General features: G+C 39.8%; 58 protein-coding genes (2 of these 58 cut by a window edge). 22 read left to right on the top strand and 36 right to left on the bottom strand.

Annotated features, from left to right (window positions below; genetic code table 11):
* The 6 genes from cydB to FTU92_RS03145 all read right to left on the bottom strand — a co-directional run.
* Positions 1–799, bottom strand: partial view of a cytochrome d ubiquinol oxidase subunit II gene (gene cydB, locus FTU92_RS03170; protein WP_180095614.1) — the 5' portion only. 347 nt of this gene lie to the left of the window's left edge; 799 of the gene's 1,146 nt are visible here — the first part of the coding sequence; its start codon is at positions 797–799; the stop codon falls past the left edge of the window.
* Positions 800–801: 2 nt separating this feature from the next.
* Entirely contained in the window at positions 802–2,382 is a 1,581-nt protein-coding gene (locus FTU92_RS03165; protein WP_096900849.1) for a cytochrome ubiquinol oxidase subunit I, read from the bottom strand.
* Complete coding sequence (cydP, locus tag FTU92_RS03160) at positions 2,382–2,573, bottom strand: cytochrome oxidase putative small subunit CydP (RefSeq protein ID WP_004973408.1); 192 nt, start codon at positions 2,571–2,573, stop codon at positions 2,382–2,384. Before cydP ends, FTU92_RS03165 begins: the two co-directional genes overlap by 1 nt.
* 553 nt (positions 2,574–3,126) lie before the next feature.
* A complete protein-coding gene (locus FTU92_RS03155; RefSeq protein WP_096900848.1) occupies positions 3,127–3,735 on the bottom strand; it encodes an OB-fold-containig protein in 609 nt (202 codons plus the stop codon).
* A 153-nt stretch (positions 3,736–3,888) separates the two neighbouring features.
* Positions 3,889–4,200: a Rieske 2Fe-2S domain-containing protein gene (locus tag FTU92_RS03150; RefSeq protein WP_179988655.1), complete on the bottom strand. Its 312-nt coding sequence runs from the start codon at positions 4,198–4,200 to the stop codon at positions 3,889–3,891.
* A gap of 14 nt (positions 4,201–4,214) precedes the next feature.
* A complete protein-coding gene (locus FTU92_RS03145; protein WP_004973415.1) occupies positions 4,215–5,219 on the bottom strand; it encodes an adenosine kinase in 1,005 nt (334 codons plus the stop codon).
* Positions 5,220–5,358: 139 nt separating this feature from the next.
* Between FTU92_RS03145 and FTU92_RS03140 the strand changes: the two genes are divergently transcribed.
* The 3 genes from FTU92_RS03140 to FTU92_RS03130 all read left to right on the top strand — a co-directional run bounded on the left by FTU92_RS03140 (position 5,359) and on the right by FTU92_RS03130 (position 10,074).
* The gene (locus FTU92_RS03140) at positions 5,359–5,808 is read left to right on the top strand and encodes a GNAT family N-acetyltransferase (protein ID WP_004973417.1); all 450 of its coding nucleotides are present in this window, start codon (positions 5,359–5,361) and stop codon (positions 5,806–5,808) included.
* 149 nt (positions 5,809–5,957) lie between these two features.
* Positions 5,958–8,897 carry an insulinase family protein gene (locus FTU92_RS03135; RefSeq protein ID WP_180095612.1) on the top strand — a complete coding sequence of 980 codons (2,940 nt, stop codon included), beginning with the start codon at positions 5,958–5,960 and terminating at the stop codon, positions 8,895–8,897.
* 34 nt (positions 8,898–8,931) lie between these two features.
* Entirely contained in the window at positions 8,932–10,074 is a 1,143-nt protein-coding gene (locus FTU92_RS03130; RefSeq protein WP_180095610.1) for a phospholipase A, read from the top strand.
* Between the two features lie 96 nt (positions 10,075–10,170).
* Here the strand turns inward: FTU92_RS03130 and FTU92_RS03125 are convergent, their stop codons facing one another.
* The 3 genes from FTU92_RS03125 to ilvA all read right to left on the bottom strand — a co-directional run bounded on the left by FTU92_RS03125 (position 10,171) and on the right by ilvA (position 13,889).
* On the bottom strand, positions 10,171–11,511 hold the full coding sequence (locus FTU92_RS03125) for a TrkH family potassium uptake protein (RefSeq protein ID WP_004973423.1): 1,341 nt from the start codon (positions 11,509–11,511) through the stop codon (positions 10,171–10,173).
* The gene (locus tag FTU92_RS03120) at positions 11,508–12,164 is read right to left on the bottom strand and encodes a TrkA family potassium uptake protein (protein ID WP_180095608.1); all 657 of its coding nucleotides are present in this window, start codon (positions 12,162–12,164) and stop codon (positions 11,508–11,510) included. Before FTU92_RS03120 ends, FTU92_RS03125 begins: the two co-directional genes overlap by 4 nt.
* A gap of 186 nt (positions 12,165–12,350) precedes the next feature.
* Positions 12,351–13,889 (bottom strand): threonine ammonia-lyase, biosynthetic, encoded by a 1,539-nt coding sequence (gene ilvA, locus FTU92_RS03115; protein ID WP_180095606.1) that lies wholly within the window; start codon positions 13,887–13,889, stop codon positions 12,351–12,353.
* A 106-nt stretch (positions 13,890–13,995) separates the two neighbouring features.
* Between ilvA and rpiA the strand changes: the two genes are divergently transcribed.
* The 7 genes from rpiA to FTU92_RS03080 all read left to right on the top strand — a co-directional run bounded on the left by rpiA (position 13,996) and on the right by FTU92_RS03080 (position 20,726).
* Positions 13,996–14,667 (top strand): ribose-5-phosphate isomerase RpiA, encoded by a 672-nt coding sequence (rpiA, locus tag FTU92_RS03110; protein WP_004973429.1) that lies wholly within the window; start codon positions 13,996–13,998, stop codon positions 14,665–14,667.
* Between the two features lie 91 nt (positions 14,668–14,758).
* Complete coding sequence (locus FTU92_RS03105; RefSeq protein ID WP_180095604.1) at positions 14,759–15,439, top strand: M48 family metallopeptidase; 681 nt, start codon at positions 14,759–14,761, stop codon at positions 15,437–15,439.
* 187 nt (positions 15,440–15,626) lie between these two features.
* Positions 15,627–16,682, top strand: a complete 1,056-nt coding sequence (gene argC, locus FTU92_RS03100; RefSeq protein WP_180095602.1) for an N-acetyl-gamma-glutamyl-phosphate reductase — start codon at positions 15,627–15,629, stop codon at positions 16,680–16,682.
* A gap of 79 nt (positions 16,683–16,761) precedes the next feature.
* Positions 16,762–17,535, top strand: a complete 774-nt coding sequence (locus tag FTU92_RS03095) for a DUF6776 family protein (protein ID WP_096901621.1) — start codon at positions 16,762–16,764, stop codon at positions 17,533–17,535.
* A gap of 19 nt (positions 17,536–17,554) precedes the next feature.
* Positions 17,555–17,971, top strand: a complete 417-nt coding sequence (gene clpS, locus FTU92_RS03090) for an ATP-dependent Clp protease adapter ClpS (protein ID WP_004973438.1) — start codon at positions 17,555–17,557, stop codon at positions 17,969–17,971.
* A 9-nt stretch (positions 17,972–17,980) separates the two neighbouring features.
* Entirely contained in the window at positions 17,981–20,257 is a 2,277-nt protein-coding gene (gene clpA / locus FTU92_RS03085) for an ATP-dependent Clp protease ATP-binding subunit ClpA (protein WP_004973441.1), read from the top strand.
* A 115-nt stretch (positions 20,258–20,372) separates the two neighbouring features.
* Positions 20,373–20,726: a YnfA family protein gene (locus tag FTU92_RS03080; protein ID WP_004973443.1), complete on the top strand. Its 354-nt coding sequence runs from the start codon at positions 20,373–20,375 to the stop codon at positions 20,724–20,726.
* 75 nt (positions 20,727–20,801) lie between these two features.
* Here FTU92_RS03080 and FTU92_RS03075 read toward each other — a convergent pair whose 3' ends face one another.
* The 3 genes from FTU92_RS03075 to FTU92_RS03065 all read right to left on the bottom strand — a co-directional run bounded on the left by FTU92_RS03075 (position 20,802) and on the right by FTU92_RS03065 (position 23,121).
* The gene (locus FTU92_RS03075) at positions 20,802–21,290 is read right to left on the bottom strand and encodes a hypothetical protein (protein WP_180095600.1); all 489 of its coding nucleotides are present in this window, start codon (positions 21,288–21,290) and stop codon (positions 20,802–20,804) included.
* A 148-nt stretch (positions 21,291–21,438) separates the two neighbouring features.
* On the bottom strand, positions 21,439–22,359 hold the full coding sequence (gene argF, locus FTU92_RS03070) for an ornithine carbamoyltransferase (RefSeq protein ID WP_004973455.1): 921 nt from the start codon (positions 22,357–22,359) through the stop codon (positions 21,439–21,441).
* A gap of 111 nt (positions 22,360–22,470) precedes the next feature.
* The gene (locus FTU92_RS03065) at positions 22,471–23,121 is read right to left on the bottom strand and encodes a TetR/AcrR family transcriptional regulator (RefSeq protein WP_096901590.1); all 651 of its coding nucleotides are present in this window, start codon (positions 23,119–23,121) and stop codon (positions 22,471–22,473) included.
* 337 nt (positions 23,122–23,458) lie between these two features.
* Between FTU92_RS03065 and prpB the strand changes: the two genes are divergently transcribed.
* From prpB to FTU92_RS03045, 4 genes are all read left to right on the top strand, one after another.
* On the top strand, positions 23,459–24,343 hold the full coding sequence (gene prpB / locus FTU92_RS03060) for a methylisocitrate lyase (RefSeq protein ID WP_004973459.1): 885 nt from the start codon (positions 23,459–23,461) through the stop codon (positions 24,341–24,343).
* A 4-nt stretch (positions 24,344–24,347) separates the two neighbouring features.
* Complete coding sequence (gene prpC / locus FTU92_RS03055; RefSeq protein ID WP_004973461.1) at positions 24,348–25,484, top strand: 2-methylcitrate synthase; 1,137 nt, start codon at positions 24,348–24,350, stop codon at positions 25,482–25,484.
* A 298-nt stretch (positions 25,485–25,782) separates the two neighbouring features.
* Positions 25,783–26,004 carry a hypothetical protein gene (locus FTU92_RS03050; RefSeq protein WP_004973462.1) on the top strand — a complete coding sequence of 74 codons (222 nt, stop codon included), beginning with the start codon at positions 25,783–25,785 and terminating at the stop codon, positions 26,002–26,004.
* A gap of 5 nt (positions 26,005–26,009) precedes the next feature.
* Positions 26,010–26,285, top strand: coding sequence for a type II toxin-antitoxin system RelE/ParE family toxin (locus FTU92_RS03045; RefSeq protein ID WP_004973465.1), 276 nt, complete (start codon positions 26,010–26,012; stop codon positions 26,283–26,285).
* Between the two features lie 7 nt (positions 26,286–26,292).
* Here the strand turns inward: FTU92_RS03045 and FTU92_RS03040 are convergent, their stop codons facing one another.
* Positions 26,293–26,787, bottom strand: coding sequence for a CinA family protein (locus tag FTU92_RS03040; RefSeq protein WP_096901591.1), 495 nt, complete (start codon positions 26,785–26,787; stop codon positions 26,293–26,295).
* Positions 26,788–26,999: 212 nt separating this feature from the next.
* On the opposite strand from FTU92_RS03040, the gene FTU92_RS03035 reads away from it, so the two are divergent.
* Both FTU92_RS03035 and FTU92_RS03030 read left to right on the top strand, forming a co-directional pair.
* Positions 27,000–27,230, top strand: a complete 231-nt coding sequence (locus tag FTU92_RS03035) for a hypothetical protein (protein WP_026438431.1) — start codon at positions 27,000–27,002, stop codon at positions 27,228–27,230.
* A 529-nt stretch (positions 27,231–27,759) separates the two neighbouring features.
* Positions 27,760–27,921, top strand: a complete 162-nt coding sequence (locus tag FTU92_RS03030) for a hypothetical protein (protein ID WP_004973471.1) — start codon at positions 27,760–27,762, stop codon at positions 27,919–27,921.
* A 489-nt stretch (positions 27,922–28,410) separates the two neighbouring features.
* On the opposite strand, the gene FTU92_RS03025 is transcribed toward FTU92_RS03030, so the two are convergent.
* The 4 genes from FTU92_RS03025 to FTU92_RS03010 are packed head-to-tail and all read right to left on the bottom strand — an operon-like array spanning position 28,411 to position 29,815.
* Positions 28,411–28,548 (bottom strand): hypothetical protein, encoded by a 138-nt coding sequence (locus FTU92_RS03025; protein ID WP_158660382.1) that lies wholly within the window; start codon positions 28,546–28,548, stop codon positions 28,411–28,413.
* 43 nt (positions 28,549–28,591) lie between these two features.
* Positions 28,592–29,041, bottom strand: a complete 450-nt coding sequence (locus tag FTU92_RS03020; protein WP_180095598.1) for a hypothetical protein — start codon at positions 29,039–29,041, stop codon at positions 28,592–28,594.
* Between the two features lie 19 nt (positions 29,042–29,060).
* Complete coding sequence (locus FTU92_RS03015; protein WP_180009214.1) at positions 29,061–29,456, bottom strand: hypothetical protein; 396 nt, start codon at positions 29,454–29,456, stop codon at positions 29,061–29,063.
* A gap of 5 nt (positions 29,457–29,461) precedes the next feature.
* On the bottom strand, positions 29,462–29,815 hold the full coding sequence (locus FTU92_RS03010) for a hypothetical protein (protein WP_180062597.1): 354 nt from the start codon (positions 29,813–29,815) through the stop codon (positions 29,462–29,464).
* Positions 29,816–30,080: 265 nt separating this feature from the next.
* On the opposite strand from FTU92_RS03010, the gene FTU92_RS03005 reads away from it, so the two are divergent.
* From FTU92_RS03005 to FTU92_RS02995, 3 genes are all read left to right on the top strand, one after another.
* Positions 30,081–30,386, top strand: a complete 306-nt coding sequence (locus tag FTU92_RS03005; RefSeq protein ID WP_154320729.1) for a DUF4298 domain-containing protein — start codon at positions 30,081–30,083, stop codon at positions 30,384–30,386.
* Positions 30,387–30,521: 135 nt separating this feature from the next.
* Positions 30,522–30,824: an I78 family peptidase inhibitor gene (locus FTU92_RS03000; RefSeq protein WP_180095596.1), complete on the top strand. Its 303-nt coding sequence runs from the start codon at positions 30,522–30,524 to the stop codon at positions 30,822–30,824.
* A 189-nt stretch (positions 30,825–31,013) separates the two neighbouring features.
* Positions 31,014–32,195: an MFS transporter gene (locus FTU92_RS02995; RefSeq protein ID WP_180005958.1), complete on the top strand. Its 1,182-nt coding sequence runs from the start codon at positions 31,014–31,016 to the stop codon at positions 32,193–32,195.
* A gap of 99 nt (positions 32,196–32,294) precedes the next feature.
* Here FTU92_RS02995 and FTU92_RS02990 read toward each other — a convergent pair whose 3' ends face one another.
* Together FTU92_RS02990 and FTU92_RS02985 are read right to left on the bottom strand one after the other, a co-directional pair.
* On the bottom strand, positions 32,295–33,785 hold the full coding sequence (locus tag FTU92_RS02990) for an amidase (protein WP_180095594.1): 1,491 nt from the start codon (positions 33,783–33,785) through the stop codon (positions 32,295–32,297).
* A 51-nt stretch (positions 33,786–33,836) separates the two neighbouring features.
* Complete coding sequence (locus tag FTU92_RS02985) at positions 33,837–35,270, bottom strand: GGDEF domain-containing protein (RefSeq protein WP_207973578.1); 1,434 nt, start codon at positions 35,268–35,270, stop codon at positions 33,837–33,839.
* Between the two features lie 230 nt (positions 35,271–35,500).
* Between FTU92_RS02985 and FTU92_RS02980 the strand changes: the two genes are divergently transcribed.
* Complete coding sequence (locus FTU92_RS02980) at positions 35,501–35,983, top strand: hypothetical protein (RefSeq protein WP_004973490.1); 483 nt, start codon at positions 35,501–35,503, stop codon at positions 35,981–35,983.
* 487 nt (positions 35,984–36,470) lie between these two features.
* Here FTU92_RS02980 and FTU92_RS02975 read toward each other — a convergent pair whose 3' ends face one another.
* The 7 genes from FTU92_RS02975 to plsB all read right to left on the bottom strand — a co-directional run bounded on the left by FTU92_RS02975 (position 36,471) and on the right by plsB (position 45,551).
* Entirely contained in the window at positions 36,471–37,757 is a 1,287-nt protein-coding gene (locus FTU92_RS02975; RefSeq protein WP_096901601.1) for a mechanosensitive ion channel family protein, read from the bottom strand.
* A gap of 273 nt (positions 37,758–38,030) precedes the next feature.
* Positions 38,031–38,564, bottom strand: coding sequence for a DUF2058 domain-containing protein (locus FTU92_RS02970; RefSeq protein WP_004973493.1), 534 nt, complete (start codon positions 38,562–38,564; stop codon positions 38,031–38,033).
* A 15-nt stretch (positions 38,565–38,579) separates the two neighbouring features.
* A complete protein-coding gene (locus FTU92_RS02965) occupies positions 38,580–39,254 on the bottom strand; it encodes a YoaK family protein (RefSeq protein WP_004973496.1) in 675 nt (224 codons plus the stop codon).
* Positions 39,255–39,291: 37 nt separating this feature from the next.
* The gene (gene sstT / locus FTU92_RS02960; protein WP_179988981.1) at positions 39,292–40,488 is read right to left on the bottom strand and encodes a serine/threonine transporter SstT; all 1,197 of its coding nucleotides are present in this window, start codon (positions 40,486–40,488) and stop codon (positions 39,292–39,294) included.
* Positions 40,489–40,700: 212 nt separating this feature from the next.
* Positions 40,701–42,425, bottom strand: coding sequence for a SulP family inorganic anion transporter (locus FTU92_RS02955; RefSeq protein WP_179995730.1), 1,725 nt, complete (start codon positions 42,423–42,425; stop codon positions 40,701–40,703).
* Positions 42,426–42,543: 118 nt separating this feature from the next.
* Positions 42,544–42,855 carry a metalloregulator ArsR/SmtB family transcription factor gene (locus tag FTU92_RS02950; protein WP_154320733.1) on the bottom strand — a complete coding sequence of 104 codons (312 nt, stop codon included), beginning with the start codon at positions 42,853–42,855 and terminating at the stop codon, positions 42,544–42,546.
* Positions 42,856–43,046: 191 nt separating this feature from the next.
* The gene (gene plsB / locus FTU92_RS02945) at positions 43,047–45,551 is read right to left on the bottom strand and encodes a glycerol-3-phosphate 1-O-acyltransferase PlsB (protein WP_096901604.1); all 2,505 of its coding nucleotides are present in this window, start codon (positions 45,549–45,551) and stop codon (positions 43,047–43,049) included.
* 242 nt (positions 45,552–45,793) lie between these two features.
* On the opposite strand from plsB, the gene cysK reads away from it, so the two are divergent.
* Complete coding sequence (cysK, locus tag FTU92_RS02940) at positions 45,794–46,792, top strand: cysteine synthase A (protein ID WP_179988979.1); 999 nt, start codon at positions 45,794–45,796, stop codon at positions 46,790–46,792.
* A gap of 180 nt (positions 46,793–46,972) precedes the next feature.
* On the opposite strand, the gene FTU92_RS02935 is transcribed toward cysK, so the two are convergent.
* Entirely contained in the window at positions 46,973–47,581 is a 609-nt protein-coding gene (locus FTU92_RS02935) for a TetR/AcrR family transcriptional regulator (protein WP_004973506.1), read from the bottom strand.
* A gap of 438 nt (positions 47,582–48,019) precedes the next feature.
* Here FTU92_RS02935 and FTU92_RS02930 point away from each other — a divergent pair, with 438 nt between their 5' ends.
* Positions 48,020–49,189, top strand: a complete 1,170-nt coding sequence (locus FTU92_RS02930) for a thiolase family protein (protein ID WP_096901606.1) — start codon at positions 48,020–48,022, stop codon at positions 49,187–49,189.
* A gap of 106 nt (positions 49,190–49,295) precedes the next feature.
* Here FTU92_RS02930 and pcaD read toward each other — a convergent pair whose 3' ends face one another.
* The 9 genes from pcaD to benA form a co-directional block, all read right to left on the bottom strand.
* Positions 49,296–50,075, bottom strand: a complete 780-nt coding sequence (pcaD, locus tag FTU92_RS02925; RefSeq protein ID WP_180095592.1) for a 3-oxoadipate enol-lactonase — start codon at positions 50,073–50,075, stop codon at positions 49,296–49,298.
* Positions 50,076–50,146: 71 nt separating this feature from the next.
* The gene (gene pcaF, locus FTU92_RS02920) at positions 50,147–51,352 is read right to left on the bottom strand and encodes a 3-oxoadipyl-CoA thiolase (RefSeq protein WP_070155120.1); all 1,206 of its coding nucleotides are present in this window, start codon (positions 51,350–51,352) and stop codon (positions 50,147–50,149) included.
* A 138-nt stretch (positions 51,353–51,490) separates the two neighbouring features.
* Positions 51,491–52,144 carry a 3-oxoacid CoA-transferase subunit B gene (locus FTU92_RS02915; protein ID WP_104851987.1) on the bottom strand — a complete coding sequence of 218 codons (654 nt, stop codon included), beginning with the start codon at positions 52,142–52,144 and terminating at the stop codon, positions 51,491–51,493.
* 22 nt (positions 52,145–52,166) lie between these two features.
* Positions 52,167–52,853 carry a 3-oxoacid CoA-transferase subunit A gene (locus tag FTU92_RS02910; protein WP_104851986.1) on the bottom strand — a complete coding sequence of 229 codons (687 nt, stop codon included), beginning with the start codon at positions 52,851–52,853 and terminating at the stop codon, positions 52,167–52,169.
* A gap of 27 nt (positions 52,854–52,880) precedes the next feature.
* Positions 52,881–54,101: a benzoate/H(+) symporter BenE gene (gene benE, locus FTU92_RS02905; RefSeq protein WP_004973520.1), complete on the bottom strand. Its 1,221-nt coding sequence runs from the start codon at positions 54,099–54,101 to the stop codon at positions 52,881–52,883.
* Between the two features lie 59 nt (positions 54,102–54,160).
* Positions 54,161–54,946, bottom strand: a complete 786-nt coding sequence (benD, locus tag FTU92_RS02900; RefSeq protein WP_180095590.1) for a benzoate diol dehydrogenase BenD — start codon at positions 54,944–54,946, stop codon at positions 54,161–54,163.
* A gap of 38 nt (positions 54,947–54,984) precedes the next feature.
* Positions 54,985–56,001, bottom strand: coding sequence for a benzoate 1,2-dioxygenase electron transfer component BenC (benC, locus tag FTU92_RS02895; RefSeq protein WP_019837573.1), 1,017 nt, complete (start codon positions 55,999–56,001; stop codon positions 54,985–54,987).
* A gap of 95 nt (positions 56,002–56,096) precedes the next feature.
* A complete protein-coding gene (benB, locus tag FTU92_RS02890; RefSeq protein ID WP_178319048.1) occupies positions 56,097–56,588 on the bottom strand; it encodes a benzoate 1,2-dioxygenase small subunit in 492 nt (163 codons plus the stop codon).
* A protein-coding gene (gene benA, locus FTU92_RS02885) for a benzoate 1,2-dioxygenase large subunit (protein ID WP_180095588.1) crosses the window boundary here: on the bottom strand, positions 56,585–57,671 show its 3' portion. It continues 302 nt past the right edge of the window; 1,087 of the gene's 1,389 nt are visible here — the last part of the coding sequence; its start codon lies beyond the right edge, outside the window; it ends in the stop codon at positions 56,585–56,587. Before benA ends, benB begins: the two co-directional genes overlap by 4 nt.

The following is a 57,671-nucleotide window of genomic DNA, read 5'->3' as shown; positions in this document are numbered from 1 at the left end:
TAATAGGGTACGCTGAGTAGTTATTCATCCAGCCTGGGTTTGCATTGGTTAAAACTTCTTTAGCCAATGGGTTTGCTACGCCATTCGTGTCGTATGGAGTTACTAGGGTATAACCTTCGATACCACCGAAGTATAACCATGCGCCTGCACCTAAGAAACACACAAGGAACACAATACCCATGATTTGCGTTGCTTTTGCAGAGCGTGCACGTAAGTCACCATCGGTACGCAGCATTAACCATGCACCACCATGCGCACAAAGCATAGACAAGCTGACTAAACCACAAACTAAAGCAAATGGGTTTAATAATGCAAAGAAGCTGCCTGTATATGTTGAACGTACAGTTTCGTCTAGGGTAAATGGTACGCCAAGGAACATATTACCAAACGCAACACCGAATACTAATGCAGGAATTGCACCACCTATAGCCAAACCCCAGTCCCAAGATGTACGCCATTTGGTGTTTTCAAGTTTTGAACGGTAGTCAAAACCAACTGGGCGCAGGAATAGGGCAAACAGAACTAAGAGCAGTGCCCAATACATGCCTGAGAATGCTGTTGCATATACCATTGGCCAAGCAGCAAATAACGCACCACCCGCTGTAATGAACCAAACTTGGTTACCATCCCAGTGCGGTGCAATCGTGTTGATCGCAGCACGACGTTCTTCGTCAGTTTTACCTACAAATGGCATGATCGCCATTGAGCCCATGTCGAAGCCATCGGTGAGGGCAAAGCCAATGAGTAATACACCCACCAACACCCACCAAATGATTTTGAGTAATTCATATTCGATCATGCTTAAGCCTCCTCATTGGCTTTTTTCGCAGCTTCAATTTTCTCGAAGTGGTATTTACCAGTATGAAGCGAGCTTGGGCCTAGACGTGAGAATTTGATCATCAAGTACATTTCAATAATCAGCAAAACGGTATAGAACGCTGCCAATGCAATGATTGAGCCCCATACGTCGCCAGTGCTGAGTGAAGATGCAGACAAGTGTGTTGGAAGTACTTCACCAATTGTCCATGGTTGACGACCAACTTCTGCTACATACCAACCTGTTTGCGCTGCAATCCAAGGTAATGGTAATGAGAATAACGCAAATTTTAATAACCAAGGTTTGCTTTCTGCGTTGCGTTTAGCCACTGCAAAAGTTGCAAGTGCGAATAACAACAGCATTAAGAAACCAGAAGCTACCATGGCACGGAATGCCCAGAACAAACTTGGTACGTGTGGAATAGTATCCGCAGCAGCCATTTTAATTTGTTCGTCAGTCGCATCTACTACGTTTGGCGTGTATTTTTTCAACAATAAACCATAACCCAAATCGGTTTGAGTTTGCTCAAATGCAGCTTTAAGTTCAGGAGATTGGTCGCCCGCACGTAATTGCTCAAGTTGTTGATAAGCAACCATACCGTTACGAATACGAACTTCGTGGTTTGCGATCAGGTCTTTAATACCAGTCACTTCTTCGGTGATAGAACGCGTTGCAATAATCCCCATGACATAAGGAATTTTAACTGCGTAATCTGTCGTTTGCGTTTCTTCGTTTGGAATACCAAATAAAGTGAACGCTGCAGGAGCAGGGTGAGTATCCCATTCTGCTTCAATTGCTGCGAGTTTGGTTTTTTGAACATCACCTAATTCATAACCTGATTCATCACCAAGTAGAATTACAGATAAAGTAGAAGCTAAACCGAAAATTGCTGCAATAGCGAATGAACGACGCGCAAATGGCAAGTCTTGCTTTTTCAATAAGTAATAACTTGAAATCGCTAAAACGAAAATAGCACCCGTTACATAACCTGCAGAAACAGTGTGTACGAATTTAACTTGCGCAACAGGGTTAAAAATTAACGCCCCGAAGTCAACCAATTCCATACGCATGGTTTCGTAGTTAAAGGTAGAACCCACTGGGTTCTGCATCCAGCCGTTGGCAACTAAAATCCAGAGAGCGGACATATTAGAACCAAGCGCAACCAGCCACGTTACACATAAGTGCTGCACTTTGGAGAGGCGATCCCATCCAAAGAAGAATAAACCAATGAAGGTCGATTCTAAGAAGAAGGCCATTAAACCTTCAATTGCGAGTGGTGCACCAAAGATATCACCCACGTAGTGTGAGTAATACGCCCAGTTTGTACCAAACTGGAACTCCATGGTTAAACCAGTGGTTACCCCTAAGGCAAAGTTAATACCGAAGAGTTTTCCCCAGAATTTGGTCATGTCTTTATAAATTTCTTTACCAGAAATCACATACGTGGTTTCCATAATGGCAAGAATAAAAGCCAGACCTAAAGTCAGTGGAACAAAAATAAAGTGATACATCGCGGTCATTGCGAATTGGAACCGCGAGAGATCGACCACGCTTTCAGAAATCATCAACGTGTCTCCTTGATTGAGGAAGGACTGCCAGCAATACGCTCAGCAACTTGTGAATCAAAATTTTGAGGAATAGTTGGGGCATCAAACCAAATATTTTTGATGACCATTAACAGCACGACCTTAATTATTAAAATGACCGTGAGTTCACGAACTACTTTTCTATTTAAATCTTTAGGAACTAAGCTCACTTTTATAAGCCTATTTTTTAAACTGTGTTTTATATTATTAAACAAAAACATACAAAAAAAAATAGCTGGCACAGTTAAAATGAAAATATATTGTTAACTTATTATAAATCAATAGTTTGTTTTTGGGTGTTGCAGAGAATAAATGGAGGAAAGTAATATTTTTTAAACTTGACAGAAACACTTGTAATTAATAATTCAAAATCTGACTAAAATACTTATATTTTAAAAAAGCAAATCTGACTAAATTGCTATGAATAAAAATCAATCTAAAAATAGCAATAAATTAGAGATATTATCAGCTAATAATTATTCTCATTCTTTTGTTAAAGTTTAATGACGATTCCGCATATTTTTTTATTTCCCTACAATGTGGTGGTGCTTTGTCTTTGGCTTAGTCTAGGGTAAACAGCATTTTTTCATAATGATTTTGTGTAAATATTGTTCAGATCACATGAAATGTATCGTTTATAAACAAACAGATTGTGTTGAGTTTGAGTGAAAAATTTTAACTTTCTTAGGTCAGCAAGATTGGTTTTAAATCTTAAAAAATAACTTATTGATTGCTAAATAGGTTATTTGATGCCGAAATTTTTTTGGCAAGATAGTGAGATCTTTTTTTGCGCACAATAATAATTTGAGCTTGAAATTCAAGTTCACCAAATTCAGGTTCAACCTGCACATAATGCAGTTGCCCAAACTCATCACGTACACGTGCTTGTGCAGAAAAACCAGGACGGGCATTACCACTGGAAATTGTGGCTAAACGTCCGAGTAAATCGACTTGGCGCACGCTATATTTGGGCTTAATCACTTGGTCTAAACAGTGAATCATGAAGACTGTAAAAAAGATGGCAATAATAAACGCTGGAATAATAATGTAATAAGCAGGAACGAAATGTTGTTGTTGTGAGTAAATCAAAAACTGTAAAAAATATCCTGCAACACTGAAATTCATCAGTAAAAAAACAAAAATCAGTACTTTAGAAAATTTAACATCTAAAAGTGGCGATTCTGTAATTCGTTGTGAAAATGCACGTTTGAGCAACTGACTTGGACGAAAATTAAAGTAATAACCAATCGTTTCGACAGTGCTGAGTAGCAATAAAACAACTAGGCTGAGGTGAAAGGGCATTAAGTTCAAATCAGATAAAAACTCATGCATGCGCTAAACTCACGTGTTGAAATATTTATAGGTGATGCTATTTAGACACAGATCATTGATCTAGCTCTGCTTAGAGAGCATAGATAAATGATCTAGTTTTGTATAGAGCTAAGATTTGGAACTTTTCGCTTCTTTCTGAAAGTTGCAAAAAAGTTAGTCGTTGATCAAGTAAATCCCACCATCTGAATGAACGCTGATCTCGACTTTTTCAAGTGATTGACCTAAACAAGGGCCAGAAATACATTCACCTGTTTCAACCATAAACAATGCACCATGCGTTGAGCATTCGATATATTCTTGGTCGCGGTCTAAGAACTGGTTTTCTAAAAATTCTAATTCCACTTGTAGGTGTGGGCAGACGTTTTGGTAAGCGTAATACATGCCATCACGTTGGGTGATAAAAATTGTGTCACCATTTGGCGTTTCGTAGGCACGTGCTTCACGCTCAGGAATGTCTTCCATCATACAAATTTTATTCATTATGCAGATTCCTTTTGAATGCTATGCAAAAGTTTAGCGTAATCTTCTACCGCAAGACGAGGGCCGAATTGAGAAACCACTTCACTTGAAATCAGAATGGCAAGTTGAGCTGCAGTTTGGAAACCTAAGCCTGCATTGAGTGCATACAGGAATGAACCTGCAAAGGCATCACCCGCACCGTTGGCATCAACAGCAGTGACTTGACGACCTGGTACAGAAAAAGCGTTGTTGCCATCATAAATTAGGGCACCTTGTGCGCTCAATGTAATGACAATGTATTTGCTTTTTTGTTTTAGTTGTTCTAATGCCGCTTCAGCCGTTTCCGTTCCTGTGTACATCATGGCTTCTTGCTGGTTACAGAAGATCAAATCCACACCATCATCTAGTAACTCATCCAAACCTTCACGCGCATATTGCACCATGGCAGGATCAGATAAAGTCAGTGCAATTTTAACCTGATTGGCTTTGGCAATTTCACGCGCTTGTTTTACCGCAGCACGTGCAGTATCACTAGTAGATAAATAACCTTCGATATAAAGCCATTTTGCTGTTTTAAGTGGCTCAAAATCAATTTGTGTAGCAGAAAGTTCTGCGGTAATGCCCAAGTAAGTGTGCATGGTACGTTCAGAGTCATCACTCACAAGTACCATACAAGTCCCTGTAACGCCTTCACTGACCGATTTGGTTGTGGTGTGAATACCTGCTTCATTTAAGCCTTTGAGGTAAATATCACCCAATTCATCGTTACCAACACGGCAGGCATAGAAGGCTTGACCACCTAAAGCACTAAATGCAACGGTGGTATTTGCGGCAGAACCACCCGAAGCTTGGCCTTTATGTCTTTGTGTTTTAATTAAGTTGTTGTATAAATTTGCTTGTGTTTCACCATCGGTTAATTGCATAGTACCTTTTTGCAAGCTATGTTGAATGAGAAAGTCATCCGAGACTTGAAATTCTTGGTCAATTAATGCATTACCAATTGCAAAAAGGTCAACAGTTGCCATGTCTTTAAATCACAGTCAAAATTAAAAACGCTAAGTTTACACCAATGCTCAGGATTGCTGTAGTTTCATGAATAAAATTCAGCTGAATGAATGTTATTGATGAAAAATAGGGGTTTAGCAGAGTTATCAGGAAGGTTAGATGAACATCGAAATTAAAGAAGCACAAGAGTTACCAACGCAAATTCAGACTTTGGCCAAACATGCTGCTCAAGAAGGCTTTGATTTTGTCCATCGTTTAATTGAAGAATGGGAAAGTGGTAAAAACCGCTTTAATCAGCCTGGTGAGTTTTTATTGTTTGTTTACGATGGTGATCAATTGGTTGCATGTGGTGGCTTAAACCAGCAATGGAATGAGCAAGATATTGAAAGTCGTATTGGACGTGTACGTCGTTTTTATGTTTTGCCAAATTATCGTAAACATGGCGTAGGTAAACAGCTCTTGCAACATTTAGAGAAAAAAGCACGTGCTAATTTTTCGGCGTTGTGTTTAAACACTGATACCAAATCGGCAGCGCATTTTTATCAAAAACAGAATTATGTGTATGTCGAAAATCATCCAAACTATAGTTATTTTAAATACCTGATCTAGTTTTGCTCATGCTACAGCCAGTGCAGCGCAGCATTTTGTTGATACTTTGCAAATTTCAATCAATTTAGTCGGGTTTTCAACGTGAATTATCTAAAGAACTAAAGCTATAATGGCTTTAGTTTTTTATTTGCTTATTTTTAGGAGATCACATGACTGTAGATGTCACTGAAACCATTTCCCAGACTGTACATCCTGCGTTTCAGTTGGTACGTCAACACCATGTTGAAGCCTTAGACATTTTAGTGTCTGAATATAAACATAAAGTTACAGGTGCGGTGCATTATCACTTAGCGACAGAACATGATGAAAATGTATTTTTAGTCGCATTTCGCACTCAGCCGATGGACTCCAAAGGTGAGGCACATATTTTAGAACATACTGCGTTGTGTGGTTCTGAAAAATTCCCTGTCCGTGACCCGTTCTTTTTAATGATTCGTCGTTCATTGAATACTTTTATGAACGCATTTACCGCGGCAGATTGGACAGCTTATCCATTTGCAACACAAAACAAAAAAGATTTCCAAAACCTGCTTGCGGTGTATATGGATGCGGCTTTTGCAGCCAATTTAAATCCTCTCGATTTTGCTCAGGAAGGTATTCGTATTGAGCTGGAAAATGGCGAGCCTGTTTATAAAGGCGTGGTATTTAATGAAATGAAAGGTGCGATGAGTTCGCCATCCGATCAGCTTTATCACCAATTGGCTTATCATTTATTCCCTGAAACAACTTACCACTACAATTCAGGTGGCGACCCGAAAGATATTCCAGATTTAACCTATCAAGAATTGGTAGATTTTTATAAGTCACATTATCACCCAAGTAATGCGGTATTTATGACTTTTGGCAATACGCCTGCATACGATTTACAAGAACAGTTTGAACAGTTGGCTTTGGCGAAATTTGAACAGGGCGAAACGTTGTATTCGAAGCCTGAGCGTCGTTTAGCTGCGCCAGTGGCAGTGACTGAAAGTTATGCAGTCGATGCAGAAGAACTGAAAGATAAAACTTATCATGTTTTGGCGTGGTTATTGCCTGAAGCAAGCGATATTAAATTACGCTTAGGTATGCGTTTGGTTGAAGGTGTTTTACTTGAAAATTCTGCATCACCACTGCGTCATTATTTGGAAACTTGGGCGCATGCACAATCTACAGGGCCATTGACGGGCGTGGATGATTCCAACTTTGAAATGACCTTCTTCTGTGGTGTGCAAGGTTCTAACCCTGAACATGCAGCAGAATTTCAGGCGGGCGTTTTAAAAGTTTTACAAGACGTGGCTGCACAGCCTGTGGATACGGCATTGGTCGATGCAATTTTGCATCAAATTGAATTGCATCAGCGTGAAATTAATGGCGATGGTATGCCATACGGGTTGAGCTTGATTTTAAATGGTTTAAGCAGTGCAATTCACCACAATGACCCAATTCAGGTGTGGGATGTAGATACTGCGATTGAGCAAGTCAAAGAAGAACTTAAAGATCCAATGTGGTTATCACGGCTAATTCAGACGCATTTAATTGATAACCCGCACCGTGTTCAAATGACTTTGGTTCCAGATGCAGAAAAATCGGCCAAAGATGCTGCACTTGAAAAAGCACGTCTGGCTGAGATAGGCGCACAACTCACAGATGAGCAAAAAGCAGAAATCGTCGCGCAAACGGAAGCTTTAAAAGTCCGTCAAGATACGCCAGATGATTTGAATTTATTGCCAAAAGTTGGTTTGGAAGATGTGCCTGCAGCTTTGCATATTGTGCAGGGTGAGTTGCGTGAAATTATCAGTAACCGCATTGATTATCCTTTAAATTTATATCATGCAGGAACCAATGGAATTTACTATCAGCAAGTATTGATTCAAATTCCTGATGAAATTGTTCAATCGCCATATTTTAATTTGCTGTCTATTTTGATGGGCGAAGTGGGTGCAGGTGAATACGACTATTTAGAATTACAACAGCTACAAACCGCAGTCAGCGGTGGTTTGGGCATGGGCGCATCTTTACGCTCTAAAGTCGATGACAAAAATCAGATCAGTGCATGGCTCACTTTAACCACTAAGTCTTTGGTGAATAATCTTGAAGCCATCCGCTTGCTGAAACTGGCATTTGAGCAATTACGTTTTGATGAAAAAGACCGTATTATCGAGCTATTACAACAACGTAAAACCCGTTGGCAGTCGCGTTTGTCGGGTTCGGGGCATAGTTATGCCATGCAAATTGCAGGACGTCATCACAGTGCTTTGGCACAGCGCGATTACAACAACACAGGTTTGGGCGCATTAAATTGGTTGGCAGACTTGGTTGCTAAAATTGAAAAAGATGCAGCGGAATACGAGAAATTGATTGCTGAATTGCAATTGATTCACCATAAATTACTGCAAGCACCTAAGCAATTTTTGTTAGTATGTGAAGAACATCAATCCGATCGTTTGGTCGAAGAAGTTCAAGAAGTTTGGGATAAACTTATTGTTGCAGAAAATCCTGCTGCTTTAACTCAAGTTCCTGTAGATCATTCAACGCAAGATCAGGCATGGTTGATTCAAGCCAATGTGCAATTCTGTGCGGCTGCGTATCCTGCGGTGGAAGTGTCGCATCCTGATGCTGCACCTTTGATGGTATTGGCTGCATATTTGCGCAATGGTTTCTTACACAGCGCAATCCGTGAAAAAGGCGGTGCTTACGGTGGCGGTGCAAGCTACGATGGCAATGCATGTTCATTCCGTTTTTACAGTTATCGTGATCCACGCTTGGCAGAAACTTTCGCAGACTTTGAAGCGAGTATTGATTGGTTATTTAATGCAGAGCAATTGCCGCATCAACTAGAAGAAGCGATTTTAGGTTTAATTGCTAGTATGGATAAACCAGGTTCGCCTGCAGGTGAAGCGATTACTGCATGTTATGCATTATTGCACGCGCGTACACCCTCATTCCGCACAGTATTACGTGAGCGTTTATTGGCGGTGACTTTAGACGATTTAAAACGTGTTGCGGAGCAATATTTGCGTCAGCAGCAAGCATCTAAAGCCGTAGTCGCACCTGTGTCAAAACGTGAAGCATTGCTCGAACTTGGTTTTGAAATTAAACAAGTGAACTGATACGTGAAATAACAACGAAAACTTAGGGGGATTTATGAGCGCGTTCAAACTGTTTGAACGCACAGGACTGTCGCTGAGTGTTGCCGCACTCAGCACTGTGTTTGTGGCGAAAACCTATGCACAAGACCCAGCTAGCTTAGTTGCACCTGCAACACCTGAAGCCTGTGTGGCTTTAGAGTCAAATGTTGATCGTTTGGTGTGTTACGATGCTCTGTTTAAAATTCCTGAAGCAGAAAAAACAGCGCTGATTAGCGAACGTCAAGCCGCTCAGGCACTTGCACCTGAAACTGTGAAAGAAAAAATTGCAGTGGGTGTGAGTAATTTATTTTCATTTGATGTACCAAAGCTTGATCCGAATGTATCTTTACTGGATAAGCGCTGGGAGCTTTCACCCGATAGCAAATTAGGCACATGGAATTTACGTGCTTATCAACCTGTGTATTTGATGCCTACTTTTTGGACGTCCAATAAAAATGAACGTCCACAAAGCTTGAATGAGCAAAATACCGTTCCCGTGGGTAAGGAGCAAAACCTGACCTCAATGGAAACCAAATTTCAGCTGTCTTTAAAAACCAAAGCGGTAGAAAATCTGTTGGGTGATAACGGTGATGTGTGGCTAGGTTATACCCAGTCATCACGTTGGCAGGTTTATAATGGTGATGAGTCACGTCCATTTCGTGAAACCAATTATGAGCCTGAAGCCAGTTTGATGTTCCGCACCAACTATACACTTATGGGGCTGCATGGTCGTTTATTGGGTGTGACGTTGAACCATCAATCCAATGGTCGTTCTGATCCATTATCACGCAGTTGGAATCGGGTGATTTTTAATTTAGGTTTTGAAAAAGACAATTTTGCCTTGATGTTACGTCCGTGGTATCGCATTGAAGAAGACCGCAGCGATGACAATAACCCTGAAATTAAAAATTATATCGGGCGTGGCGATATGTTGGCATTTTATCGCTGGAAAGAGCATGACTTTTCTTTGATGCTTCGTCATAGCTTAAAAGGCGGTGATGACGCGCACGGTGCAGCACAGTTTGACTGGGTTTTCCCAATCAGTGGAAAATTACGCGGTCATTTCCAATTGTTTGATGGTTATGGTGAAAGCCTGATTGATTATAACCACCGCGCCACCTATGTTGGTTTGGGTGTGTCTTTAATGAATTGGTTTTAAGTAGATTAAGATTGATTTCTCATTATTGCTCGCTGAATATAAAACGCCAATTTTGAAGATTGGCGTTTGTTTTTGAAGTCGGATCGTATCCAGCTTTTATCCAACTTGAATATCTGCGGTTGGATGTTTAAGTCGGCTTTTTTGTGGTGTGGCGATTAAATAAGCCAAAGTCAGCGGCCCTAAACGACCTGCAAACATCAACAACATTAAAATAATTAAGCTGGCAGGTTGTAATTCACCTGTAACACCACGGGATAAACCCACCGTGCACGCTGCAGATACAGCCTCAAACAACAGGTCTAAAAAATTCAGTTTCGGTTCAAGGGCAAGTAAGCTAAACAAACCGAGGCAAATTAACATACCTGTGATGCTGATCACCGCCAAAGCTTTAAAGGTGGTACGTTCAGGTACAGCATGATTAAACACACGCACCTCATCTGAACGTCTTAAAAAACTGATCACACTTAAAATGACAATAATAAATGTGCCAACTTTAATACCGCCTGCGGTACTGAGCGAACCACCACCAATAAACATCAGAAGCATGGTGAGCAAGGTCGAGCTATTTTGCATACTTGCGACATCTAGACTATTAAAGCCTGATGAGCGAGGAACGGTAGCGTGAAACCATGCATTGAGGGCTTGATCGCCAATACTCATGGCTGCAAGGGTATGTGGATTATTGGCTTCAATCGCCCAAATCAGCAGAAAGGCCACAAAGTTTAAACCAGCAATGGTCGATAAAATCAGCTTGCTATTGGGTGAGAGTTTTTTCCAGCGTTTGGCACGTTTAATATCCATGAGTACCACAAAACCAATACCGCCAATGATATACAGCATACTAATAGTTAAGGTAATCAGGTATTGATCTGCAAAACTCATTAAGCTATTGGGAAATAATGAAAATCCACCATTGTTAAAGGCTGAAACACTATAGAAAGCCGCATAGAAAAATGCATCGCTAAATGGATAATCCTGCATCCATGCCAAGGTTAAAATAACCGTGCCAATCCCTTCAAAAAACAATGAGTAGAGCAACACGCTTTTAATGGTCATCGACACTTTAGACAGGTTGGTTTGCCCAATGGTGTCTTGCGCCATGATTTGTTGTTTTAAACCAATTTTGGATGACAAACTTAAAACCGCTAAAATCGCAAAAGTCATAAAACCTAAGCCACCACATTGTAACAACAACATAATGACCATTTGCCCAAATACGGTATAAGCATCGCCAATATTCACTACAGACAATCCAGTGATCGTCACTGCAGATGTAGCAGTAAATAAGGCATTAATCCAACTCATCTCGCCATGATGGGAAATGGGCAGTTTCAGCAAGATTGTGCCAATGCTAATAAAGCTTAAAAAGCCCAGTGCCAAAAGACTGGGTGGGCTTAAATTGACAGTTTTGATTGGTTGTTTCGCTGTTTTTTTCATTCTGACTTAAATTGTTTAGATAAGCGTTTTAATGGTTCAAGTTGTCCTTCAACCACCAAAATATCATCTGTTTGTAGCATTAAATTGGATTCAAGCGTATAGAAAATCGTTTCGGCACGTTTAAACAGTAAAAGTTTAACTTCGGGTGCATGTGACATCAGACTATGAATGCGCGTGCCATGCAAGTTGTCTTTAATTTTTACTTTTACAATATAGTGGTTGTCGTTTAGGCTCATATAACGACTCACCATCGGATAACTCAGCGATTGCGCGATGCGAACGCCCATATCTTCTTCAGGGTGAATAATTTTACTTACGCCCAAATGGGTCAAAATCATGGTGTGCGCTTTACTTTTGGCTTTCACGTATATTTTAGTGATGCCCATATTCTTTAAATTGAGAACACATAAAATACTGGCTTCAATATCTTCGCCAATTGCGACAACTACAGCATCACAATTTTGAATGTTTAGTTCTTCCAAAACGTGCTCATCGGTAGCATCAGCAATGACGGCATGGGTAATTTGATCGGCAATATTTTCTACAAATTTTTTATTGCTGTCTATGCCAATAACATCGTGGTTTAACTTGACCAGTTGCGTAGCAACCGTTGCACCAAAGCTGCCTAAACCAATGACTGCAAATTGCGCCATAGCATTATCCTGAAAAAGTGTTTTATTGTACGTGAGCTGTGATTTATTTTGCCTGAAGCTGCGTATTTTAAATACGCTCAACAGAGATGAATATTTTAAAATAATTCCTTGTGTTACACTGTAGCATTATGACTAAAAAACCGCCTTAGTCAGCGGTTTTTTAGTATATGAGAACAAATCAGCAGATTATTTTAAGAAGCGTTGATAGCCTAAGTTATTGGTAATCTCTTGGTATGGATAAGTGATATTTTCCAACGTTTCAATTAAACCATCTGGGTTCTGTTTGGCATCCGATGCTTCTAAACCAACCAATACACGACCTTCTGCTGCACCGTGGTTACGATAGTGGAACAAGGTAATGTTGTGTGTTGGGCCTAAGCGCTCCAAGAAAGTCAGTAATGCACCCGGACGCTCTGGAAATTCCACACGGAATAGACGTTCATTTTCAATATCGGCATGACCACCGACCAAATAACGAATGTGTAGTTTTGCTACTTCATCATCCGACAAATCATCAACATCGTACTGGGTTTTGAGTAACTCATAAATGTCGTGGCGTTCTTTTTCACCAGATTTTAAGCTGATGCCGACAAAGACTTGTGCAGCAGTAGCATCGCTGGCGCGGTAGTTAAACTCGGTGATATTACGACCTTGCAGCGCACGGCAGAAGTTAAGGAACGCACCTTTTTCTTCTGGAATGGTCACGGCAAAAATTGCTTCTTTATGTTCACCGAGTTCAGTACGTTCCGCAATGTAGCGCAAGCGGTCAAAGTTCATATTGGCGCCACATACAATGGACACAATATTTTTGTTTTGCAGTTGATGCTGCTCGACGTATTTTTTAATACCTGCCAATGCCATTGCACCTGAAGGTTCAACAATACTGCGGTTTTCATCAAAGGTATCTTTAATTGCGGCACAGATTTCATCGGTATTTACTAAAACTACATCGCGCTCAACAATTGGCCCGGATTGATCTGATTTTTGCAGTTGCAGCACTTCAAACGGTTTTTCACCAATTTGTGCGACGGCAGTACCATCGGCAAATAAACCCACTTGCGGTAAAATCACACGTTCATTGGCTTCAAATGCGGCTTTTAAACAAGCAGATTCATCATATTCTACAGGTATGACTTTGACATGCGGTGCGACATCACCCAAGTAGGCTGCAACACCTGCAATTAAACCACCACCACCAACAGCAACGAAAACATATTCTACATCACGCCATTGACGTAAAATTTCATTGGCAATGGTGCCTTGACCTGCCATGACCAATTCATCGTCATACGGTGGAATAAAAGTCATGCCTTCGTCTTTGGCACGCTGAATTGCATATTTGTTGGCAACATCAAATGAGTCACCATGTAATACCACTTCGCCACCCAAGCGTTTTACCGCTTGTACTTTAATATCTGGCGTGGTTTTAGGCATAACGATAATGGCGCGAATGCCCAGTTTTTGCCCAGACAATGCTACACCTTGCGCATGGTTGCCTGCAGAGGCAGTAATTACACCACGTTCAAGTTGGTCTTTGGGTAATTGGCTAATACGGTTATACGCACCACGCAATTTAAAAGAGAATACAGGTTGTAAGTCTTCACGTTTAAAGCGAATGTTATTGTTCAGTTTTTCACTAATTCGTGGCGCTGCGTCGAGTGGGGTTTCGATTGCAACATCGTAGACCGTTGCTTGTAAAATTTGTCGAACCAAACGAGACAGCATGTTAATCTTCCATCTAACAGTTTAAAATAGGGGGTTATTGTAACAAACCCCTGCACATTTGCGCTGTAAAATCGGCAACAAATGTCAAAAATAGTTGAGTGAAGTCATGAGTCTGTATGCTACCCAAGATGAAAAGAAGCAAGCGGCTGCCAAAGCAGCATTAAAACATTTGCCTAAAGGCGGGATTTTGGGGGTAGGTACAGGCAGTACAGTGAATTTCCTGATTGATTTATTGCCTGAATTACAATTAGAAGCAGCTGTGGCAAGTTCTGAAGCGACTGCGGAGCGCTTAAAGAAACTTGGTATTGAAGTGGTCGATATGAACTCTGTGGGCAGTTTAGATGCTTATGTTGATGGTGCAGATGAAATTGACCGTCACATGCACATGATTAAAGGCGGCGGCGCAGCGTTGACCCGTGAAAAAATTGTGGCTTCTATTGCACGTAAGTTTATCTGTATTGTCGATGATTCAAAATGGGTAGAGCAATTAGGACGTGAGTTTCCATTGCCAATTGAGGTGATTCCAATGGCTCGTTCTGCGGTAGCACGTAAAATTGTGGCTTTAGGTGGCGATCCTGCTTACCGTGAAGGTGTGGTAACTGATAACGGTAACGTGATTTTAGATATTTATAATTTAAATATTTTAAATGCGTTGGAATTAGAAAAAACCTTGAATGATATTCCGGGTGTTGTGACCAATGGTATTTTTGCCATCAATAAAGCAGATATTGCAATTGTAGCGACCAATAACGGCATTGAAGAACGTACTGCGGTTTAATTCGTCTCCCAAGTCCCTTGTTTTTAATGGGGGGCTTTTCTTCCTCCTTTATTAAAGGAGGGGTCGGGGAGGATTTAATAAAAGAACAACAATGACATTATCCGACTTACCTGAAATTCAAATCACACCACATGCAAAAGCAACACGTTTACGTTTGCGTGTCGAGCCGCATCAAATTCGCTTAACTGTACCGAAATATTGTACTCAGCGACAAATTCAGGATTTTTTGCAGCAATCTGAACAGTGGATGATTGAAACTTGGCATAAACAGCAGGCGCAGCAAGGACTTGTTCGGCGTGAATTGCCAAATCAGTTATCACTTTTTAATTTGGCTAAGCCTTTAAATATTCATTATCAAACACAAAAACACAGTTTTATTTTAGATTTAAAACAGCATTGCCTATGGGTTAGTGACCGCCAACCTGCGGCATATTTAAAAGCCTTTGTTATTGCTTATGCCAAACAAATATTGCCGATATATTTGCAAACAGTCAGTCATGAAATTGCTTTGCCATTTAAACAGTGCGCAATTCGTCAACCGAAAACCCGTTGGGGCAGTTGCAGTACGCAACAGCATATTATGCTCAATAGCGCCTTGGTGTTGTTTCCTGAACAAATTGTGCGATATGTTGCTGTGCATGAGTTGGCGCATACACGACATTTTGATCATAGTCCTGCATTTTGGGTTGAAGTACAACGGCATGATGCGCACTATTTGCAGCATCGCAAGCAGTTAAAAACAACGTCTTTGCCTTGGTGGTGGTATCAATAAAAAAGCCAACACCCACATGATAAGACTACAATGCAAAGGTGTTGCACGTATTGACTACAATCCAAATCATCTTTTATAAAATCAACAGAATAAAGAAAAGCCCCAAAACCCTAGTAAAACAGTTCAGAAAACCAAAACTTCCTGTCATACTATAGCGTTAGCTTAAACATGCTTTTGAATTGAGGTAATGCACGTGATTTCAGTTGGTATTGTCGGTGGTACAGGTTATACAGGCGTTGAATTATTGCGTCTTTTGCTACGACACCCAAATGTGAAAGTAAATGTACTGACTTCACGTACAGAAGCGGGTCGCCGTGTAGATGATATGTTCCCAAGCCTGCGTGGACACACAGACCTGTGCTACTCCGATTTAAACATCGAAGAATTAAAACAGTGTGATGTGGTGTTCTTTGCTACACCGCACGGCGTTGCAATGCAACATGCTGCGGAGCTTGTTGCAGCCAACACCAAAGTGGTCGATTTAGCAGCAGACTTCCGTTTGCAAGATTTAGCACAGTTTGAAAAATGGTATGGCATGCAACATGCTTGCCCAGACATTTTAAAAGATTCAGTTTATGGCTTGTCTGAACTCAACCGTGAGCAAATTAAACACGCACAGGTGATTGGTAACCCAGGTTGTTATCCAACCACAGTGCAACTTGGTTTAGCACCATTATTTAAACAAGCTGAAGCTTTAGTGAAACCTGAAAGCATTATTATTGACGCAAAATCAGGTGTGTCTGGTGCAGGCCGTAAAGCCAGTTTGGGCATGATTTATTCTGAAAATGCAGACAACTTTAAGGCTTATGGCGTTGCGGGGCATCGTCATCATCCAGAAATTGTAGAAGCATTGGAAAATATTTCGGGTCAAAAAGATGTGTTTAATCACATTGTGTTTGTACCGCATTTAGTACCTATGATTCGCGGTATGCTCAGCACCATTTATGTAGATTTAACTGATGCAGGTGATGAAGCAGATTTACAAAGCCTGTATGAGCAGTTTTATGCCAATGAACAGTTTGTAGATGTCATGCCAGCCAACAGTTCACCAGAAACACGCTCAGTACGTGGCGCTAACCAGTTGCGTATCGCATTGTATAAGCCACAACCGAAAAAATTAGTACTTTTGGTGGCACAAGATAACTTGGTGAAAGGTGCAGCAGGGCAAGCAGTACAAAATATGAACCTCATGTTTGGTTTTGCAGAACATGCAGGACTTGAGGTGATTGGTTTATTACCATAAGAACACGTTTTTCAACTTCACACACATTTAGATTTCGATTTAAATGTGTGCTTTGAATGAATCAAAACAAGAGATGACGATGCATAACACCGATACAGAAACCACGTCACAGTCGAATTCAAGCATGACACCCTCATCTACACCGCCAGAAAAAAAGCCATTTCTTGAAAGCAATGCGCCTTTGGCAATTGGTGCTGCCATTTTAATTTTAGGTAGTGGCTTTTTGGGCTATTCAGTCGGGCATCGTCAGGGCTTAACTGTGGTTGGTTACGATGCCGATGCAGAACAACTGGTTGAAGTGGTGCAAGAACAAAAAACGCGTTTGGAAAGTCTGAATAAGAGCTTAAATGCTGCGGTTCAAGAACGCGATGTTGCGGTCAGTAACTCCAATGATTTGTATCAAGCTTTCACTCAAGCAACTGAAGATAAGCAACGTACTGAAGGCATGAGTGCGATTTATCGTGAAGTTTTGCGTCAACGTGGTGGTTTAAGCCTGACCGTGCAAAATCTTGGGGTGAAACCATTACCAGACAATGCTTATGAATATCAGGTCGATTTGGTACAAGTGAGTCCAAACAAGCGACGTGCAAGTGGTACGGTAGAACTGCGTTTAATTCAAGGCACAGAAGTGCTGGTTGTTCCGATGGAAGACAGCAATTTTAATTTTGATAATTATGAGCGTTTAACAGGGCGCTGGAGCATGCCTAAAGGCTTTAATCCAGACTTTATTGAAGTCCGTTTAAATGGCGCAACTCCTGTGATTAAACGCTTCAGTTGGAGCAAAGGCAAAGCCGTGGAGGCAGATTCTGCCTTTATTTCTGAAATTCCACAAGCAGAAGCTAGCGCTCAATAATGTGTGATATGTAAAACTTATGCGAACCCAAAAAAGATCCATCTGTTTAAATGAAATTAAAACCACTTTTCATCAATCTGGCTATGTCGATTGGCATTTAACCCCGCGTTTAAGTGTGGATGATGCAGGACATGAAGATGATGGTGATATTGCGGTACAAACTGCGCCGCCACAATTAAAACGCCCACCTTTATATGTTGTCGTTTTAATGAACGATGATTACACCCCAATGGACTTTGTAATTGAAATTTTACAACAATACTTTGCAATGAATCTTGACCAAGCGACTCAAGTAATGCTAACTGTACACTATGAAGGAAAAGGTGTCGCAGGGGTCTATCCGCGGGATATTGCGGAAACGAAAGCGAACCAAGTCAATAATTACGCTCGATCACAAGGTCATCCATTACTTTGTCAGATTGAGCCTAAAGATTAAGGGGGTTACATGCTCAGTCGTCAATTAGAAGTATCACTACGTTTGGCTGTTAGCATGGCTCGTCAAAAGAGACACGAGTTTCTAACGGTTGAACATTTATTATTGGCTTTATTAGACAATGATTCGGCAGTCAATGCACTCAAGGCGTGTGGTGCAGATGTTATTGTGCTGCGTAAAGAACTCGAAGAATATGTAGAACAACATACCCCTAAACTTGCTGAAAATAACGATCAGGCGCCGCACCCGACCGAAAGTTTTGACCGCATTTTGCAGCGTGGTATTTTCCATGTGCAATCTAGCGGTGGTGACCGTACGGTTGAAGGCGCAGATATTTTAGTGGCAATGTACTCTGAACGTGATTCATTTGCCGTGTATCTACTCAAGCGTCATCAAATTAACCGTTTGACCTTAACGCAATACTTATCGCACGGTACACGTAAAGACGAAACGCAAGCGGAAGAAGAGGTTGAAGAATTAGATAGCGAAAGTTCAAGCTCTGCCAATGCTGGCCCGTTAGAGCTTTACACGCTAAATTTGAATACTGAAGCGCAAAAGGGTAAAACCGATCCGTTAATTGGGCGTGAAAAAGAAATTGAGCGTGCTGCACAAATTCTATGCCGTCGTCGTAAGAACAACCCATTGTTGGTGGGTGATCCAGGCGTGGGTAAAACCTCTATTGCCGAAGGTCTGGCGTGGCTGATTGTGAATGGTAAAGCGCCAAAACCACTCGAAAATGCCGAAGTATATAGTTTGGATATCGGTGCGTTGGTAGCGGGTACAAAATACCGTGGTGACTTTGAAAAGCGTTTAAAACAACTGTTAAATGCCTTGAAAAAGAAACCTGATGCCATTTTATTTATTGACGAAATCCACATGATTATTGGTGCAGGCTCAAGCATGGGTAGCACTATGGATGCATCAAATTTAATTAAACCTGCGTTGGCAAATGGTACTTTGCGTTGCATTGGCTCGACGACATTCCAAGAATATCGTCAGGTATTTGAAAAAGACCATGCACTTTCACGCCGTTTCCAAAAAATTGATGTGAATGAGCCTTCAATTTCAGAAACGATTGATATTTTACGTGGTTTAAAATCGAAATTTGAAGAATTTCACCATGTTAAATATGATGATAAAGCATTGGTGTCTGCGGTAGAGTTATCGGCCAAATTTATCAATGACCGTTTCTTGCCAGACAAAGCCATTGATGTGATTGATGAAGCAGGTGCGCAGCGCCGTTTAAGAGCTGAGCAAGATGATACTTTAATCACAGTAGAAAACATTGAAGATATCGTCTCTAAAATTGCACGTATTCCACCTAAAACCGTATCGAAAGATGACAAGACTGTACTTGAACATCTTGAGCGTGATTTAAAACGTGTGGTCTTTGGTCAAGATGAAGCTATTGAAGCGTTAGCATCAGCAATTAAACTGTCACGTGCTGGTTTAAAAACACCAGACAAACCAGTGGGTAGTTTTGTATTTGCTGGCCCGACAGGCGTTGGTAAAACCGAAGTTACCAAGCAGTTGGCAAAACTGTTGGGTGTGGAATTGGTTCGCTTTGATATGTCTGAGTACATGGAGCGCCATGCCGTTTCACGTTTAATTGGTGCACCTCCAGGCTATGTCGGTTTTGATCAGGGTGGCTTACTCACCGATGCGATTCATAAAAATCCGCATTGTGTGTTGTTGTTGGATGAAATTGAAAAAGCGCATCCTGATGTATTTAACCTATTGCTGCAAATTATGGATCATGGTTCATTGACCGATAATAATGGTCGTAAATCAGACTTCCGTAATGTGATTTTGGTTCTGACCACTAATATTGGTGCGGAAAGTATTTCCCGCGTGAGCATTGGTTTCATGGATCAAGACAACAGTAATGACAACCAAGAAGCGATGAAAAAAGCCTTCTCACCTGAGTTCCGTAACCGTTTGGATGGGGTCATTCAATTTAAAGCTTTACCTACTACAGTAATTGAAAATGTAGTGGATAAATTCTTGACTGAATTACAAGCGCAGTTGGATGATAAAAAAGTCATTCTGGAGGTTGATCAAGATGCGCGTGAATGGATGGCTGAGCATGGATATGATCGCTTAATGGGCGCACGTCCAATGCAACGTCTGATTCAGGAACACTTGAAAAAGCCATTGGCAGAAATGATTCTGTTTGGTGAACTTGCAGAACAGGGCGGTAATGTGGCTGTTTCTGTGAAGAAAGAGAACGGTAAGGCAGTCGGTTTGAAACTTGAAGTCTTTGAAGATCAAACGGCTGAACCAGCCTAATCAATCCTTATTTGAATTTTGAAAATAACCCATGTTGAACATGGGTTATTTTTTATGAATTCGCAGATGCGTGAACTTGAATCGTTACTGCTAAAAGAGAGACCACACAGGATTTATGGATTTTCAGATCACTAAAATTGCCAGCACAACGTTCTTGTTTTTTGTTACGGCAGTTATGGAAATATTAGGCTGTTATTTTCCTTATTTGATTTTAAATCAGGGGAAATCACAGTGGTTATGGCTGCCAACAATTTTAGCCTTAGCGGCTTTTGTGTGGTTATTGACTCTACATCCTGCGGCATCGGGGCGAATTTATGCGGCTTATGGTGGTATTTATATTTGTACAGCCTTGATTTGGTTAAAGTATGTAGATCAAGTCAATTTAACACGTTGGGATATGTTCGGTGGAATGATAGTAGTTTTAGGCGCATTGATCATTATTTTACAACCGCAAGGTTTAATACGTTAGGTTATATTTGGGTTTACGCATTAAACCTTAGGCATTAAATCTTAAAGCTGAGGTTGTTTTAGTTTTAAATACAGTTCAGTCTGCTTTAAATTGGCACTCGCTATTTGCCAATTGCACATTAAACTGGGTTTTTTCTGCACTGAGTTTTAAGTTCAATACATAGGGATTTACCCGTTGGAACTGATGCTCAAAAATAGATTCACAATTATGAATTAAGTTTTGTTTAATCATATTTTTGACATTGTTATAACCCGTACTTTCTACAAACTGCGTGAAGTCAGGTGAAATAATCATGCCACGAATATTGATTTGTTTGTCTGTCGCCGTACTTTGTTCAATCACTGTATTTTGATCGACCTGATAAGGCATAGTACGAGAATCTTCATCACTAATGACATCTAAAATTTCATTTAAAGCGACGGTATTTTGAATTTTATAATCTGCACTTAGAATCTTTTGTTGGACTAAATATTGATCTAATTCACTGGCTTTGGCATAGAGTGAAGCACTCGCGATCAGTGTAGTAGTGCACAGCGTAATTGTGGCAAGTGTTTTATCAATCATATTGTTTATCTAGGCTCTTTTAGAAATTTTAGAAAAATAGACCATAACTCAAGATTATAGCGAGCCAAATAAAAAAACAGCACCTTTTGGTGCTGTTTGTAACAAAACTCATCAAAGTTTTGCGAATATTTAAGACGGGTTTTAAAGCTTAGTCTTTTTTAAGATTTTCATTCAATAAAAACTCAACCAATGCTTTTTGAGCATGTAAGCGATTTTCTGCTTCATCCCACACTACAGCATTTTTGTGATCGAGCATATTTTCAGAAATTTCTTCACCACGGTGCGCAGGTAAGCAGTGCATAAATAAACAATCAGGATGTGCTAAATCCATCAGGCGTTCATTCACTTGATAGTCTGCAAACGCTTTTTCACGAATTTTTTGTTCTTCTTCCTGTCCCATGCTTGCCCAAACATCGGTCACAATCAGATCAGCATTCACTGCTGCATCCTCAGCAGAATCGACCAATTCTACGCAGTGTGCAAATTCAGACAGGAAGCGCTGTTCTGGCTCATAACCTTTCGGTGTCGCAATTTTTAAATTAAAGCCCCACATGTGTGCTGCTTCAATATATGAGTTACACATATTGTTGCCATCACCAATCCACGCCACAGTTTTACCTTCAATTGAACCACGGTGTTCAACATAGGTTTGCATGTCTGCAAGGAGTTGGCATGGGTGATGATCGTCAGTTAAGGCATTGATCACAGGAACTTTAGAGTAAGAAGCAAAGCGTTCTACAATGTCGTGACCAAAGGTACGAATCATCACAATGTCAAGCATACTTGAAATGACGCGTGCAGAATCTTCAATTGGCTCACCGCGACCTAATTGTGTGTCACGTGATGATAAGAAGATCGCGCTACCACCAAACTGACTCATGCCAGCTTCAAACGATACACGGGTTCGGGTGCTGGATTTTTCAAAAATCATACCCATGACTTTGCCAGGAAAAGGCTGGAAAACTTCATTGTTATGCTGTTTACGCTTAAGCTCAATGGCGCGTTGCAAAATTTGATTCAGTTCTAAAGTCGATAAATCGCGTAATGTTAGAAAGTGACGTAGAGCCATTCGTTACTCCACAATAATTGCTGAATGAGAAAAAACAACAATTAGTTGTTGGTTGGTTAAGTGAAAAAGGGAATCGGCTAATATACTATAGGATGCAGAAATTGCAAAAAACTAAGCTTTTTGATGAGCGTCTAGAAAGCGATCTACACAATAACTTACATAATTGGTTGTTTCTTGTTCTGTTTCTTGTTTTGGAATACCCATGATGATACGCCATTCAAAATTTCTTAAAATACCGAAATACAGTTGTGCAGAATAAATAGGCTGTTCACAGCAAATTAAACCTTGCTGACTGGCATGTTCCAATACTTTGGCAATACAAAGTTGCACATGCAAAGGGCCGCGCTCATGTATGTGTAAGGCAATATCAGGATTGCGCTGACTTTGCTCTAATACCAGACGCATAAAGGCTGCATTTTCTGGTTCCAAAATATGATGATAAAAATTCAATAAGGTTTGAATCAAATAACCACGTAAATTTGAATCAATTTGTTCAAAGGGAATGTGAATATCCTGAAAAAATTTATCACGGCGATAATCACAAATAGCTTTGAATAACCCTTCTTTATTGCCAAAGTATTTATAGATCGACGCTTTAGAACCGCCTGCGTGTTGCACAATATCATCTAAGGATACGGCATCGTAACCACGCTCTAAAAATAGCTCAGTTGCACTGACTAATAACGCTACACATCGCTCATGACCACGCTTGGTTGGTGGTATATCTTTACCTAAAGGAGCGAAATGGGCGAGTTCGTGCATATTGAGTAAAAAATCATCAATTAAATAGAAGGGAGATTGTCATTATAACAAATATATGTACAGCGTGCTGTGTCGAAGTGTACTTGCACATGGCATGATTTGAGCTGAAAAAGCCATATTTTTAGAAAATAGTTTAAATTTTGCTCATTTAGTGTACTAAAAAGCTGTGTTTATCAAAAATAAAGAATAACCAACATCACGAAAATTTATTGTGCAATAAATTTGAAAATTATTTGACTAAAGTTTTAGAGTATAGATTCTAAAAAGCCATGGCGTGATCTCGCATTCTCGATATACTCGAATCTCGAAAAATATAGTAAGAAAAGCGGAAAGGAAGATGACAGAACAAACATCTGCGGGCTTAAGATTCAGACAAGCCTTGGAAGTCGAAAAGCCATTACAAATTATCGGCACGGTAAATGCTTATGCTGCCATGATGGCAAAACAAGTGGGCTATAAAGCCATTTATTTATCTGGTGCAGGTGTTGCCAACTATTCTTACGGTTTACCTGACTTGGGCATGACCAGTTTAGACAACGTCTTGGAAGATGTACGTCGTATTACTGAGCGTGTTGATACACCATTATTGGTGGATATTGACACAGGTTGGGGCGGTGCATTCAATATTGCCCGCAGTATTAAACAAATGATTGCTGCGGGTGCTGCTGCAGTTCATATTGAAGATCAGGTTGCACAAAAGCGTTGTGGACATCGTCCAAACAAAGAAATTGTAACCCAGCAAGAAATGGTTGATCGTATTAAAGCGGCTGTTGATGCGAAAACCGATTCAAACTTTGTAGTCATGGCACGTACTGATGCCTTGCAAAAAGAAGGTTTACAGGCGGTTATTGACCGTGCTTGCGCATGTGTGGAAGCGGGTGCAGATGCAATTTTTGCAGAAGCTATGACTGATATTACCATGTATAAAACTGTATGTGATGCCGTAGGTGTACCTGTATTGGCAAACATTACCGAGTTTGGTGATACCCCTTATTACACCACTGAAGAATTGGCTGAGCAGGGCATTCGCATGGTGTTGTATCCACTTTCACCAACTCGTGCTATGCAAAAAGCAGCACTTGAAGTGATGCAATCCATTCGTAAAGATGGCACGCAAGTGAATGTCTTAGACAAAATGCAACAACGTAAAGAATTATACGAATTCCTTGATTATCATACTTTTGAAAATACATTAGACAAGCTGTTCAAACAGGAGAATTAAAAAAATGGCTGAAGGAAAAGTACTCACAGGCGCAGGATTGCGTGGACAAGTGGCAGGTAAAACCTCACTCTCAACTGTTGGTAAAAGTGGCGCAGGCTTAACTTACCGTGGTTATGATGTGCAAGACTTGGCAGAAAACTGTCAGTTTGAAGAAGTTGCATACTTGATTTTCTTTGGTGAATTGCCGACTTCAGAGCAATTGGCTGCCTATAAAGCAAAATTGAAATCTTTACGTGCATTGCCTCAAGCACTCAAAGAAGTGCTTGAGCGTATTCCTGCAGATTCACACCCAATGGATGTGATGCGTACAGGTGTTTCAATGCTAGGTAACTTAGAAACCGAACAGTCATTTGAACAGCAACAAGATGTAGCAGACCGCATCTTGGCGACTTTGCCAGCTATTATTTGCTACTGGTATCGTTATAGCCACGATGGCGTGCGTATTGAAGAAAATACGGATGATGATTCAATTGGCGCACAATTCCTGCATTTATTACGTGGTGAAAAACCAAATGAATTGCATGAACAAGTCATGAATGTGTCATTAATTTTGTATGCAGAGCATGAGTTCAACGCATCAACATTTACAGCACGTGTTTGCGCATCAACTTTGTCTGACATGCATTCATGTATTACAGGCGCGATTGGTTCATTACGTGGCCCATTACACGGTGGCGCGAATGAAGCAGCGATGGAAATGATTGAAAATTGGACATCGCCAGAAGAAGCTGAACGTGAAATGCTAGGCAAGTTGGAACGTAAAGAAAAGATCATGGGCTTTGGTCATGCGATTTATAAAGACAATGATCCACGTAACGGCATCATCAAAATCTGGTCTGAGCGTTTAGCGCAAGATGTAGGTGATACAGTACTTTATCCTGTATCGGTGCGTTGTGAAGAAGTGATGTGGCGTGAGAAGAAATTATTCTGTAATGCTGACTTCTTCCATGCGTCTGCGTATCACTTTATGGGTATTGCGACCAAACTATTTACACCAATCTTTGTGATGAGCCGTGTAACAGGTTGGGCAGCACACGTGATGGAACAGCGTGCAGATAACCGTATTATCCGCCCAAGTGCAGATTATACAGGCCCAGAATTGCGTAAAGTTGTACCAATTGCAGAGCGTTCGGCTGCTTAATTGGTTGTCTAAAAAGCTGTACCGTGCATGAACATCATGTGATGCAGCAGTTTAGGCTGAAGATAAGGTTTCATTGTTAAGCAATGGAACCTTATTTTTTTTGAGGTTTGGATGAGGGTAGTCAAAAATACAATGAGTAATTATTGAAGCGTTAGAGAATTAAAAAAGATCGGGCGTACGATAGCGCATTTTTAAATATTTGATCATAAAAGAAGGTTGTTGTATTTTGTTTCTTAAGGTTGTAAATGGTTGCATGATTGGCTAAAATTTATTCCATAATTAATATGAGGAAAAAGCAATGTCACATGTAGCAGTTAAAATCGACAGCGATATTGTTGAATCAGCAAAGATTTACGGGATGGCTGAAAGTAGAAGTGCAACTAAACAAATTGAGTACTGGGCTAAAATTGGAAAAATCGCACAAGACAATCCCGATTTAACTTTTCAAGATATAGCAGATTTGTTGCTTAGTATGGCGCATGTCAAAGCAGGGAATACAACACCATATAGCTTTGGTTGAGTTCAATGAATATACAACAAACTCCCTTATTTGAACGGACAGTGAAAAAACTAACCAAGCAGCAGAAAAAAGATGTTGATAATGCCGTAATAACCGTTTGGAATAATCCTGATATCGGAGAAGCTAAAGTGGGGGATTTAGCAGGAGTATTTGTTTATAAATTTAAAATGGACAAACAGCTTGTGCTACTGGCTTACTCTGTGAGTGATGACGAAATCATGACACTCTATCTTTTAAAATTGGGCAGTCATGAGAATTTTTATAGAGACTTAAAAAGATAGGTTTACTTCAGGGTGCAGTACAAGTGTTTGTATCTTGCATTAGATCAATCAGGTCTTGAGCGACTAACAGAGTGAGCTGTTCTAGTCGTTGTAATGGATTGCCATCTAAAAAATATTTGTACTGAAAAGTTTGCTGCTGATAATGAATGGCGATAAAAAATGTCCCTACAGGTTTTTCTGGTGTGGCACTGCCGCCTGGTTTCAGTAACCCTGTGCATGCCACAATAAAATCTGCATGTTGAAATAGTTTTTTGCCTTGAACTGCCATGGCTTGTGTGACTTCTGCGGATTCAGCGGTATAGGTGGCAATTAAGTCACTATTCACATGCAAAATCTCACGTTTAATGCTTGGGTCGTAACTGACTAATCCACCAAGTAAAATATTGGCACCGCTATTTTTATAAATAGAAAACTGACTACATAAGTAACCTGAGCTGGCACTTTCAATAAAAGCCACAGTCTGTTGGCGTTGTTCAAGTATGGCACAGCATTGTTTGAGCATGATAAATCTGCAAGTGAATAGAATAAGTTGCTCAAGTGTACTGAATTTTGTCGACTTGTGCGAAAAAACATCAAAAAGTGAAATGCTAAAATAAGAATGTTCACGATTTAACTGCCTATAAATACAGCAAAATTTACAATTATAGGTTTAATCGTGGCATGAACGGTGATACAAATAAAAGTAAAGCAAAAAGTAATAAAAAGGATGCTGTGATGAAAACAACGGTGAAATATATCGTTTTAAAAAGTTTGGACTATCAACTTGGTACATCATTATTTGAGGATGAAATTGATGCTGATGCACAATATTTTGACCAAATTCCAAGCATTATTGAATATCAAAACTTGCGCTTTAAAGTCGTGAGTAAAGAACAAAAGCGTTTACAACTGATTGAGGAAAATGAGGAGCATCAAACCATCATTGTCAGAGTTCTGGTGATTTAAAGTCATTTCAATCTAAATTAAACAGAGCTTCCATATAATAGCAGACTGGTTGAGCACCAGTGGAGCGTATCGAAGTTGGTGCTTTTTGGCCGCTAGATGAAAAAAATTGTATTTCACATCACAAGAAAAATTGAAGAATTGATTAAAAATGCCAACTATGTCACATATTTGTGTTGGTGTTTTTATCGATTAGCATTTTTCAAACAGGCTTGTAATGCCTTAAATAAGTTTATGTTTTTTAGGTTAATTTTTTATTTTAACTGACTTCTAAATGGGATAGAGAAAATTAATTAAAAACATCTTAAAAATATAATCAGGACAGATAGAAAAAATATAATTGAATTTTAACGTATTTTTTGAATATGTCTTACATTTTATTTTTTATTATATTGTTAAATAATAAAGTGTTTTTCTTAGATAAAATTAAAAAAACAGTGTATTTTCTTTATTAGAATTGAGCATTTTTGTTATTGCTGTGTATAGTCCTTGCATCTCACAATAGTGAGGAAGTTTAAAGGGGCTAAATATAATGAATCATAATGCAATTATCATGATGACGCTGATCATTTTAGCTGTGGGATTTTCTCTAGGCATTTATGTGTATTTTGAACAAAAGAGAAAGCAAAATGAAGAAATTCAGCTGATCATTACAGAAGCAAGACAGGGTCTAGTAGAGTTAGATCGGAAATAATGATCTAGGTGTAAATCGTATACTTCGATGCGGATCCAATGGGATATGTTAAAGGTGAAAAATAGACTTAAAAAAGTAATTTTATGCCACTGTTTGTCGGTCAGATGACGATAAAATAAATGAACGAAACATAGCTGTAGTTTCTTAGTTTTCCCACATTCCCATGTGGGATTTTTTTTGTCTAAAATTTAGACTAGCGCAGTATTTATTAAGATAAGTCATTATTTTTATGTACAAAAGTGACCTTTATTATAAAGATCAAAATAAGGTGCATATTCCTGCATAAACCTACCACCTATTCCTATTCGTTCCCTACCACTCATTCCTATTCCAAGTCGGCCACTTAGGGTTTATTCAGTAATAGAATTACAAGAAGAATGAACCTCATAAAAAGTATTCAAATGCCAATATTGCACAACAGCGCTACTTATATCATTTAGCGATGAACTGATTTACGATTACGTTCGATGATCGATTAAAAAATCGAACTTACACAAAATAATTTACAGGCTCTAAAATACGTTTAGTACTTTTAGCAGTATCAATAACAATACCACCACCTTTCTTCGCAACCGTTACCATCCCTGTACTAATCGCTGCTGAAAGACCATTGAGTGCTGTTGTCATCTCCTAATTTTGGTGGGTATTTAGCCTTATCGACTACAGCCCCTTAATTAATTACTTCAAGAAAATCATCTATTAAATTGAGTAAATCTAGACTTTTACATTTAGAAAAAATTACCTTATTTACAATGTTATCTTTGTATTCAAAAAAATGATCTTCATATAAAAACCAAGTAAAATAAATAGTATTATTATTCCTTGCTGCCCTTTTACTGAAATCATCAAAGGTTTCTTCTAAAGTGATTCTGTAATTCTCAGATAATAAACCTTTAGGATAGAAAAATTTTTTACAATTTTCATCATTTATCACATTGCTATAATAGTAATTATCATTTAGTGAGTTTTTTAGTGAATTTATAAAGCTAGTCACATAAGTAGGAGAGTCTAAAGTTCCTAGATACTCCCCCTCAATACATAAACGCAATGGGATGAAATTACTATTCTGATAATTTCCATCAAACTCTATAAAAACTTGATCGTTTCCAATTCTATTCATTTGCTATCTACCATTTTTATCAAGTCAGAAGGGACATCAGAAATCTTGATATTTCGTTCCTTTCCTGAGGACGTAATACCTTTTGTCGAACCATTCCAATGGAAATTGCCATTACCATCATCTTGAAACCTATGATAAATGACCTTCCCATCTTTATTTTCAATTGCCCATCTATTTTTGGATCACTATCAATTTTTACACTGTTTTCCCATAATTTTACATGATTGTCAGGAATTATTGCTTTAGTAGAGTTATAAGGCATATTTCCATCTTTCAAGTCATGATGTCCTGGATTTTCATAATATTGTGTTTCAACATTAATAACTTTATCTTTAGTTGATGGCTTGGTGCCTTCGACTATGTAATTACCAATAGTATTATTACTTTCGTCCTTATGTATGCCTAAAATCAGCAAAAAATCTATTTTTTAAATTCAGTAATATTAATAGGCTGATCTTTGACTAACTCAAGTACTCCTTCACCACCTTTAAAGTGAATAGATACACCATCATCATTGCTCAGTAAAATACCGCTACCAGATACAGCACGTTTTAAATGATAAACTGTGTCTGAATTATCTACCATTTCTGCAGTTTCAAAATTATCTGAAGATTTTAATTCAATGGTTAAATCTTTTGGGCCATTAAAATAAATAACTTGTGTTTCTGCAGGTGCATTACTTTGTACTTTTTCTTGGCTCACTTCATTATTTAAATTTGAGTTACATCCCATTAAACCGAATGCAAGTAATGTTGCCCCTAAAATATATTTCATTTTTGTACCTTTTCTAAAAAATTGAAGCAAACTTATACTAATGACTTTAACTTTTGATAAAAAGATGGAATTACACTTTTATACTAAATTTTACTGAAAGTAATGAAGCTAAAGTTGACTAAATAAATCAGGAATTGTCTTCTTTAAAAATTAATGCAAAAAAATATAGCAATATATGTTTCTTTAAATAAAACCTACATACACTCACATTCCTTGATCTTGAATTATTGTACGCTCATGTCATCTTAATTTTTGAATTTCAGCTATGAGTAAAAATAAAATGTACGATGCTCAGGTTTTACAGCAACAATATGAGCAATGGCATGATTTACATCGACAGATGCGAGAAGCGCAGCAAAAATGGCAAGCTGCAGAAAAGCTCTGGCAAGAATTACAGGCCTATTATCAAAGTGAACAATGGCTTGAGGATTATGAAAATGCGCCTGAACTTAGCTGCCGCGAAGGGGAATATTCTATATTATCGCAAGATACGCTATGGAATGCTTTAGAAGAGCGTCGCCAACATGCAATTGATTGGATGAAACTGAGTTTAAGTGTGATTGAGAATTAAACTTAATCCAAACTTACATCTAATTTATTTTGATCAATAAAACTATCATCACAGTTTTATTCAGTAAATTTACTGCATATTTAATCAGTTATGTTATTTTGAGTTGGTTTGAAGAAATTAAAAACGAGTATCAACATGAAAAAGTTATATAGTGTTTTGGCTGTTTTAAGTGTGGCAACTTTAGCTGCGTGTAGTAATCAGCCTATCAATGAACAAACTCAGGTGCCACAGACCATGCAAAATTGTGTCCCAGAATCTGCTGCGCAGTTAGTTGGTAAAACAGGTTTGACTGAAACACAAATTAAAGCGCTTACCCGAGCTGAAATTGTGAGAATGGTTACACCAGGTCAGCCTGTAACAATCGATTATCGTATGAATCGCGTCACTGTGGTGGTCGATCCGAAAACTAAAATTATTCTACAAGCTTCTTGCGGCTAAACAATTTTAAGAAATTTTCTCAATATTACCCTGAAAATTTGCTCTGATTTTCAGGGTTTTGCGTTTTAATCAGCCAATCACTCAAAATTAAAGGACTACAGTGTTAATATATCGGTTGTCATAAAATTTTAGATCAGGTCAGATAATGCACTTATTTATGTGTTTGAAAAATCAAGGAAATACACATTGATGCAAGCCTTGAATATATCGACACGCTTAGGTGGATTCTACTTTTTCTACTACGCAATTGTTGGGACGTTTTTGCCTTTTTGGAGCCTGTATTTAGAAGATCAGGGCTTTAATTATCAGGAAATTGGTGTTTTATCTTCTATTGCCATTTTAACGCGCTTTTTCGCGCCTTTTATTTGGGGATGGATTGCCGATAAATCAGGCAAACGGATGCTTTTGGTGCGCATCGCAACTTGGATGGAAGCCAGTATTTGGTTACTGATTTTTATTGTTCCGAATAGCTTTCAGTCTGTTGCATTACTCATGCTAATTTTTAGCTTTTTCCAAAACGCAATTTTGGCACAATTTGAAGGCGTGACTTTGTTTTGGTTGGGCGAGAAACGTGCGGAACTCTATGGCAAAGTGCGTAAATGGGGCTCTATAGGTTTTATTGTCGGGGTTTTTGGCATAGGTGCTATTTTGGAAATTATACCAATCTCCATGTTACCGATGTTGCTACTCAGTATTTCTTTACTGGCATTTCTATGGTCATTCAGTATTCAAGAACCAAGCTCCGCACCCATTGCACAAAAACAACTTGAACCCTTATTGCCTATTTTAAAGCGCCCAGTAGTCTATTCATTTTTTATAATTGAATTGATTTTACTGTTTTCGCATGCGCCATTTTATAGTTTCTACAGTAATTTTTTAAGTCAGGCAGGCTTTAGCACAAGTCAGATCGGTTTCTTGTGGTCTGTCGGAGTGATTGCTGAAATTATTATGTTTGCCTACGCAAGTTTGTTTTTAAAGCGTTGGTCTTGGCGTTCACTGGTTGCTGTATGTTTAATTTTGACAGGCTTACGCTGGGTAATTGTCGGTTTATTTCCATCCATATTTTTTGCGCAATTTTTTGCACAAAGTGTTCATGCCTTTAGTTTTGGCTTATTTCATATCATTGCCATGCGGGTGATTTTTCAAAACTTTTCTGCAGGGCAACAAGGTCGCGGGCAAGCACTTTACAGTACCATGTGGGGGTTAGGGGTTGCACTGGGGAGTATTTTGGCAGGGCATTATTGGGATATTGTTTCAGGCGAATGGATTTTTATTTTTGCAGGATTATCTACACTGATTGGTCTGTGTTTTATTTGGGGATTGCCAAAGCAATTAGAATCGCAGTTAATGTCGAGCGATACCAAAGCCTAGATTGGTGATTTTGCAGTGATACCGTTCTTTTATCAAAAATAGAAGCAAGCAAAGTTGGATGGGTATAGTTTGCTTGCTTCTTACTAATTGATTGCTACATTAAATACGGATTTTAGCGTATTGCTGCCACCACGGTTGAGCTGCTTCGAGTTGTACAGCCAGTTGTAAAAGCACATCTTCACGTGCAAAAGGCGCAATAAACTGCGAACCCAATGGTAAGTTATCTTTATTCCAATACAAAGGCACAGACATTGCAGGCAGCCCTGTAATATTGGCAAGTTGAGTAAATGGCACCCATTTTAGGTTTTCTTTGACAATGCGGTCGACCAATTTACCTTGCGCTAACCAATGTGCTTTACCTGCATGTAATAGTGTTTTTAAAATTGGTTTTTGCCATGCAGGAGTTTTAACTTCGCCATTTTTCGGTGCAACTGAAGCTGTTGCAGGGATGAGGTATAAATCATAACGCTCAAAGAATTGATTCATTTGCGCGACATATACCCCCCAATTATTCAAATTGCGAATGTAATCTACTGACGTGGTTTTTGCGCCAAAGGCAGCCAAAGCCAAAGAGTCGAGCTCAAAATTATCGGAATGATTTGGCAGGCGAGTTTGAATTTCAGCAATTAAATAAGCAAATTGGCTAAACCATGTGGTAATAAAATCTTTGGCCAATTGCATACCATCAATAGCCGGACGGTCTTCAACAACTTCATGCCCTAAAGATTCTAAAAGCTGTACGGTTTTTTGAATGGCATTGATCGCATCTTGTGAAACAGCTGTACCAATCGGAGATTGGGTCGAATATGCGATTCTTAATTTTTTTGGCGCTTGCTGAATTGCATCTAAATAACTGCGTTCAGGAGCTTCAATTTTAAACAGTGAATGACCATCTGCGCCATGTGTTGCATCGAGCATTGCCGCACTGTCACGTACACTTTTACTTAAAATATGTTGCATTGCTGCACCATGCATGGCTTCACTGAGTTGCGGCCCCCACGGGGTGCGTCCACGACTTGGTTTTAAACCAAACAAACCACAGTAAGATGCAGGAATACGAATTGAACCACCGCCATCACTTGCCCCTGCAATCGGTACAATACCTGCTGCAACAGCAGACGCAGAACCACCAGAAGAACCACCACTATTGTGTTTCAAATTCCATGGGTTTTTACACGCACCCCAAGCATTTGGCTCGGTAATCCCTTTAATCCCAAACTCAGGCGTGTTGGTACGCCCAAAGGTAACGATTCCGCTATTTTCCCAACGATTTACAATTTCTGCATTTTGTTCTGCAAGATGATGCGCACGTTTTAAACCCTGACAACCAAATGAAGTCGGATAGCCTGCATATTGTTGAAATAAGTCTTTGACTAAAAAGGGCACACCTGCAAATGGGCCTGTTAATTTTGTTTGTGTGCGCTGCCGTGCATGTTCATGCATAGGAATAATAATGGCATTTAATTGTGGATTCGTTTGTTCAGCACGTTGTAACGCAATATCTAATAATTCTGAGGCCTGAACATCCTTTTTGGCAACCAGCTCTGCCAAGCCTAAAGCATCATATTGGAGGTATTCTGCAAGTTTCATTTCAATCCTGAAAATCTGTATTGTCAAATTGATGTTGTATGCTATTTTTGTTTAAGAAGCAAGAATGACCCGATTACGACCTTGCATTTTTGCCTGATATAGCGCCTGATCTGCCTGAATAATTAAATCTTGTAAAGGGAGATTGGTAGGTAAGTGTGTATGTGACACGCCCATGCTTACTGTAAAGTGAATGGGTTCAAGGTTTTCTAAATTTAACGCTTGATGTTCAATACACATACGAATACGTTCTGCAATGCGTTGAGTTTTATTTAAGTTATTATTGTTCAGCAAAATAATGAACTCTTCACCACCAATGCGACAAAATAAATCGTGATCACGTAAATTGCTTTTAACGATGTTAGAGAGATGTTGCAAAGCACGGTCACCGACATAATGCCCATATTGATCATTCATTTTTTTAAAATCGTCGATATCTAACATAATTAAAGACAATGAATGATTGTTTTTATGCTTTAAAGCTTTTTCACTTAACTGAGTAAAACTACGGCGGTTCAGTGTTTCGGTTAAACTGTCATGATTTGCCAAATACAATACTTCTCTATACAACTGATTTCGGTTTTGGCTAATCACACATAAAATTAACGTGGCAAGACCTAAAATAATTAAACCCACACGAATAGAAATAATGGTGGTTAAATAACTCGAATTCACTTGATCTATAAACAAGCCTGTGACGCTGTGATACAGAGTTAAACAGACCAAGCTATTAATCAGTGCCAAATTAAAAAGTTGATAGCTGGCAGCTGCCCAAATTAATGCAGCCAATGGATACAACAATGCACCTGGTCCATAAAAAATATGGGTGCAGGCGATAGAGATCAGTAATGCAAAAAAGGGCAAGATATCCTGAATTTGAGTTTCTTTAGCATATTGATTATTTATAAGTTTTTTGAATTTAGACCAGCCTGGGGCAGCCAAAATTAAAGGTAAGACAATTACCGCATTTAAAATTTCACCAGACCACCAAGTAAAAAAATCAATCCAACGATTTTCTTTTAACATAAAGGTGTGCGGCAAATTTGGCAGCAGAAGAATGGCAAATAAAGCCCCAAAGAAACAGCCTAAAGTTACAGCAATAATATGTGGATATAGCTCTGACACATTATTATTGCTCGCTGGAAGTTTAGCGCGGGCAAAATTAAAGAAAAACAACCCACTAAAAACAGCTACAAAGTTGGAAAGCGTTAAACCTAGCGTCATCAGGAAAGTATTGTCTGTGACCAAATCGGCGCCCATATAGCCAAAAAAAGCACCCAAAATTCCACCAAAACTTTTTAAAGATGGAAAGCGAATGAGTAGCCCCAACAAGAGGGCGTTGCTTGGCCAAAAAAAAGAAAAGTAGCTAAGTGGGCGAGTAAAAATACCCAATAAACAAGAAAAAAATACCACAACGGCTAGCAGTCCAAAGGCAAATATTTGCTTTTGAGTCGAAGATATAGTTTGCGGTATGCTAAAGTTTTGCAAGTACTAAACTCACTTTTGCAATGGGTTGATAATTAAGAAAAAAACTTGAATGAGTGTGACGTTCACAACAGAAAGGCGATCATATCAAATAACCATTACCTACAAAGTCGATTAAATGTAAACTAAGTCACATTTTCGTTAAATAAAATTGTTGTCTTATGTTTATGCTTGCAGATTTGGATTAAAAATATGCTAAGTTGTCTAAACGGTTTATATCTTTAAATAAATGTATGAAAAAAATATATCTAACCACAGTTTTAAGCTTATGTTCTGTCTGCGCGATTGCGAATGAAAATACAACAATAGATTCAGCCAAGTTAACGCCAGTAGCAGCAGAAACGACCAATAAATTTCGTGTGGTGACCCGTCCAGAAATTGTGGGGCTGTGGGGCATGCAAATCCCAAATAATCGTAAATGTATTGAATATTACAACTTTAAAAGTAATAGCGATGTGGTGATTAAAAGCGGTCAAGAATGGTCTGCAGGTGTATATGATTATCAACCTTCACAAGACCCTGCAAATTCGTTACCGGCTTTAATTTTGCAAGTTAAATATGACAATAATGAAGTGGATTGTTCTGGATATCAGGAAGACCAAACAGGGGACATTTCACAATATTTTGTAAAATGGAAAAATGCGCACACCATTAATTTCTGTAGTAATGAAAAAGCAGAACAATGTTTTGCGACGTTGTACCGCGTCCTGCCTTAAACTTTTCATTATTTGGTCTATTAGAGATCTTTTATAAACTCGTACCCCTCATCCTGTAGCGCGTGTATTGATCATCTAGAGCGCTAAAGCACAAAAGTAGTGAATTTCAATCTTTCATTAGACGAATTATTGATGATCATTTTTCGAATCCAGAATCAATTAACAAGAGCGACACATTTTAGTGAGTTGAAAAGTTAGGTGAATTCTTAGAATCATTAGACTTTTTCAACCGGCAATGACCTTATTACATAAATTTGGAGCAAGCTGTGATTTAAAGGTTTGAGGAAATTTAAATATAATTAAAACATAGTGTTAGATATTTGTTTCAACAAAGCTCTTACAAATAAGACTTTATTTTCTCTTATTCATATACGAGTGTACGAGTGCATTTTAATTTAATGAAAATTTTATCGTCTTGCTGAAAATAAAAACGGCTACTGAGCCATGCAAGCATTTTGCGACACATGGCTCAGCAATAAATCCATAATTATGCCTCGTCAATTTCTAAAGGATTTAGACTTTGGACAGAACTTGCTTTAAATGGTGCAGCAATTTGCTTTAAATCTGAACCCGATGGGGCTTGATACACTTTTAAGCCAAACTCCGGAATAATTGCCAGCAAATGATCAAAAATATCGGATTGAATACTTTCATATTCTTTCCATGCAGTGGTTTTGGTAAAGGCATAAATTTCTAGTGGTAAACCTTCACTGCTTGGCTGTAGTTGACGAATAATCAATGACTGAGATTGATTAATGCCAGGATGCTGTTTCAGATAAAACTCAACATAGGCGCGGAAAGTCCCTAAATTGGTTAAACGGCGTTGGTTGTATTGTGATTGATTTGCTAACTGCTGATTAAACTGCTCAATTTCTTCATTTTTGCTATGTAAATATTGATCCAATAACAAAAACTCTTTAAGTTTGCTTTGTTCATGTTCAGTCATAAAGTGCACAGAACTTTGATCAATTAAAATGGCACGTTTAATACGTCGGGCACCAGCTTCCTGCATGCCACGCCAGTTTTTAAAGGTATCGGTAATGAGTTTATTGGTTGGAATAGTGGTCAGGGTTTTATCCCAGTTTTGCACGGTGACTGTATGTAATGACATATCAATGACATCACCATCGGCATTTAAAGAAGGCATTTCAATCCAGTCACCAATCCGTACCATATCGTAGGAAGAAATTTGTACCGAAGCCACTAGAGATAAAATGGTATTTTGGAAAACCAACATCAAAACAGCAGCCATCGCACCAAAACCTGCGAGTAAGGTAAACACATCTTTTTTCAGGAAAGTGCCTAAAATCATGAGGGCACAGACCACATAAATAATGAGTTTAACTAACTGCAAATAGCCCTTAATTGGCTTGTTGCGTGACTTAGGGTTGCGTTGATAGAACAGGTTAAAAATATTTAAAAATTCAGAAATTGCCAATGCAATGGTCAGGAATATAAAGGCTTGCGCACCCATTTGCACAAAGCTTTCTACTTTATCTGACAAATGCGGTACGGTGGTGATGCCGTTCATAATCACGACAGCTGGGACAATGTTGGCAATACGTCGGATGACACTATGCTGTGAAATAATTTCACTATTGGCAAAGGTCATTTTAGAAATCAGTTTGCGAATCCCGCGCACTACAATTTGCTTGGCAATAAAGTTGGCTAAAATTGCCAGTAGAATCACAATACTGAGTGAGGTCAGCATTTCTAACCAAGGGTATTGGTTATACCATTCCTGAATATTTTGAATAAAATTAAATTCTTGCAAAAGGTCCTCGCTTTAAGGTTGCTGATTTTCGTCTGCACGGCACTTAGAATTTTGGCCTGCAATTCACCTTAATTCTTCATTGATGTATGAAATTGTTAGATAGTGTATCGACTAAAGTTTAAATTTGAAGGCTGAGTAACTTTTTGCTACATTTCAATTATTTGTTTTTACTGAAAGTTTTCAATCAAGTTGCAGTCATAATAAAAAAGCCAGTACAGATACTGGCTTTGAATAGATACCTAGCATAAATATTTGCATAAATACTTGCGTGATCTACCACATTAAATCATCTGGAATCACATAGGCTGCGTATGGATCTTCTTCATCTGTCGTGGCTTCATTTTTCTCGGCATTATTGACAATAATAAAGCCTTCCATTTTGCTATTAATACGTTCAGCTAAAGCTTTAGGCAGGAACGCATAACTGTCATTTTCTTTGGCAATCACCAAACTACCTGCCACGAGTGCATTGTAAATTTGTTGATTGATATACACTTTTTTAATCTTGCCATCTAAAAACTGATAAGCCACTTCACCATCGGTATCACGAATTTTATGCTGCTGAATCATTTGCATAATTGCTGCTTTCAGTTCTTTTTCCTGTAAAGCGGCTTTCTTTTCTTGCTCAATAGCTTGGTCTTTGGCGAGTTTTTCTTGCTGTGCCTGTGCAATTTTGGCTTTCACTTCAGCATCTTTACTTTCACCTGTGCGCTGTTCGTGTAAGGTTTGTTTAGACAGTTTTTTTGCCTTTTTATTATCGACTAAACCCGCTTTGAGCAATTGTGCCTGTAGTGCATTTTTAACCATGATAATTTCCGAAACTTAATGTTGAAGATGTCGATAGCGAAAATAAATAATCCAATACACCAAACTCAAACTTAGGCTGAGTCCTGCAGGTACCAGAAAAGAATTCAGTTTAAATGTAGGATAAATGGCTGCAGCGAGTAATCCACCCACAAAGAAACCAATTAAAATCAGTAGGTGTAAAACAATACGTCTTTTTTCAACTTGTAAGCCCCGCACTCGATAACCGAGGGCTAAGCCTAAATCGGTCAATACCCCAGATAAATGTGTGGTGCGGATGATGGTGCCTTTATAGTAGCTGATCATGGCATTTTGTATGCCCATGGCAACTGACGCCCAAAGCAGGGCATAACGTGGGAAATAAGGCAATAATACCCAGCAGATTAAAATAAAAAAAGCCACCAAACTCATGGGAAAACCATAGCGACGCCCTAAGCGAAAATTGCTATTTCCTAAAATGACGCCGCTATAAAATGAGCCAATCACATAGCACAAAATCACCAGAAACAAGAAAATCATGGCTTCTGGTTTCCAGTCGATTAGCGCCATCGCCAAGATACTAACGTTACCAGTCATGTGCGAAACGGACTGGTGCAATACGGTCACCAATCCGAGTACGTTAATAATTCCAGCATTGACGGCTAGAAAAAAAGCACCAAATTGCACCCAAAGGGGTAAAGTTTGAAAAGGCATAATGGATGATTGCGTAAGTTTCCTAACGCATTGTATCTTAACTCAAACCACGGTCAACCGCAGTAGTAAATAGCACATCGGTAGATGAGTTAAGTGCAGTTTCGGTTGAATCTTGCAATACGCTAATGACCATACCAATTGCAACAACTTGCATGGCAATATCTGAAGAAATACCAAATAAGCCACACGCTACAGGAATCAGCAGTAACGAGCCGCCCGCAACGCCTGAAGCACCACAGGCCGACACCGTTGCAACCACAGATAAAATCAGCATGGTGCTAAAATCGACAGAAATTCCTAAAGTATTTACCGCAGCTAAGGTCAAAACGGTAATGGTGACCGATGCGCCTGCCATGTTAATTACTGCACCTAACGGAATTGCAACACTCGCGGTTGATTCCTGTACGCCTAAACGCTTGGCTAAGTCTAAATTGACAGGGATATTGGCTGCAGAACTACGGGTAAAGAAAGCAGTAATGCCACTTTCGCGTAAGCATTGAAAAACTAAAGGATAAGGATTGCTGCGGGTCACAAATGCCACCATGATTGGGTTGATGACCAACGCGACAAAGAACATCGTACCTAACAAGACTGCCAATAATTGAGCATAACTGGCTAAGGTGCTCAAGCCTGCATCGGCAAATGTCACGGCAACCAAGCCAAAAATACCGAAAGGCGCAAAGTTAATCACCAAGCGAATAACGCGATTGACTGCATTGGCTGCATCATTCAACAATGCTTTGGTGGACTCTGTAGCATGGCGGAAGGCAATCCCTAAAGCCACAGCCCAAGCCAAAATACCAATAAAGTTGGCTTCGGCAATGGCAACTACAGGGTTAGCAACAAAACTAAGTAAAAGATTTTTCAAAATTTCAGCAAGACTGCCCGGCGGGGTTAATTCTGACTGTGTTGCAACATCTAAAAATAATGTACTTGGGAAAAGCGTACTTGCAATAACTGCACTGAGCGCAGCCAAGAACATACCAATCGCATACATCAGCATAATCGGTTTGATATAAGCATTGCTGCTTCCAATTTTAAAATTGGCAATCGATGCCATGACCAAAATAAACACTAAAATTGGCGCAACAGACTTTAGGGCTTTAATAAATAAATCACCCAAAAGGCTTAAATAAGGCGCAGATTCTGGAAATAAAATTGCAACAGCCACACCGAGTACAATTGCAATCATAATTCGGGAGACTAAACTCAAACGCAAAAAAGCTGAAAACATACGAAAATAAGGTAAAAGAAAAGCGGCTATTTTATACTGAAATATCCATGTGCTTAAAAATAATTTTGATTTAAAAGTTAAGTCTATATTTTTAAAAGTGATATTTATTAAACTGTTTAAATTTCAGCAAGATAAAAGTACTCATTGATCAAAAAGTATGTGTGTTGAACATCCAGTTTTAAAGATAAAATTAAAGATCAATTTCTTGATCTTTAAGTCAGTTCAGGCGCAAGCTCTTGCATGGCTAAATAATGTGAAAAAAAAACTTTTCCATTTAAATGCTGCAAAAGTTTTGAGTGTTGTAATTTGTCCATTACCGGGCCTTTAATTTCAGAAAAATGCAGACAAATATTCAATTTTTTTAGTTCAAGATTTAAATCTTCCAGCATTTCGAGTGCGCTTAAATCAATACTGCTAATACTCGAACAATTCACCACTACATGCTTTAACTGAGGGTTTTGGCTGACTTGATTAATAAAAAAGCCTTTTAAAGTATTGGCATTTAAAAAGGTTAGATTTTCATCAATTCGCATGGATAGCACGTGTGGCGCGGTACGCACTTGATGCCGCTGAATATTACGAAAATGTTGTGTGCCTTCAAGTAAACCAATTACCGCAATATGTGGTCGGCTAATACGCCACAACATTAGAATAAAGGTGGACACAATCCCAATAATTAAACCTGTCGAAATATCAATGAATACAACACCAAAGAACGTCACCCACATGGCCAGACCATCGGCTTTGGAATAACGCCAAGTTTCTTTAAAAGATTGGAACTCGACCAGTTTCCAAATTGAAACAATAATGGTTGCAGCCAAAACAGCCAGTGGTAAGTCTTGGAAAAATCCCGTGAAGTATAAACTGACAATAACAATCACGATGGAGGTAAATACACCTGCCATTGGTGTTTTTGCACCTGCATCGGCATTGACCACGGTACGCGACAAACTGCCTGTGACGGGAAAAGAGGAGCTAACACCTGCGCCAAAATTGGCTAAACCGAGTGCAATCAGTTCCTGATTGCTATTTAAGTGACTACGTTGTTGTAAGGCGGTGGCTTGCGCAATAGACAGAGATTCCACAAAACTGATCATGGCAATCATGGCTGCGCCAGGAAGGAGTTGTAGAACAAGTTGTGCATTCCATTCAGGGAATTGAATAGGCGGAAATCCTGAAGGAATTTCTCCGACTGTTTTAATGCCGATTTGTTGCAAATGCAATGAATAAACCAAAGCAATTGAACCGATCACCAATACCAATGGCAAGGCTTTTAAGATAAAGCCGCTACCTCGAACACGCTCACGAATGGCATTACTGTTGATGATTTTAGGGGCATAAATTAGAAATAAAATGGCAGCAACACCCAAGAGCACGCTATAAAAATGGGTTTGTCCCATATATTTCCAAAAGCTGTATAAGAACTCAGGTAAGTTATTGGCTTTAAGGGGGATGTCTAACACAAATTTAAGCTGTCCAATCGCAATCATTAATGCAGAGGCAATAATGAAGCTTTTAATAACAGGATGGCTAATGAGTTGAATTAAAAAACCGAAGCGAAAAATCCCTAAAAGTAGCGAAATAATGCCGACCATCACAGCAAGTAAACAGGCTGCTTGAATATAAGCTGCCGAGCCGACTTCAAATAATGGATTGAGCGTCGCAAAGGTCATCATGGAAATAATGGCGACTGGGCCAATGGACAAGGTTGGACTGCCACCAACCAAGGCGTACATGATCATGGGGATCACGCTGGCATATAAACCCATGACAGGAGGTAAACCTGCAAGCATGGCATAAGCCATCCCTTGAGGTACAAGCATGGCAATGACGATAAACGCAGACAGCAGATCAGATTTCAATGTTTCTGCATTGTATTTTCGCAGCCATTGCCAAGCAGGCAGTACACGAGCCAAACGTGAATTGAAATCTGACATACTGAAATCTAAATCATAAATTTAGATATATTATGAACAAAAAATGCTAAGAAGTCTTTGAAATAGCAGGAGAGTATTCAAGTTTTATGGTGATGCCTGATAATACAGGCATTATCATTTAGTCCTGCGGGCAATAAAGTGCATATAGGGTATTAAGTACCTGCACCATTTTTTCATCTTTAATTGAATAAAAAATTTGCTTGCCATCACGGCGGGTATTCACCACATCACTTTTACGCAGCATCATTAATTGTTGCGATAAAGTAGGCTGATGAATTTGAGTTATTTCTTCAATTTGCGATACGTTTAATTCTTGTTGAGATAAATGACAAAGAATTAAAAGACGGTCACTATTCGCCAAAGATTTTAAAATTCCAACAACGGTATCCGCAGATTCACGCATTGATGTGATTTCAAGACCATCGTTCATTGTTTTATTCTCTTAATTTACAGCTAACCCAATATATATTAGGCGGGAGTGGAAGATAAATTATATAACATAAATCATTATTTATATATGAGAACAAGTATCATTTAAGAAAAGATATCAGCCAATCATAAATAATGGCCTGATATTCTAATCAAAAAATTGATAAAAAAGTGGCTGAGTTACAATAAAACCTATTTTTTCACCTGTTCAAAACTTTTTAATTCTTTCTCACTAAATTCACTCGATGCAGCTAATAACTCGTGAATTTCTGGGTTATACCAAGCAAAGTATTCAGACATTTTGGCACTAAAAGTATCATCTAGGCTTATCTGCGCAGCATTGTGTTGCAACAAGGCTTGCTGATCTAAACTGCTGATAAAACTTTTTAAGGTGGCACTATCAAAATAATATGCAGACTTAAATTGTGCAGAATCTGCAGCGCGTTGTAATACGGTTTTGGTCATTTTTTCCAAAACTTTCAGATTTAAAGGGATGTGTGCGCTATAACGCTGCAAAAGCCCTTGAATCAATACGAAATTATTTAAACTTGGTTTTGCCAGTTCAGCTAAGGCATAGAGTTCATGCTGTGTAGCTGGGTTCGGCTGTAATTGCAGATTTGCTTCTGTAACCCAATTTTGCTGAATAAAGTACGCCACAATTTTTTCGATTTCTTGAGAAAGTTCTTGCGCCGTCCATGCCAAGAAAAACTCTTGCTTCAAATATGGATAAATCGCCTGCAGTTTTTGCATTAAATCTGCGCATGATAATGCTAAATTTTGTTCATTAAACTGCTGCACAATTAATGCTACACACGCAGGCAAAATAAAGCAGTGCAAAATATTATTGCTAAAATAGCTCAATAAGATTTTTTGGCTTTCTGCGACTCGAATCTGTTCTACACCATCTTGGTTATAACGCTCAACTTGTTTAAGTTTTAGCGCATATTCAATAATTTCTTGTGGATTTAAACCCGTAATAATCATACGTGGGTCGTAGCACAATTGTTTGAGCAAACGTCGATATTGTTCAATTCGGGCGAGCAGCTCATCTTGTTTCAATGCATGCTGATCGGCATTTAATAAAATCAGAGAGATGAGGGCGATTGGGTTAATCACCACCGCTTTATTGATATTTTCCAAGATTGCATGCGCAGTATGATCTACCGTGTGAATCACAGAGGTCGGTAGTTCATCATTTATGTTCAGTTTTACATCGCGTGCTTGGTTGGCAGTTAAAACATCATCTAAAAATACAGGTTCGCCAAAGTTGACATAGACCTGACCAAAGACTTTTTCAATTTTACGGGCAGAGTTTAAAATACCCCATAAAGATTCGGCTTCTTTCGGTTTGCCGTTTAATTCATTTAAATAAGATGTGCCTTCAATCAGTTTTTCATAACCAAAATACGTTGGAATAAATGCAATTGGTTTGGTTGCTCCGCGTAAATGGCTTTGAATGGTCATCGACAACATGCCTTTTTTCGGCGGTAACAATAAACCTGTACGTGAGCGTCCACCTTCAATGAAGTATTCGAGTGGGGTGTTGCGTGACAATAAACTGTGTAAATATTCTTTAAATACCGAGGTGTATAATTCATTGCCGCTGAAAGTACGGCGAATAAAATACGCACCTGCACCACGCATTAATTGACCCACAATTGGTAAATTTAAATTAATACCTGCTGCAATATGCGGCACCATCAAGCCACGATTAAAAATCACATAAGACAGCAACAAATAGTCGATGTGGCTACGATGACAAGGGGTATAGACGATTTCATAGTCTTTGGCGAGTTCGCGTACCGTGTCAAAGTGATGCACTTCAATGCCATCATAGAGCTGTGTCCAAAGCTTGGTCAGTGCCAGTTCAGCAAAACGCAAAGTCGAATAAGAAAAGTCCGATACAATTTCAGTTAAATAGCTTTTAGCACGGTTTTCTGCTTCAAACATACTGACTTTTTGTTCGATACTTTCTTTACGAATAGCTTGTTGTACTGCTTCACTTTTCATCAACGCATGAATCAAATTACGGCGGTCAGATAAGTCTGGGCCTAAAATCGCTTCTTTGTGTTGATTAAAATTGTGTTCCAGATGTTGCTCAATAAAGTGCGCAGGCGATAAGTGTGGTTGTTGTTGTGTGGCTTGTTCAATAAGCTGACGTAAGGAAATTGCTTTATGAAACTCGATGTAGTTATCACGTGAATAGAGCGAAATATTAATGGTTTGTTTAAGCTTGTTTGGCGTAGACCATGCATCGGCAAATAATGCTTTAAACCAAGAGTCTTCGTATTCGGGTGAACGTCCCCAAAGTACAGTTACGGGAACTAACAACACATCATGTTCAGGATGTTGCTCTAAGGTTTCAATGAGTCGAATCAATTTAGCAGAGTAGTGATAAGCACTGTGCTGTGGGTTTTTCTCACGCAAGACCAAAATGGAATCGTCTTCCTGATGCTCGGCAATGTTTAAAGGCGCATACACAGAAGGTAAACCACGAGATTGCGTCTGCTGATCAATCAATACGGTATTGCTGAGAGAGGCATCTTGCAGCACATAACAAAATTGTGTTTTTTCAGAGCTTTGTGCAACACGATGTTCTAATTCTGCAGTCGTGCCTAATACTTGTGGCGTCACAATCTTATCTAAGATTTTTTTAGTGAAATTACGATAAAGCTGACTGTAACGTTTATTAGACATTGCATTCCCTACATTTTGTTATGTGTTGCTATTGTCAAAAAATAAATAGCAAATTTCAAACCCAAGTGCCGAGAAAATCGACAATTAAACTGAGGTCGTCATCTCTTTATTCTAATTCGCATTTTGTTGAAAGCTAATCATATTTTTGTATAAAACAATTTTCGTGAAACATCGGCAAAAATTTTATAAAAAGGTATGATAATTTAAATTTTGTTTATATAGATATAACTTAGGGAATAATCATGACCACAGATGCAGCTTTTTCAACACCAGCAAATTTAGGGATTGCCGTATATAGCAATAATGCAGAAGCGATTGGTAACACGCCATTGGTACGCATTAACCGTTTAATTTCTGGCGATGCAACGGTTTTAGCCAAAGTGGAAAGCCGTAACCCTGCATTTTCTGTGAAATGCCGTATTGGTGCTGCTTTAATTGCCGATGCTGAAAAACGTGGCGTGTTAAAAGCAGGTATGCATATTGTAGAACCGACCAGTGGTAATACAGGAATCGCTTTGGCATTTGTAGCTGCAGCAAAAGGTTATGAGATTACACTAACGATGCCTGCAAGCATGAGTATTGAGCGCCGTAAGGTGTTGAAAGCGTTGGGTGCAAATTTGGTGCTGACTGAGCCTGCAAAAGGTATGAAAGGCGCGGTGGATGAAGCAGAGCGTTTGGCAACCGAACATCCTGAAACTTATTATTTGCCGCAGCAGTTTAATAACCCTGCCAATCCGCAAATTCATGAAGAAACCACAGGCCCAGAAATTTGGGCAGCAACAGGCGGCAAGGTCGATATTCTTGTTGCAGGTGTAGGTACAGGCGGTACGATTTCTGGTATTTCGCGTTATTTCAAAAAGGTAAAAGGTCAGGCATTGCATACTGTTGCAGTCGAGCCTGCTGAATCTCCAATTATCGCTCAGGCCAAGCGTGGTGAAGCCATTACGCCTGCACCACATAAAATTCAGGGGATTGGCGCTAACTTTATTCCAAAAAACCTAGATTTAGATTTGGTGGATGAAGTGATTGCGATTGAAAGTGCTGAAGCAATTGACTGGGCGCGTAAAACAGCAACCCAAGAAGGTATTTTAGTCGGTATTTCAAGTGGTGCAGCAATGGCTGCTGCTGCAAAATTGGCGGCACGTCCTGAAAATGCAGATAAAAATATTGTGGTGATTTTACCTGACAGTGGTGAGCGTTATTTATCTTCAGTATTATTTGAAGATATTAGTGCAGAATGATGTGTCTTTAGACAGTCAAAAGAATTTGAAAAATCCCAAAGTTTGAACTTTGGGATTTTTTATTTAGAGAATAAATTTATGAGGTGAGTTAATACGTTCTGAAAAGCAAATTTCTTTCTACTTAGACGCTAATATTTAGCGGGATCAGCAATGAATCCAACGAAGCTAACTATGTAAAAATCAAACAATCGCAGATACTTTATCTGGCGTCATCAGTGCTTGATTAATATATAGCTTGATTAAGCGTTCACGTGACCCAATAGCTTTTTGATAATGGGTAGAATTGAGTAATAACGACGCACCATAAGTTACTGTCCAAATATAAGACAGATAATCACGGATCGACATCGCGCTGTTAAAGGACTCTAAATAGGCTTGGGTGATGTCCTTAATTTCTAAAATACGCTGCTCACGAATATCGTATAACTGTTCAAACAATTCATTTAGTTTACGTTCATTATTGGTTAAGCGTTCTTCAATCGAGTGCAGCAAAATCGTACGGTTGGAATTAAGCATGTTATACAGCATGTACTGCGAAACATAAGTTTGAAAGTTATGGTGATACTGTTTGGAAATATCCAATAAACGCTGTTCATTTAAAATAATTAACTCTAAATAGAGCTGATTTTTACTTTTGAAATATTTATAAATTGTGCCTTTGGCAATATCTAACTCTGCAGCCAACTCACTTAATGTAATATCATTATGATTTTCCAGTAATAAAACCTCAGCCATTGCCAAAATTTTCTCTTTACGACGTCGGAAATTTTCTTGGCGTAGAGTCGTCATCAATCAATATTCCAATTACAACCAATTAAGCATGTTGGAGTCTAGTGCAGTTTGAGCAACTTGAAAATAGCACCAAGGTCTTGAAAAGGTAAGTTTTAACGTATGTTCATCAGTGAACCAATGAATTTAAAAAATATCATGTGAAAAATAGCACAATCCATAAGCCAAATCGGTTGTCAATAAAACTGAACCAAACAGGTCATTTTAGTGAAATAAAATTGGATTTCTAAAACTTTTATTCTATTTTTCATAAGCAAGGCCTAAAAGTCTAAGATCAATCAAGCATAGCAATTCAGCACTTTGCGAGATTGCAATGCTCATCTTTTGATTTACATTTAACGTGAATTACTTGCTAACTCACAGGGATGTTATTTGTAATTTTAAAAAGCATGGCTTTTACGGTAATCACTTTAAAAAGACGGTAATAAGGGACTAAAAATGATTGTAATTGTAGATGCTGTACGTACCGCAATGGGCGGCTTTCAAGGTTCACTGGCAAGTTGTACAGCACCCGATTTAGGCGCGGTTGCAATTCAACACGCAGTTGCACGTGCAGGTTTAAGTGGGACTGACATTGATGAAGTAATTTTTGGTTGTGTATTGCCTGCAGGTTTGAAGCAAGGCCCTGCACGTCAGGCGATGCGTCAAGCGGGTTTACCCGATAGTACAGGTGCAACCACCATCAATAAAATTTGTGGCTCTGGCATGAAAGCTGTTATGCAGGCAGCCGATGCTATTCAGGCAGGTTCAGCGCAGATTGTGGTCGCTGGCGGTATGGAATCTATGTCGAATGCGCCGTATTTGCTAGATAAAGCACGTGCAGGTTTCCGTATGGGACACGGCAAAGTCACAGACCACATGTTTCAGGAAGGTTTAGAAGATGCTGAAACAGGCTTGTCGATGGGCGTGCTGGCGCAAGACATGGCAGACAAGAAAAACTATACCCGTGAGCAGCAGGATGAATACGCAATTCGCTCTTTAAACCGCGCGGTAGAAGCCATTCAAAACGGTTATTTTAAAAATGAAATCGTGCCTGTCACTGTTCATTCACGTAAAGGTGATGTGATTGTCGATCAGGATGAACAACCGTTAAATGCCAAAGTCGATAAAATTAGCAGTTTGCGTCCCGCATTTAAAAAAGATGGCACGATTACAGCCGCCAATGCCAGCTCTATTTCAGATGGCGCATCTGCTCTGGTGATTACATCAGATGTGGTTGCGGCAGAGCGTGGCTTAAAACCGCTTGCAAAAGTTGTGGCATACGCGACACATTCACAACATCCTTCTGAGTTTACTCTTGCTCCTGTAGGGGCGATTCAAAAAGTGCTAGATAAAGCAGGGTGGTCGGTTGCCGATGTAGATTTGTGGGAAATTAATGAAGCCTTTGCCATGGTAACCATGCTTGCGATAGATGCTTTTGATTTAGACCCTGCCAAAGTGAATATTCAGGGTGGTGCATGTGCTTTGGGGCATCCTCTAGGTTCTTCAGGTTCACGTATTATTGTGACGCTCATTCATGCATTGCAACGTATAGGCGCGAAAAAAGGCGTGGCATCTTTATGTATTGGCGGTGGTGAAGCCACAGCGATTGCGGTGGAGTTAGTTTAAGTCCAGCTCGTCTAACTGCAGATTCATCTATAAAAAATAGAGTTCTCGAAAGAACTCTATTTTTTTAACTTTTAACTTTTAACTTATTAACAATAACAATGAAGTTTTATGCTTGGATAAACTGCTTCACTGCTTGGTTAAATTCATTTGGCAATTCTACGTTAGAAATGTGCGATGCATTGATTTCAAACAATTGGCTATTGGCAATACGTTCAACCATAAATTGACCATCGACAACTGTTGTCACAGGGTCTTGCTGACCTGCAACCACTAAAACAGGCACGGTGATGTCTTTAAGTTGTTCACGTACATCCGCTTTAGCCAAAGCTTCGCAACAGCTCGCATAACCTTCGGCGCTGCCAGCTGCCAAGTCGTTTTGAAGATTGTTGACCACTGTCGCGTTGCTTTGGATAAAGGGTTCAGTAAACCAGCGTGATGCTGCAGTCGAAGCAATCGGTTGTAAACCTTGTTCACGTACCGATGCGGCACGGTCATTCCAAGCCTGTTCTTGACCAATTTTTGCCGCAGTATTACACACCACCACCTGATTAAAACGTTCAGGGCGATGAATCGCTAACCATTGACCTGTTAAACCGCCCATAGAAATACCACAGAATGCCGCTTTTTCAACATTTAAGTGATCGAGTAGATTTACAACATCTTGACCCAATTGATCAATGCTATATGGACCTTGCGGAGCTGATGATGCACCGTGACCACGTGTGTCGTAGCAAATTACAAAAAAGTCTTGCTGGAAAAAATCAATCTGTGCTTGCCACATTTTGAAGTTTGTACCCAGCGAGTTTGAAAAAATCAGTGCAGGTTTTGTAGCATCACCAAAAGTTTGGTAATTGATTTGCGCATCATTTGAGGTAAAAGTTGGCATTTTTTTTTAAATCCTTAATCTTATAAATCCCCCTAAATCCCCCTTTATGAAAGGGGGACTTTTAATGAGGATTAAACACGTTCAATGATCAAAGCAATACCTTGACCAACACCAATACACATTGAACATAAACCGTATTTACCGCCAGTTTGTTCAAGTTGGTTCAGTGCTGTAGTGACTAAACGCGCACCAGATGCACCAAGTGGGTGACCTAAAGCAATTGCACCACCGTTTGGATTGACTTTCTCTGAACCATCTTCAATGCCTAAGTCACGAGTACATGCTAATGCTTGTGCAGCAAAGGCTTCGTTCAGTTCAATCACGTCCATTTGTTCAATGGTCAAACCTGTTTGTGCCAACAATTTTTTGATTGCAGGCGCAGGACCAAAGCCCATAATACGTGGTTCAACACCAACAACAGTTGAAGCAATGATTTTGGCACGTGGTTTTAAGCCGTGTTGTGCAACCGCTTCTTCAGAAGCAATCAGTAGGGCAGCCGCACCATCGTTAATACCTGACGCGTTACCTGCAGTCACAGTACCGTCTGCTTTTACCACTGGCTTTAATTTTGCCAATGCTTCTGCTGTGGTTGATGCACGTGGATGTTCGTCTGCAGCAACAACGACAGGCTCGCCTTTACGTTGTGGAATTTCCACTGCAATAATTTCTTTGTCAAAGAAACCGCGTGCTTGTGCAGCAGCAGTACGTTGTTGGCTGGTTAGAGCAAACAAGTCTTGATCGGCACGGTTAATATTGAACTGTTCCGCTACATTTTCAGCAGTTTGCGGCATAGTTTCTACGCCGTACATTTCTTTGAGTTTCGGGTTAATGAAACGCCAGCCCATTGTGGTGTCTTCAATTTTTTGACTACGACCATAAGCAGATTCTGATTTACCCATCACAAATGGAGCGCGGCTCATTGATTCAACACCACCTGCAATAATCAGGTTTGCTTCACCTGCTTTAATTGCACGTGCGGCCATTGCAATTGCGTCTAGCGATGAACCACATAAACGGTTTACAGTGGTTGCTGGCACTTGGTACGGTAAACCTGCTAAAAGTGCAGACATACGACCCACGTTACGGTTGTCTTCACCTGCTTGGTTGGCACAGCCGTAAATCACGTCATCAACTTGTTCCCAGTTTACAGATGGATTGCGTTGCATAAGTGCTTTGATCGGTAATGCGCCTAAGTCATCAGCACGGACTGGAGCTAAACCACCTGCATAACGACCAAATGGGGTACGGATGGCATCGACGATATATGCGTTTTTCATATTTTATTTTCCAAATATCTTAATCTCTCCCAACCTCCCTTTAAAAAAGGGAGGAGATTCCCACCTAAAATTACTTGATGGAAGTCCCCCTTTGAAAAAGGGGGATTTAGGGGGATTAAAAATTATATTTAAAGACGATTAAGCCTGAGTCGCATCAATCAGCTTTGCACCAGTCAATGACTGTAATTCTTCAAAGCTCAAGCCTTCAACTTTTTCAAGAACTTTCATGCCTTCAGGAGTTACGTCAATCACACATAAGTCAGTGTAAATGCGGTCTACACATTTCAAGCCAGTTGCTGGGTAAGTCAATTCAGCCACGATTTTTGGTTCACCTTTTTTGGTGACGTGATCGGTTGTGATAAAGACTTTTTTCGCACCAACGGCTAAGTCCATTGCGCCACCAACAGCAGGAATCGCATCTGGCGCACCTGTGTGCCAGTTTGCCAAGTCGCCATTTTCAGCCACTTGGAATGCACCCAATACTGCGATGTCTAAGTGACCGCCACGCATCATGGCAAAAGAGTCACCATGATGGAAGAATGAGCCGCCTGTTAGCATGGTCACGAATTCTTTACCTGCGTTGATTAACTCAGGGTCTTCTTCACCTGCAGGAGGTGGTGGACCGAAAGCCAATAAACCGTTTTCAGAGTGTAAGAATACGTCTTTGTCTGAAGGCAGGTAGTTTGAAATTTTAGTTGGTAAGCCAATGCCGAGGTTGACATAAGCACCGTCTGGAATGTCTTGTGCCACACGTTCAGCGATTTGATCACGTGTTAATTTGGTATAGCTCATGATGTTCTCCTTCACGTGACAGTTATGCAGATTGTTCAGGTTGTTTTGCGCCAACGGCAACAACGTGCTGAACGAAAATACCCGGAGTGATGATGTGTTCAGGATCTAACGCGCCTAACTCAACCACTTCAGAAACCTGTGCAATTGTCACATCGGCAGCCATCGCCATGATTGGGCCAAAGTTACGTGCAGATTTACGGTACACCAAGTTACCCCAACGGTCGCCTTGCTGTGCTTTAATTAAAGCAAAGTCTGCGCGGATTGGGTTTTCTAGTACGTAGTCTTTACCTTCATAATTTAAGGTTGGTTTGCCTTCTGCAAGTAAAGTACCAAAACCTGTAGGGGTATAGATTGGACCTAGACCCATACCTGCAGCCTGAATACGGCATGCCAAGTTACCTTGCGGCACCAGTTCAAGCTCGATTTTGCCTGCGCGGTAAAGTTCATCAAATACCCAAGAGTCAGACTGACGTGGGAATGAACAGATAATTTTACGTACCGCGCCAGCTTTTAGCAGTTTCGCTAAACCGTAGTCACCATTACCTGCGTTGTTGTTTACAATAATTAAATCTTTGATGCCAAGTTCAATCAAACCATCAATGAGTTCCGCTGGCTGACCTGCGGTACCAAAACCACCAATCATGATGGTTGAACCATCTTTAATTTGCGAAAGGACTTCTGTTAAAGAAGTTTGACTTTTATCAATCATAATGTGTCCTAGACAATTGCCTGTCCATTAACTTTTGGAACTTTGAGTTGAAGGTAGGGGTGCTGCTGAGTTGTCGCGTTTGGTTAATACCCAATGTGCGATCAAACCAATACAGATGCCCCAAAATACAGAACTTAGCCCTAAAAACTGCATGCCAGAGGCAGTTGCTAAAAAGGTGATGAGGGCTGCATCACGCTGTGATTCTTTACTCATTGCAACTGAAATATTGGTGGCAATTGCACCCAAAAGTGCAAGTCCAGCCAAAGCTGCAATCAGTTCTTTGGGCAATAGGCTAAATAGCATGACGATGCTACCCGCAAATAACCCACCTAAAATATAGAAAATACCGTTTGCAACACCTGCAATATATCGCTTTTCTTTCAGTTCGTGCGCATCTTTACCTAAGCATAATGCTGCAGTAATAGAGGCAAGTACAATGGTAATTCCTCCCACACACGCAACGGCAAGAGAAGCGATACTGGTCGCACTAATAATAGGCTTAGCAGGCATGTCATAACCGCTAATTTTAATAATTGCCATACCCGGTAAAAACTGCCCAGACAAGCTGACTAAAATTAAAGGTAATGCCAAGTTTAAGGTTGAATTCCACGTCCATTCAGGTGCAATAAACTGTGGAATTGCCAAACTAAAATTGGTGGTGACAGGGTTAATTTTACCCAGCATTAAGCTGAGTATAATGCCTGCAGCAAGCACCCAAATCATGGCATAACGTGGACTAAAACGCTTTGCCAATAAAAATACCGCTAGCATCCCAAATACAATGTATGGCAGGGTATCGGTTGCAGTAAATAAGCCTAAGCCAAATTGAACCAAAATACCTGCCATCATGCCTGCTGCGACTTCTTGCGGAATCCAAGACAGGAGTTTGTCAAAATAACCTGTGATTCCGATCAAAAAAATCACCACAGCAGAGGTGATGTAGGCTGCAACTGCTTCATTCAGGGTAATATCGGGAAACAGTGTGACCAGCAATGCGGTACCAGGTGCAGACCAAGCGGTGACCACAGGCACTTTGTATTTAATAGACAAAAAGATACCTGCGACAGCAGCACCAATAGAAATTCCCCAAATCCATGAAATCATCATGTCTGGGGAAACTTGGGCTTGCTGTGCCGCTTGGAAAAAGATGATCAATGGCCCTGAATAGGAGATCAGCACTGCTAAGAATCCTGCAACAGTGGCTGAAATTGACCAGTCATTTTTTAAAGTTTGGAACAGGTGACTCATTGACGATTTGCCTCCTTGCGTCAAGCAATGATCCTGTTGAAGTTGGTCATGATCTTGGCTTAGCCCTGATCACCACCACCTACAGGTACAACGGTACCTGTCATGTACGATGACTCATCAGAAGCAAGGAACAGAATCGCATTCACTTGTTCCTGAATGGTGCCATAGCGACCCAAGAAGGTACGATCAATGGTTTGATCGACCACTTGTTGCATCCACTCTTTTTCAGATTCAGAAAGTGGGTTGGCATTACGTGGCACTTTACGTGGTGGCGCTTCTGTACCGCCAGTTGCAATAGCATTCACACGAATACCATCTTTGGCATGTTCAAAGGCGAGGGAAGCGGTTAAACCGTTTACACCACCTTTAGACGCCGAATATGGCACGCGGTTAATACCACGTGTTGCAATTGAAGATACATTTACGATTGTACCTTTTTGATTCTTAATCATTTCTGGCAACACGGCACGGCAGCACCATAGGGTTGGGAACAATGAACGATTCACTTCCTTGATAATTTCTTCTTCAGAAAATTCTTCAAAAGGTTTCATCCAAATTGCACCGCCTACGTTGTTGATGAGCACATCAACACGACCATAGGTTTCAAGTGCTTTAGCAACCACAGATTCTGCACCTGCAAAAGTTTCAAGGTTGGCTTTTACGGTTACTGCATCGCCACCGTGTTCTTCAATTTCGGCCAACACTTCTTCTACATAGGGAGAAAGGTCTGCCATAACCACTTGGGCACCTTCACTTGCCACTTGTAAAGCCACACCGCGACCAATGCCTTGAGCGGCACCAGTCACGATTACAACTTTGTTTTCAAATCTTTTTGTGCGATTCATTGTATTCTCCGACTATGTTTCTAGACTGTATAACAAACTTAGTTGGCAGAGAATTTTTCAAATAGGAAGCTTGCAGGTTTAACACCTTCTGCATCTAACCAGCCACGTACCGCTTCTACCATTGGCACTGGACCACATAGGTAGATGTCTACATCACCACCGTTGAGCCATTCGTTTTCGATATGGCCAGTCACGTAACCTTTACGCTCGTGTGCAGATTCTGGATTTGCCACTACAGTGCGGTACTCGAACCAAGAGAATTTTTCTTGTAGTTCGTTTAATTTTTCAATTGCAACCAAGTCAAAGTCATTGGTCACACCAAAAACTAAACGTACAGGGTGCTCAGAACCTTTTTCTTCAAGTACTTGCAGCATAGACATAAATGGTGCGATACCTGTACCACCTGCTAACATCACTACAGGGCGTGCTACATTACGTAAGTAGAAGCTACCAAATGGACCCGTAAAGGTCATTTTGTCGCCAGCTTTGGCATTTTGGCTTAAGAATTCGCTCATTTTGCCGTTTGGTACGTTACGTACTACAAAACCAGTTAAGCGGTTACCAGGCTTAGAGCTGAAAGAATATGAACGGGTTTCTGTTGTACCAGGAATACCCACATTCACGTATTGACCTGCAAGGAAGTGAATGTCTGGTTGACCTTCATCTAACTGAATGTCAAAAGTAATGGTCGAGTCAGATAAGTTTTCGACACGAGCCAAAGTACCTTCAAATGCATGAATTTCAGTTTTACATACATCAGAAGTTGCTTGAATTTGGAATACTGCGTCAGAAGTTGGTTTACATTGGCATGCAAGAATGTAGCCTTGTTCAGCTTCTTCTGGTGTCAATGCATCTTCAATATAAGTTTCTTCAGGCATGTCATACGAACCTGATTCACAAAACGCACGGCACGTTCCACATGCACCGTCACGGCAGTCCAAAGGAATATTGATCTTTTGACGGTAAGCTGCGTCTGACAGTGTTTCACCATCTGTAACAGAAATAAAACGTGTAACGCCATCTTCAAATTGAAGTGCAACATTGTGGTTTGACATGGCTGAATATCCTATATAAATCTTTGAAACTAGACCTTTCAGCCAAGATTCCATCTGGCTGAAAGGTTTTTACCTTGCTGTAAATGAATACAGTCTTAGAGGTGGTAGATATCGATTACTTGGTTGATGTAATCGTTTTTCAGCACCACGTACTTGCTTAAAATTTGCGGTTTGTCGCCAGAAAAATCGATTTCATAGCGTGACATACCAAAGTAGCTGTAGTTAGTTTTGTAACGGAAACTTAAAGTGTTCCAGTTAAAACGTACAGTGACTTTATCGCCATCACGTTCAACAATTTCAATGTTGCTGATGTTGTGGCTTGTGCGTGTATCTGGCATGGTTGCAGATGAACGCTCAGTTTTGATACGGAACACACGGTCTTCTAAACCTTGACGGTCTGGATAGTAAATCAAAGAGATTTCAGACTGTGGATCTTGAGTTAAACGGTCATCGTCATCCCAAGCTGGCATCCAGAAAGAAGCAGTAGGAGCGTAGCACTGTAACCACTCATCCCATTGCTCATCATCTAAAAAGCGAGCTTCTTGATAAAGGAACTGCGCAACTTTTTCTAAAGTGATGTCGCTCATGCGTTTTCTCCTTCAGTAGATGCCGCAATTTCTTTTTCAGTTGTGATGCCTTGTTTGATGAGTTCTAACCAGTGTTGGTGCTGAGCAAGGTATAAACCTTCGTCTTCAGTTTTAATACCAGACAGTTTTGGTTTTAAACCAATTTCGTTGGCTGCATCGTCTGGACCTTGGATCCAATGCTTAGAGCCACGGCACATATCGTTCCACTCAAGTGCGATACCTGCGTAACCTGCTTGACATGCACGGAATTCTTCAAGATCGTCTGGGGTTGCCATACCTGATGCGTTAAAGAAATCTTCGTACTGACGGATACGGCGTGCGCGTGCTTCTGGCTCTTCACCTACAGGTGCGATACAGTAAATTGTCACTTCAGTCTTATCTACAGACAGCGGACGTAACACACGAATTTGTGAACCGAACTGATCCATGAAGTACACGTTTGGATAGATACACAAGTTACGTGAACGTTCGATCATCCATTTCGCCATTGCTTCACCGTATTGCTCGGTGTATTCATCTTTCTTGGCAAAGTTAGGACGGTCTTCTGGGTTAGCCCATTGAGTCCAAAGGAGCATGTGACCATTTTCAAAGCCGTAAGAACCACCGCCTTGTTTGCCCCATGAACCTGCGCTCATTGCACGGATGTTATCGCCAGCTTCTTTTTCTTTACGTTGCTGAGTTGTTGCAGCGTAGTTCCAGTGTACTGCAGACACGTGGTAACCATCGGCACCGTTTTCAGCAGTTAACTTCCAGTTACCTTCATAGGTGTAAGTCGAAGAACCACGTAAAACTTCAAGACCTTGTTGAGATTGACCCACAATCATGTCAATGATTTTAGTCGCTTCGCCTAGGTATTCTTCTAAAGAAGGAACATCTGGGTTTAAGCTACCAAACAAGAAACCTTTATAGCTTTCAAAGCGGGCAACTTTTTTCAAGTCGTGTGAACCGTCTTTGTTAAAGCAATCTGAATAACCTGCATCTGCTGGGTCTTTTACTTTTAACAACTTACCAGAGTTGTTGAAAGTCCAACCGTGGAATGGGCAAGTATAAGTTGCTTTGTTACCACGCTTGTAACGACATAAT

It is taken from the genome of Acinetobacter sp. YH12205 (assembly GCF_013418125.1).
GTDB lineage: Bacteria > Pseudomonadota > Gammaproteobacteria > Pseudomonadales > Moraxellaceae > Acinetobacter > Acinetobacter towneri.
This window is presented reverse-complemented; position numbering and strand designations above follow the sequence as displayed.

Coding starts and splice junctions, on each gene's coding strand:
- prpB (WP_004973459.1), top strand. CDS start 23,459: ATGACAGAACAAACATCTGCGGGCTTAAGATTCAGACAAGCCTTGGAA.
- FTU92_RS02950 (WP_154320733.1), bottom strand. CDS start 42,855: ATGAACGATGGTCTTGAAATCACATCAATGCGTGAATCTGCGGATACC.
- FTU92_RS03020 (WP_180095598.1), bottom strand. CDS start 29,041: ATGAATAGAATTGGAAACGATCAAGTTTTTATAGAGTTTGATGGAAAT.
- ilvA (WP_180095606.1), bottom strand. CDS start 13,889: ATGCTGTCTCGTTTGGTTCGACAAATTTTACAAGCAACGGTCTACGAT.
- FTU92_RS02980 (WP_004973490.1), top strand. CDS start 35,501: ATGAAAAAAATATATCTAACCACAGTTTTAAGCTTATGTTCTGTCTGC.
- sstT (WP_179988981.1), bottom strand. CDS start 40,488: ATGTTTTCAGCTTTTTTGCGTTTGAGTTTAGTCTCCCGAATTATGATT.
- plsB (WP_096901604.1), bottom strand. CDS start 45,551: ATGTCTAATAAACGTTACAGTCAGCTTTATCGTAATTTCACTAAAAAA.
- FTU92_RS03080 (WP_004973443.1), top strand. CDS start 20,373: ATGGATTTTCAGATCACTAAAATTGCCAGCACAACGTTCTTGTTTTTT.
- FTU92_RS02970 (WP_004973493.1), bottom strand. CDS start 38,564: ATGGTTAAAAATGCACTACAGGCACAATTGCTCAAAGCGGGTTTAGTC.
- FTU92_RS03025 (WP_158660382.1), bottom strand. CDS start 28,548: ATGACAACAGCACTCAATGGTCTTTCAGCAGCGATTAGTACAGGGATG.
- FTU92_RS02930 (WP_096901606.1), top strand. CDS start 48,020: ATGATTGTAATTGTAGATGCTGTACGTACCGCAATGGGCGGCTTTCAA.
- cysK (WP_179988979.1), top strand. CDS start 45,794: ATGACCACAGATGCAGCTTTTTCAACACCAGCAAATTTAGGGATTGCC.
- FTU92_RS03035 (WP_026438431.1), top strand. CDS start 27,000: ATGAAAACAACGGTGAAATATATCGTTTTAAAAAGTTTGGACTATCAA.
- FTU92_RS03145 (WP_004973415.1), bottom strand. CDS start 5,219: ATGGCAACTGTTGACCTTTTTGCAATTGGTAATGCATTAATTGACCAA.
- FTU92_RS03130 (WP_180095610.1), top strand. CDS start 8,932: ATGAGCGCGTTCAAACTGTTTGAACGCACAGGACTGTCGCTGAGTGTT.
- benB (WP_178319048.1), bottom strand. CDS start 56,588: ATGAGCGACATCACTTTAGAAAAAGTTGCGCAGTTCCTTTATCAAGAA.
- FTU92_RS02910 (WP_104851986.1), bottom strand. CDS start 52,853: ATGATTGATAAAAGTCAAACTTCTTTAACAGAAGTCCTTTCGCAAATT.
- FTU92_RS03105 (WP_180095604.1), top strand. CDS start 14,759: ATGACATTATCCGACTTACCTGAAATTCAAATCACACCACATGCAAAA.
- FTU92_RS03040 (WP_096901591.1), bottom strand. CDS start 26,787: ATGCTCAAACAATGCTGTGCCATACTTGAACAACGCCAACAGACTGTG.
- FTU92_RS03140 (WP_004973417.1), top strand. CDS start 5,359: ATGAACATCGAAATTAAAGAAGCACAAGAGTTACCAACGCAAATTCAG.
- FTU92_RS03075 (WP_180095600.1), bottom strand. CDS start 21,290: ATGATTGATAAAACACTTGCCACAATTACGCTGTGCACTACTACACTG.
- benD (WP_180095590.1), bottom strand. CDS start 54,946: ATGAATCGCACAAAAAGATTTGAAAACAAAGTTGTAATCGTGACTGGT.
- benC (WP_019837573.1), bottom strand. CDS start 56,001: ATGTCAAACCACAATGTTGCACTTCAATTTGAAGATGGCGTTACACGT.
- pcaD (WP_180095592.1), bottom strand. CDS start 50,075: ATGCCAACTTTTACCTCAAATGATGCGCAAATCAATTACCAAACTTTT.
- FTU92_RS03065 (WP_096901590.1), bottom strand. CDS start 23,121: ATGCACGAACTCGCCCATTTCGCTCCTTTAGGTAAAGATATACCACCA.
- FTU92_RS03000 (WP_180095596.1), top strand. CDS start 30,522: ATGAAAAAGTTATATAGTGTTTTGGCTGTTTTAAGTGTGGCAACTTTA.
- FTU92_RS02955 (WP_179995730.1), bottom strand. CDS start 42,425: ATGTCAGATTTCAATTCACGTTTGGCTCGTGTACTGCCTGCTTGGCAA.
- FTU92_RS03135 (WP_180095612.1), top strand. CDS start 5,958: ATGACTGTAGATGTCACTGAAACCATTTCCCAGACTGTACATCCTGCG.
- FTU92_RS03125 (WP_004973423.1), bottom strand. CDS start 11,511: ATGAAAAAAACAGCGAAACAACCAATCAAAACTGTCAATTTAAGCCCA.
- FTU92_RS03005 (WP_154320729.1), top strand. CDS start 30,081: ATGAGTAAAAATAAAATGTACGATGCTCAGGTTTTACAGCAACAATAT.
- FTU92_RS03150 (WP_179988655.1), bottom strand. CDS start 4,200: ATGATGGAAGACATTCCTGAGCGTGAAGCACGTGCCTACGAAACGCCA.
- FTU92_RS03155 (WP_096900848.1), bottom strand. CDS start 3,735: ATGCATGAGTTTTTATCTGATTTGAACTTAATGCCCTTTCACCTCAGC.
- FTU92_RS03045 (WP_004973465.1), top strand. CDS start 26,010: ATGAATATACAACAAACTCCCTTATTTGAACGGACAGTGAAAAAACTA.
- argC (WP_180095602.1), top strand. CDS start 15,627: ATGCACGTGATTTCAGTTGGTATTGTCGGTGGTACAGGTTATACAGGC.
- FTU92_RS03120 (WP_180095608.1), bottom strand. CDS start 12,164: ATGGCGCAATTTGCAGTCATTGGTTTAGGCAGCTTTGGTGCAACGGTT.
- FTU92_RS02990 (WP_180095594.1), bottom strand. CDS start 33,785: ATGAAACTTGCAGAATACCTCCAATATGATGCTTTAGGCTTGGCAGAG.
- FTU92_RS03165 (WP_096900849.1), bottom strand. CDS start 2,382: ATGATTTCTGAAAGCGTGGTCGATCTCTCGCGGTTCCAATTCGCAATG.
- benE (WP_004973520.1), bottom strand. CDS start 54,101: ATGAGTCACCTGTTCCAAACTTTAAAAAATGACTGGTCAATTTCAGCC.
- FTU92_RS03010 (WP_180062597.1), bottom strand. CDS start 29,815: ATGAAATATATTTTAGGGGCAACATTACTTGCATTCGGTTTAATGGGA.
- clpS (WP_004973438.1), top strand. CDS start 17,555: ATGCGAACCCAAAAAAGATCCATCTGTTTAAATGAAATTAAAACCACT.
- prpC (WP_004973461.1), top strand. CDS start 24,348: ATGGCTGAAGGAAAAGTACTCACAGGCGCAGGATTGCGTGGACAAGTG.
- FTU92_RS03050 (WP_004973462.1), top strand. CDS start 25,783: ATGTCACATGTAGCAGTTAAAATCGACAGCGATATTGTTGAATCAGCA.
- FTU92_RS03030 (WP_004973471.1), top strand. CDS start 27,760: ATGAATCATAATGCAATTATCATGATGACGCTGATCATTTTAGCTGTG.
- argF (WP_004973455.1), bottom strand. CDS start 22,359: ATGGCTCTACGTCACTTTCTAACATTACGCGATTTATCGACTTTAGAA.
- FTU92_RS02995 (WP_180005958.1), top strand. CDS start 31,014: ATGCAAGCCTTGAATATATCGACACGCTTAGGTGGATTCTACTTTTTC.
- rpiA (WP_004973429.1), top strand. CDS start 13,996: ATGAGTCTGTATGCTACCCAAGATGAAAAGAAGCAAGCGGCTGCCAAA.
- FTU92_RS02935 (WP_004973506.1), bottom strand. CDS start 47,581: ATGACGACTCTACGCCAAGAAAATTTCCGACGTCGTAAAGAGAAAATT.
- FTU92_RS02965 (WP_004973496.1), bottom strand. CDS start 39,254: ATGCCTTTTCAAACTTTACCCCTTTGGGTGCAATTTGGTGCTTTTTTT.
- clpA (WP_004973441.1), top strand. CDS start 17,981: ATGCTCAGTCGTCAATTAGAAGTATCACTACGTTTGGCTGTTAGCATG.
- FTU92_RS03095 (WP_096901621.1), top strand. CDS start 16,762: ATGCATAACACCGATACAGAAACCACGTCACAGTCGAATTCAAGCATG.
- pcaF (WP_070155120.1), bottom strand. CDS start 51,352: ATGAAAAACGCATATATCGTCGATGCCATCCGTACCCCATTTGGTCGT.
- FTU92_RS02915 (WP_104851987.1), bottom strand. CDS start 52,144: ATGAGCTATACCAAATTAACACGTGATCAAATCGCTGAACGTGTGGCA.